Origin of the sequence: Streptomyces sp. NPDC002133 (assembly GCF_040296405.1) — a bacterium.
In the GTDB taxonomy this organism is placed as follows: Bacteria; Actinomycetota; Actinomycetes; order Streptomycetales; family Streptomycetaceae; genus Streptomyces.
On sequence record NZ_JBEOXF010000001.1, the window covers coordinates 1 to 57671 of the forward strand.

The 57671-nt window shown below is 70.5% G+C and carries 42 protein-coding genes and 1 pseudogene (1 of these 43 running past the window's edge); 21 read left to right on the top strand and 22 right to left on the bottom strand.

The genetic code is table 11. From position 1 onward, the window contains the following. Window positions 1-143 precede the first annotated feature (143 nt). Window positions 144-490: pseudogene (locus tag ABT078_RS00005) on the top strand (tyrosine-type recombinase/integrase); the annotation flags it as partial. A gap of 12 nt (window positions 491-502) precedes the next feature. Here the strand turns inward: ABT078_RS00005 and ABT078_RS00010 are convergent. Then, on the bottom strand, window positions 503-2032 hold the full coding sequence (locus ABT078_RS00010; protein ID WP_351222066.1) for a helix-turn-helix domain-containing protein: 1530 nt from the start codon (window positions 2030-2032) through the stop codon (window positions 503-505). Between the two features lie 371 nt (window positions 2033-2403). Here ABT078_RS00010 and acnA point away from each other — a divergent pair, with 371 nt between their 5' ends. After that, a complete protein-coding gene (acnA, locus tag ABT078_RS00015; RefSeq protein ID WP_351222068.1) occupies window positions 2404-5130 on the top strand; it encodes an aconitate hydratase AcnA in 2727 nt (908 codons plus the stop codon). A gap of 104 nt (window positions 5131-5234) precedes the next feature. Here acnA and ABT078_RS00020 read toward each other — a convergent pair whose 3' ends face one another. The 4 genes from ABT078_RS00020 to ABT078_RS00035 form a co-directional block, all read right to left on the bottom strand. Next, complete coding sequence (locus ABT078_RS00020) at window positions 5235-6104, bottom strand: GyrI-like domain-containing protein (protein ID WP_351222070.1); 870 nt, start codon at window positions 6102-6104, stop codon at window positions 5235-5237. A 124-nt stretch (window positions 6105-6228) separates the two neighbouring features. Beyond that, window positions 6229-7548, bottom strand: a complete 1320-nt coding sequence (locus tag ABT078_RS00025) for an acyl-CoA thioesterase/bile acid-CoA:amino acid N-acyltransferase family protein (RefSeq protein ID WP_351222072.1) — start codon at window positions 7546-7548, stop codon at window positions 6229-6231. Window positions 7549-7782: 234 nt separating this feature from the next. Further along, window positions 7783-8694, bottom strand: coding sequence for an FG-GAP repeat domain-containing protein (locus ABT078_RS00030; protein WP_351222074.1), 912 nt, complete (start codon window positions 8692-8694; stop codon window positions 7783-7785). Window positions 8695-8788: 94 nt separating this feature from the next. Continuing rightward, complete coding sequence (locus tag ABT078_RS00035; protein ID WP_351222076.1) at window positions 8789-12658, bottom strand: GH92 family glycosyl hydrolase; 3870 nt, start codon at window positions 12656-12658, stop codon at window positions 8789-8791. Window positions 12659-13161: 503 nt separating this feature from the next. Between ABT078_RS00035 and ngcE the strand changes: the two genes are divergently transcribed. The 10 genes from ngcE to ABT078_RS00085 all read left to right on the top strand — a co-directional run bounded on the left by ngcE (window position 13162) and on the right by ABT078_RS00085 (window position 26790). After that, window positions 13162-14595 (top strand): N-acetylglucosamine/diacetylchitobiose ABC transporter substrate-binding protein, encoded by a 1434-nt coding sequence (gene ngcE / locus ABT078_RS00040; protein ID WP_351222078.1) that lies wholly within the window; start codon window positions 13162-13164, stop codon window positions 14593-14595. Window positions 14596-14626: 31 nt separating this feature from the next. Further along, window positions 14627-15559 (top strand): carbohydrate ABC transporter permease, encoded by a 933-nt coding sequence (locus tag ABT078_RS00045; protein ID WP_351222080.1) that lies wholly within the window; start codon window positions 14627-14629, stop codon window positions 15557-15559. A 14-nt stretch (window positions 15560-15573) separates the two neighbouring features. Next, a complete protein-coding gene (locus ABT078_RS00050; protein WP_502981111.1) occupies window positions 15574-16512 on the top strand; it encodes a carbohydrate ABC transporter permease in 939 nt (312 codons plus the stop codon). Between the two features lie 226 nt (window positions 16513-16738). Beyond that, complete coding sequence (locus tag ABT078_RS00055) at window positions 16739-17938, top strand: ROK family transcriptional regulator (RefSeq protein WP_351222084.1); 1200 nt, start codon at window positions 16739-16741, stop codon at window positions 17936-17938. A gap of 120 nt (window positions 17939-18058) precedes the next feature. Next, on the top strand, window positions 18059-19171 hold the full coding sequence (locus ABT078_RS00060) for a substrate-binding domain-containing protein (RefSeq protein ID WP_351222086.1): 1113 nt from the start codon (window positions 18059-18061) through the stop codon (window positions 19169-19171). A 212-nt stretch (window positions 19172-19383) separates the two neighbouring features. Next, on the top strand, window positions 19384-20172 hold the full coding sequence (locus ABT078_RS00065; protein ID WP_351222088.1) for an ATP-binding cassette domain-containing protein: 789 nt from the start codon (window positions 19384-19386) through the stop codon (window positions 20170-20172). Beyond that, window positions 20169-21461: a sugar ABC transporter permease gene (locus ABT078_RS00070; RefSeq protein WP_351222090.1), complete on the top strand. Its 1293-nt coding sequence runs from the start codon at window positions 20169-20171 to the stop codon at window positions 21459-21461. Before ABT078_RS00065 ends, ABT078_RS00070 begins: the two co-directional genes overlap by 4 nt. 182 nt (window positions 21462-21643) lie before the next feature. Beyond that, complete coding sequence (gene dxs, locus ABT078_RS00075; RefSeq protein ID WP_351222092.1) at window positions 21644-23566, top strand: 1-deoxy-D-xylulose-5-phosphate synthase; 1923 nt, start codon at window positions 21644-21646, stop codon at window positions 23564-23566. A 185-nt stretch (window positions 23567-23751) separates the two neighbouring features. Further along, entirely contained in the window at window positions 23752-25230 is a 1479-nt protein-coding gene (locus ABT078_RS00080; RefSeq protein ID WP_502981138.1) for an amino acid permease, read from the top strand. 63 nt (window positions 25231-25293) lie between these two features. After that, complete coding sequence (locus ABT078_RS00085) at window positions 25294-26790, top strand: ArnT family glycosyltransferase (RefSeq protein ID WP_351222096.1); 1497 nt, start codon at window positions 25294-25296, stop codon at window positions 26788-26790. On the opposite strand, the gene ABT078_RS00090 is transcribed toward ABT078_RS00085, so the two are convergent. Next, window positions 26766-27152 carry a PIN domain-containing protein gene (locus ABT078_RS00090; protein ID WP_351222098.1) on the bottom strand — a complete coding sequence of 129 codons (387 nt, stop codon included), beginning with the start codon at window positions 27150-27152 and terminating at the stop codon, window positions 26766-26768. The genes ABT078_RS00085 and ABT078_RS00090 overlap by 25 nt on opposite strands. 114 nt (window positions 27153-27266) lie before the next feature. Here ABT078_RS00090 and ABT078_RS00095 point away from each other — a divergent pair, with 114 nt between their 5' ends. Continuing rightward, window positions 27267-28424 (top strand): PLL family lectin, encoded by a 1158-nt coding sequence (locus tag ABT078_RS00095; protein WP_351222100.1) that lies wholly within the window; start codon window positions 27267-27269, stop codon window positions 28422-28424. Between the two features lie 93 nt (window positions 28425-28517). On the opposite strand, the gene ABT078_RS00100 is transcribed toward ABT078_RS00095, so the two are convergent. Further along, the gene (locus ABT078_RS00100; RefSeq protein WP_351222102.1) at window positions 28518-29516 is read right to left on the bottom strand and encodes a hypothetical protein; all 999 of its coding nucleotides are present in this window, start codon (window positions 29514-29516) and stop codon (window positions 28518-28520) included. Window positions 29517-29540: 24 nt separating this feature from the next. Between ABT078_RS00100 and ABT078_RS00105 the strand changes: the two genes are divergently transcribed. The 5 genes from ABT078_RS00105 (at window position 29541) to ABT078_RS00125 (ending at window position 36405) form a co-directional block, all read left to right on the top strand. Continuing rightward, window positions 29541-30749 (top strand): CapA family protein, encoded by a 1209-nt coding sequence (locus tag ABT078_RS00105; protein ID WP_351222104.1) that lies wholly within the window; start codon window positions 29541-29543, stop codon window positions 30747-30749. A gap of 190 nt (window positions 30750-30939) precedes the next feature. Continuing rightward, a complete protein-coding gene (locus ABT078_RS00110; protein WP_351222106.1) occupies window positions 30940-33174 on the top strand; it encodes a cache domain-containing protein in 2235 nt (744 codons plus the stop codon). Window positions 33175-33180: 6 nt separating this feature from the next. Then, window positions 33181-34830, top strand: a complete 1650-nt coding sequence (gene pgsB / locus ABT078_RS00115) for a poly-gamma-glutamate synthase PgsB (RefSeq protein ID WP_351222108.1) — start codon at window positions 33181-33183, stop codon at window positions 34828-34830. Beyond that, window positions 34827-35309 carry a poly-gamma-glutamate biosynthesis protein PgsC/CapC gene (locus ABT078_RS00120; RefSeq protein ID WP_351222110.1) on the top strand — a complete coding sequence of 161 codons (483 nt, stop codon included), beginning with the start codon at window positions 34827-34829 and terminating at the stop codon, window positions 35307-35309. Before pgsB ends, ABT078_RS00120 begins: the two co-directional genes overlap by 4 nt. Before the next feature lie 22 nt (window positions 35310-35331). Next, window positions 35332-36405, top strand: coding sequence for a C40 family peptidase (locus tag ABT078_RS00125; RefSeq protein ID WP_351222112.1), 1074 nt, complete (start codon window positions 35332-35334; stop codon window positions 36403-36405). A gap of 138 nt (window positions 36406-36543) precedes the next feature. On the opposite strand, the gene ABT078_RS00130 is transcribed toward ABT078_RS00125, so the two are convergent. From ABT078_RS00130 to ABT078_RS00150, 5 genes are all read right to left on the bottom strand, one after another. Further along, window positions 36544-38673, bottom strand: coding sequence for a 3-hydroxyacyl-CoA dehydrogenase NAD-binding domain-containing protein (locus ABT078_RS00130; RefSeq protein ID WP_351222114.1), 2130 nt, complete (start codon window positions 38671-38673; stop codon window positions 36544-36546). After that, the gene (locus tag ABT078_RS00135; RefSeq protein WP_351222116.1) at window positions 38670-39896 is read right to left on the bottom strand and encodes a thiolase family protein; all 1227 of its coding nucleotides are present in this window, start codon (window positions 39894-39896) and stop codon (window positions 38670-38672) included. Before ABT078_RS00135 ends, ABT078_RS00130 begins: the two co-directional genes overlap by 4 nt. Before the next feature lie 605 nt (window positions 39897-40501). Beyond that, complete coding sequence (locus tag ABT078_RS00140) at window positions 40502-41776, bottom strand: HRDC domain-containing protein (RefSeq protein ID WP_351222118.1); 1275 nt, start codon at window positions 41774-41776, stop codon at window positions 40502-40504. Window positions 41777-41855: 79 nt separating this feature from the next. Further along, complete coding sequence (locus ABT078_RS00145) at window positions 41856-42518, bottom strand: LuxR C-terminal-related transcriptional regulator (protein ID WP_351222120.1); 663 nt, start codon at window positions 42516-42518, stop codon at window positions 41856-41858. A gap of 402 nt (window positions 42519-42920) precedes the next feature. After that, complete coding sequence (locus ABT078_RS00150; protein WP_351222122.1) at window positions 42921-43592, bottom strand: DUF3000 domain-containing protein; 672 nt, start codon at window positions 43590-43592, stop codon at window positions 42921-42923. Window positions 43593-43683: 91 nt separating this feature from the next. Here ABT078_RS00150 and hemE point away from each other — a divergent pair, with 91 nt between their 5' ends. Beyond that, on the top strand, window positions 43684-44757 hold the full coding sequence (gene hemE / locus ABT078_RS00155) for a uroporphyrinogen decarboxylase (RefSeq protein WP_351222124.1): 1074 nt from the start codon (window positions 43684-43686) through the stop codon (window positions 44755-44757). A gap of 41 nt (window positions 44758-44798) precedes the next feature. Here hemE and ABT078_RS00160 read toward each other — a convergent pair whose 3' ends face one another. Both ABT078_RS00160 and ABT078_RS00165 read right to left on the bottom strand, forming a co-directional pair. After that, window positions 44799-46211 (bottom strand): FAD-dependent oxidoreductase, encoded by a 1413-nt coding sequence (locus ABT078_RS00160; RefSeq protein ID WP_351222126.1) that lies wholly within the window; start codon window positions 46209-46211, stop codon window positions 44799-44801. A 27-nt stretch (window positions 46212-46238) separates the two neighbouring features. Beyond that, the gene (locus tag ABT078_RS00165; RefSeq protein WP_351222128.1) at window positions 46239-47252 is read right to left on the bottom strand and encodes a DUF4349 domain-containing protein; all 1014 of its coding nucleotides are present in this window, start codon (window positions 47250-47252) and stop codon (window positions 46239-46241) included. A 140-nt stretch (window positions 47253-47392) separates the two neighbouring features. On the opposite strand from ABT078_RS00165, the gene hemG reads away from it, so the two are divergent. Together hemG and hemQ are read left to right on the top strand one after the other, a co-directional pair. Then, entirely contained in the window at window positions 47393-48880 is a 1488-nt protein-coding gene (gene hemG / locus ABT078_RS00170; RefSeq protein ID WP_351222130.1) for a protoporphyrinogen oxidase, read from the top strand. A 4-nt stretch (window positions 48881-48884) separates the two neighbouring features. Next, a complete protein-coding gene (gene hemQ, locus ABT078_RS00175) occupies window positions 48885-49598 on the top strand; it encodes a hydrogen peroxide-dependent heme synthase (protein ID WP_351222132.1) in 714 nt (237 codons plus the stop codon). A gap of 60 nt (window positions 49599-49658) precedes the next feature. Here hemQ and ABT078_RS00180 read toward each other — a convergent pair whose 3' ends face one another. From ABT078_RS00180 to ABT078_RS00215, 8 genes are all read right to left on the bottom strand, one after another. After that, window positions 49659-51269, bottom strand: a complete 1611-nt coding sequence (locus ABT078_RS00180) for an alpha/beta hydrolase (protein ID WP_351222134.1) — start codon at window positions 51267-51269, stop codon at window positions 49659-49661. Window positions 51270-51354: 85 nt separating this feature from the next. Beyond that, window positions 51355-52182, bottom strand: a complete 828-nt coding sequence (locus ABT078_RS00185) for a TIGR04222 domain-containing membrane protein (protein ID WP_351222136.1) — start codon at window positions 52180-52182, stop codon at window positions 51355-51357. Window positions 52183-52191: 9 nt separating this feature from the next. After that, the gene (locus tag ABT078_RS00190; protein ID WP_351222138.1) at window positions 52192-52458 is read right to left on the bottom strand and encodes a hypothetical protein; all 267 of its coding nucleotides are present in this window, start codon (window positions 52456-52458) and stop codon (window positions 52192-52194) included. A gap of 67 nt (window positions 52459-52525) precedes the next feature. Continuing rightward, window positions 52526-53500, bottom strand: coding sequence for a TIGR04222 domain-containing membrane protein (locus ABT078_RS00195; protein WP_351222140.1), 975 nt, complete (start codon window positions 53498-53500; stop codon window positions 52526-52528). 275 nt (window positions 53501-53775) lie between these two features. Next, on the bottom strand, window positions 53776-54825 hold the full coding sequence (locus tag ABT078_RS00200; protein WP_351222142.1) for a TIGR04222 domain-containing membrane protein: 1050 nt from the start codon (window positions 54823-54825) through the stop codon (window positions 53776-53778). A gap of 5 nt (window positions 54826-54830) precedes the next feature. Further along, complete coding sequence (locus tag ABT078_RS00205) at window positions 54831-56411, bottom strand: MbnB/TglH/ChrH family RiPP precursor modification enzyme (protein ID WP_351222144.1); 1581 nt, start codon at window positions 56409-56411, stop codon at window positions 54831-54833. Between the two features lie 106 nt (window positions 56412-56517). Then, a complete protein-coding gene (locus ABT078_RS00210) occupies window positions 56518-57300 on the bottom strand; it encodes a DUF4142 domain-containing protein (RefSeq protein ID WP_351222146.1) in 783 nt (260 codons plus the stop codon). Window positions 57301-57503: 203 nt separating this feature from the next. Continuing rightward, window positions 57504-57671, bottom strand: partial view of a peptidyl-tRNA hydrolase gene (locus tag ABT078_RS00215; RefSeq protein ID WP_502981112.1) — the 3' portion only. It continues 549 nt past the right edge of the window; 168 of the gene's 717 nt are visible here — the last part of the coding sequence; the start codon falls outside the window, past its right edge — the gene reads right to left on this strand; it ends in the stop codon at window positions 57504-57506.

The window sequence follows — 57671 nt, forward strand, 5'->3', positions numbered from 1 at the left end:
CTGCCGAGTCACACGAGACAAGCTGCCATCAGCCACACCCGGCCCTCCCGGGCCGCCTAACAACTTACGGAGCTGCCATGGGGCGAGAGATCATGGCCCCTTACGCTGGCCGCGAATCGGGCTGGCTCCTCGCCCGCAAGCCGGTAAACCGAAACTGCTTCAACATGCACGTGTGGAAGCCGGCCCTGGCTCGGGCCGGCGTCATCCCCGAGCGGGAGGTGGGGGAACCGCGTTCGTGTCCTCCCGCGAGCATGGAATGCACGCGCTCCGGCACTTCTGTGCCCCGGTCCTCCTGGACGCCGGGGAGAACATCAAGGCCCTGGCGGAGTACCTCGGCCACGGCGATCCCGGCTTCACTCTGCGGACCTACACGCACCTGATGCCGAACAGCCAGGCACGCGCGCGAAAGGCCGTCGACCACGTCTTCCGCCGGGGCGGTGACACGGCCGACGGCCCACAGACGGCCCAGGATGGCGAAAATCCCTCCTGACCTGCGTAAACGTCAGATGTCGCGGAAGGTTTCGATCTGCGCGCCCACTGAGTTGAGCCGCTCCGCCAGATCCTCGTAGCCGCGGTTGATGACGTACACATTGCGCAGCACGGACGTGCCTTCGGCCGCCATCATCGCCAGCAGGACGACCACGGCGGGGCGCAGCGCCGGCGGGCACATCATCTCTGCGGCGCGCCAGCGGGTGGGGCCCTCGACGAGGACGCGGTGCGGGTCGAGGAGCTGGAGGCGGCTGCCGAGGCGGTTGAGGTCGGTCAGGTAGATCGCGCGGTTGTCGTAGACCCAGTCGTGGATGAGGGTCTTGCCCTGGGCGACGGCCGCGATGGCGGCGAAGAACGGCACGTTGTCGATGTTGAGGCCGGGGAACGGCATCGGGTGGATCTTGTCGATCGGCGCCTCCAGTTTGGAGGGGCGGACGGTCAGGTCGACGAGCCGGGTGCGGCCGTTGTCGGCGTTGTACTCGGCCGTGCGGTCGTGGTCGAGGCCCATCTCCTCGAGTACGGCGAGCTCGATCTCCAGGAACTCGATCGGCACCCTGCGAATCGTCAGCCGGGACTCGGTGACGACGGCGGCGGCGAGGAGGCTCATCGCCTCGACCGGGTCCTCGGAGGGGGAGTAGTCGACGTCGACGTCGATGGTGGCCACGCCGTGCACGGTCAGGGTCGTGGTGCCGATGCCCTCGACGCGTACGCCGAGCGCCTCCAGGAAGAAGCACAGGTCCTGGACCATGTAGTTGGAGGAGGCGTTGCGGATGACGGTGACACCGTCGTGGCGGGCGGCGGCGAGCAGCGCGTTCTCGGTCACGGTGTCGCCGCGCTCGGTCAGCACGATCGGGCGGCGCGGCGTGGTCGACCGCTCCACGACGGCGTGGTAGAGGCCCTCGGTCGCGGTGATGTCCAGACCGAAGCGGCGCAGGGCGATCATGTGCGGCTCGATCGTCCGGGTCCCGAGGTCGCAGCCGCCGGCGTAGGGCAACCGGAAGCGGTCCATCCGGTGCAGCAGCGGGCCGAGGAACATGATGATCGACCGGGTCCGCCGCGCCGCGTCGGCGTCGATGGCGTCCATGTCGAGCGTGGCGGGCGGGACGATCTCGAGGTCCGTGCCGTCGTTGATCCAACGGGTACGGACGCCGATCGAGTTGAGGACCTCCAGCAGCCGGTAGACCTCCTCGATACGGGCCACACGGCGCAGGACCGTACGGCCCTTGTTGAGCAGTGAGGCGCAGAGCAGAGCGACACAGGCGTTCTTGCTCGTCTTGACGTCGATGGTCCCGGAGAGCCGGCGTCCGCCGACGACCCGCAGGTGCATGGGCCCGGCATAGCCGAGCGACACGATCTCGCTGTCGAGCGCCTCACCGATGCGGGCAATCATCTCAAGGCTGATGTTCTGATTGCCGCGCTCGATACGGTTGACGGCGCTCTGGCTGGTGCCGAGTGCTTCGGCCAGCTGTGCCTGTGTCCAGCCCCGATGCTGACGGGCGTCACGGATGAGCTTGCCGATGCGTACGAGGTAGTCGTCTGCCATGGCGGCAGGCTATCTCAGATATGAGATGAGGTGCCCCGTGTGATGGACCATTCGAGTGATGCGCTGTTTTGATGGTGCATCATTGGTCCAACTCGGGCAAATCGGACGCGTGTGTCGGCGAGGTGTCGCGTGTCGCGGTGCAACGTGACATCGGGGGCTCGCCCCGTCACCCGTGTCCGGGCATGACCGTTCCGCGGTCATGTACTAGAGTTATCTCGACATCGAGATATCTACAGAAGGCGAGCCGCACAACCTTCCGCCGCGGTCATTTCAGTAAGGGTGACCTAACTAAGCCTTACCTTAGCGGATTGCTGAGAAAACACAGGCGGCAGGATGCGGTCAGTACGCGCACATTGATGAAGGAGACTGTCGTGTCGGCGAACAGCTTCGACGCCCGCAGCACGCTGCGCGTGGGCGACGAGTCGTACGAGATCTTCCGGCTGGACAAGGTCGAGGGCTCCGCGCGCCTCCCTTACAGCCTCAAGGTCCTGCTGGAGAACCTGCTCCGCACCGAGGACGGCGCGAACATCACCGCCGACCACATCCGGGCGCTCGGCGGCTGGGACTCGCAGGCGCAGCCGAGCCAGGAGATCCAGTTCACGCCGGCCCGCGTGATCATGCAGGACTTCACCGGCGTGCCCTGTGTCGTGGACCTCGCCACGATGCGTGAGGCCGTGAAGGAGCTCGGCGGCGACCCGGCGAAGATCAACCCGCTGGCCCCGGCCGAGCTGGTCATCGACCACTCCGTCATCGCGGACAAGTTCGGCACCCCGGACTCCTTCGCGCAGAACGTGGAGCTGGAGTACGGCCGCAACAAGGAGCGCTACCAGTTCCTGCGCTGGGGCCAGACCGCCTTCGACGAGTTCAAGGTCGTCCCGCCCGGCACCGGCATCGTCCACCAGGTCAACATCGAGCACCTGGCCCGCACCGTCATGGTCCGTAACGGCCAGGCCTACCCCGACACCCTCGTCGGCACCGACTCGCACACCACCATGGTCAACGGCCTCGGTGTGCTCGGCTGGGGCGTCGGCGGTATCGAGGCCGAGGCCGCCATGCTCGGCCAGCCGGTCTCGATGCTCATCCCGCGCGTCGTCGGATTCAAGCTCACCGGTGAGCTTGAGCCCGGCACCACCGCCACCGACCTCGTGCTCACGATCACCGAGATGCTGCGCAAGCACGGCGTCGTCGGCAAGTTCGTGGAGTTCTACGGTGAGGGCGTCACCGCCACCTCCCTCGCCAACCGCGCCACCATCGGCAACATGTCGCCGGAGTTCGGCTCCACCGCCGCGATCTTCCCGATCGACGAGGAGACGCTGAACTACCTCAAGCTCACCGGCCGCAGCGAGCAGCAGGTCGCGCTCGTGGAGGCGTACGCCAAGGAGCAGGGCCTCTGGCTGGACCCGGCCGCCGAGCCCGACTTCTCCGAGAAGCTGGAGCTCGACCTCTCCACGGTCGTCCCCTCCATCGCCGGCCCGAAGCGCCCGCAGGACCGTATCGTCCTCGCGAACGCCGCTCGGCAGTTCACGCAGGACGTGCGCAACTACGTCGAGGACGACGACGAGGCGGGCAAGGAGTCCTTCCCGGCCTCCGACGCCCCGGCCACGTCCAACGGTGTGCCGACCCGCCCGACCACCGTCACGGCCCCCGACGGCACGACGTACGAGATCGACCACGGCGCCGTCACCGTCGCCGCGATCACCTCCTGCACCAATACCTCGAACCCGTACGTCATGGTCGCCGCCGCGCTGGTGGCCAAGAAGGCGGTCGAGAAGGGCCTGACCCGCAAGCCGTGGGTCAAGACCACCCTCGCCCCGGGTTCCAAGGTTGTCACCGACTACTTCGACAAGGCGGGCCTGACCCCCTACCTCGACAAGGTCGGCTTCAACCTCGTCGGCTACGGCTGCACCACCTGCATCGGCAACTCCGGCCCGCTGCCGGAGGAGGTCTCCAAGGCCGTCAACGAGCACGACCTGGCCGTGACCTCGGTGCTCTCCGGCAACCGCAACTTCGAGGGCCGGATCAACCCCGACGTCAAGATGAACTACCTGGCGTCCCCGCCGCTGGTCGTCGCGTACGCCCTCGCGGGCTCCATGAAGGTGGACATCACCCGCGAGGCGCTCGGCACCGACACCGAGGGCAACCCGGTCTTCCTGAAGGACATCTGGCCCTCCGAGGCCGAGGTCAACGACGTCGTCGCCAACGCCATCGGCGAGGACATGTTCAACAAGTCCTACCAGGACGTCTTCGCGGGCGACGCCCAGTGGCAGGCGCTGCCGATCCCGACCGGCAACACCTTCGAGTGGGACGCCGAGTCGACCTACGTCCGCAAGCCCCCGTACTTCGAGGGCATGACGATGGAGACCACCCCGGTCACCGACATCGCGGGCGCCCGCGTGCTGGCCAAGCTGGGCGACTCGGTCACCACCGACCACATCTCCCCGGCCGGTGCGATCAAGGCCGACACCCCGGCCGGCAAGTACCTCACCGAGCACGGTGTGGAGCGTCGTGACTTCAACTCCTACGGCTCGCGCCGAGGCAACCACGAGGTCATGATCCGCGGCACGTTCGCCAACATCCGTCTGCGCAACCAGATCGCGCCGGGCACCGAGGGCGGCTACACCCGCGACTTCACCCGGGCCGCAACTGCTGACGCGGCTCCGGTCTCCTTCATCTACGACGCCTCGCGCAACTACATCGAGCAGGGCATCCCGCTGGTCGTCCTGGCCGGCAAGGAGTACGGCTCCGGCTCGTCCCGCGACTGGGCGGCGAAGGGCACCGCGCTGCTGGGCGTCAAGGCCGTCATCGCCGAGTCGTACGAGCGCATCCACCGCTCGAACCTCATCGGCATGGGTGTGCTGCCGCTGCAGTTCCCCGAGGGTGTCACGGCCGAGTCCCTCGGCCTGACCGGCGAGGAGACCTTCTCCTTCACCGGCGTCACCGAGCTCAACGAGGGCACCACGCCGCGCACGGTCAAGGTCACCACCGACACCGGTGTGGAGTTCGACGCGGTCGTCCGCATCGACACCCCCGGCGAGGCGGACTACTACCGCAACGGCGGCATCATGCAGTACGTGCTGCGGAGCCTGATCCGCAAGTAAGCGGTCGGCACACGGTCAATCGCACGGGCAACCGGACGGTCAGCCGTACGGCAAAGGGCCGCACCCCCGGCACGGGGGTGCGGCCCTCCGGCTGTCCGGCCCGCTCAGCCCGCCGTGGTCCGCTCCACCGGGATCCACAGCTCCGCGTCCGCCTCCGTGCCGTCCGGGGAGAGCCGCGTGCGCAGGATCTCCGGGCCAGGCCTGCTCCGGAAGGGGTTGGACGGGAACCACTGCGTGAAGACGTCCCGCCACAGGTACTGGAGCGTCTCCGGAAAGCGCCCCGAGTGCTCGAAGACCGCCCAGGCGCCGGCCGGTACGGTCAGCGCCGCCATGTCGTCGGGCGCCTCGGCGCCGGTCACGACGCCGTGGTAGTAGTCGAGTTCGGTGCCCTCCGCACGGCTCTCGGCGAGGTTGTCGCTCACCGCGACGATCCCCCGCGGCTCCTGGTCGGACAGTGCCTCCATACGCTCCAGGGTCTCGCTGCCGATGCTCCGGACGAACGAGACGAGCTCCGGGTTCATCCCCTCGTGGACGAGGGGGACCCGGGCCTTCCTGCCGACGACACGGAACCCGTCCTTCTCCACGATCCGGTACCGCATGCTGGTGCTCCCTTCGACGATCATGCGGAAGGACATCCGGGGCTGGGAGTCCAGCACCGCGCCGGTACGCCTGGCCTCGGCGGGGCCGACGCCGTGCATCGCGCGGAACGCGCGCGCGAACGCCTCGCCCGACCCGTAGCCGCGGCGCACCGCGATGTCGAGCAGCGTCCGCTCCCCGGCGAGGACCTCGGCGCCCGCGAGGGTGAGCCGTCTGCGGCGGATGTACTCCGAGAGCGGCATCCCCGCGAGTGCGGAGAACATCCGCCGGAAGTGGTACTCCGACGTGACGGCGATCCGCGCGAGCCCGGCCACGTCGATCTGCTCGTCGAGATGGCGCTCGATGTACTCCATCGCCTGGTGCAGCCGTTCCAGCAACCCCGGGCCTCCTTCCCTTCCGGTCACTCACGCTAGGGAAGGCCCACCCTGCCGCACCCGACATCCTGTGCCCGCTCCGGTCGGGTACGGCCGCCACCGGCGATCCGCGGGCTCGCCGCGGCCCTCACCCGGTGTTGTCGTCAGCGGCCTCGGTGAGGCGGGCTGCCTGGAGATGGCGTTCCAGGAAGCTGGTCATCGCCGCCCATGTCTCGCTCTGCGCCAGCGCGTTGGCCTGCGGAGTACCGCCGGAGACGAGGTCCGCCGTCCGGTCGACGGTCGTCGGGATCAGCGGCGGGCGCAGAACATGCCCCGCTCCCGGGTGGATCAGCAGCACGTCCTCGGCGGGCACGGTACGGCGGCGCTCGATCAGGGCGCGGGCCATCTCGTCGGCGGGCCACACCGCGTCCTTGCCCCCGGCGACCGCCATCAGCGGGGCCGCGATGTCCTCCACCGGGATCAGCGCGTTCTCCACCGCCGCCGTGTCCCTGAGCCCGGCCGCGAAGGCGAGCCGCGTCCGCAGCGCGGGGGAGCGGGACCGGCCGCCGGGCAGCCGCCGCAGGACGGCACGAGCCGCGAGCTGCGGCAGCAGCAGCTCGCTCCGCACAGGCACGTACGGCAGGGCCGCGTCCTTGTACGTCCAGGCGGAGGTCCTCGGCGGCGGGCCGCCGGGACCGAGGGCCTGCCAGACGACATGCGTCGGCGCGACGGCCACGACCGCCCGCACGGGCACCCGGCCCAGGGCGAGAGCGGCCAGTGCCCCGCCCGTCCCCACCGAGCAGGCGACGACGCCGACACGGCGGCCGTCCGCCAGAGCCCCGACCGCCCGCGCAAGGCGTTCGAGCGGCACCTCCCGCAGCGTCGCGGGCTGCCCTTCCCCGCCGGCGTATCCGAGCACCACCGTGGTGAAGCCGCAGCGGGACGCCAGCAGCGCGGCCGTCGGCGTGACCGCCTCCACGCCGGTGGAGCCGGGGATCAGCACGACCACCGGCCGGGGCCCGGAATCGAGCGCGCGCGGGGCGAACTCGACGACCCGCAGGCCTTCGTCCACCGCCTCCGTCCGCGTGATCCGCCGCGCACGCCAGCGGCGCACGACCGTCCGCCGGACCTGGCGCGCCGCATCGGCCGCGCAGCGGACGGTCCAGACCAGCTGGTCGTCCGGTGCGGAGAAGGCGACGGGCGGCACATCGCGCTGCACATGCGTCATCGACCACCACGGACCCGTCGGGTCCACACCCGTGTAGGAACCCGCGACCGGTGCGCACGTCGCCGGGCCGGCGACACCCCCGGCGTCCGCGCGGTAGCGGTTGACGGACCGCCAGGCCCTCCCGGCGGCGTCGGTCACATCGATCCGTACGGTCACGTGCTCATGCGCGCCGAGCCCCTGGACGACGAGGTCCGGGACCTCGTCGACGAGACCGTCCCCGGGTGCGATGGTGAGTTCCACGTTTCGGAACGTAAGCCGGGGCCGACCCGCGGGCGACCGGGCGCTCGCCGGTCGAGTGAGGCCCGGACCCGGACAGCCGAGCAGACGGACGGCCGAGCTGACGGACGGCCGAGCTGACGGACGGCCGAGCTGACGGACGGCCGAGCTGACGGACCGCCGAGCAACCGAGCAGCCGAGCCGCCGAGCAGACGCACAGAGGGAGCGTCAGAAGCCGGGCCGTCAGGAAAGTCCTCGTCAGAACAGCAGACGGTACCGGTTCCAGTGGGCGCCGTCGCCGATCCGGGTCCGCTGCGAGAACGGCGCCTTCGCGCTGCCGGCGCCCTTGTGGAGCCACAGGACCCCGGTCCGGTCACGGGCCAGCAGGTCGCTGCGCCCGTCCTGGTCGAGGTCGCCGATCGAGGTCAGCAGGTTGTAGCGGTTCCAGCCGTGGCCGACGCCGACGCGCTGTGAGAACGGCTTCCTCGCTTCGCCCGTGCCCTGGTACAGCCACAGCACGCCTGCCCGGTCACGCGCGACGATGTCCGGTGTACGGTCACCCGTCAGATCACCGAGACCCGCGATCTGCGTGTACGCGTTCCAGCCCGGCCCCACCACGATCCGCGGCCGCAGCGTGGCGTCGGCGCGGGCGGAGAACAGCCACAGCACCCCGCGCGGGTCGCGGGCGATGACATCGGCCTCCGGCGTGCCACCGAGGTCGCCGGGGGACAGCAGCTGGTCGTACTGGCCCCACTCGCCCTCCAGCAGCCGCTCGCCCGCCTCCGTCACATAGAAGAGCCGGCCGTCCGCCCGCTGCCCGTAGGCGCCCTCGGCGAGACCGTCCCTGTCGTGGTCGACGTGTGTGCCCGACCGATGGGTCTGCCAGCCGCCGAGCACGAACTCACGGGGCTTCAGGCCGCCTCGTCCGTCCGGCCAGTACACATGGACGTCGCCCCGACCGTCGACCGCGGTGAGCGGGAACTGCGGGGCCTCCGGCGGCACGGGCGACGCGGTGCCCGACGGAACGACGGAAGGAACGGACGAAGGAACGACGGAAGGGGTCGCGAACGCCTGCGTCGCCGCGAGCGAACCGGCGAGAGCGGTCGCGAGCGCCGCCGTGGCCAGGCGCGTCAGCGCGCGCCCGCCACGGCGGCCGGAGAGATGAGTCACGTCGTACTCCAGGAGTCGGTCGGAAGGGACGTGTGCCGCGTCCTGTGCGACGCGGCACACCGACTCCTGGATAGCCACCGACGGTAATCGCCGGCTAACCACCTGCTCCCTGCGTGGCCAGCAGTTCGATCTCCGCCAGCTGTGCGGGCCCCTGCGACTCGGGCGCGCCGCTCGGCACCAGCCGGTAGTGCCGGTACGAGCCGGGGTCGGCGATCGTGAAGACCCGCGTCTGCCGGTCCCAGGCGAACGCCTCGCCCTTCCGCTCGTCCAGCGCCGTCCACTTCTGCCCGTCGTCCGAGCCCTGGAGCACCCAGCCCGTGGGGGCCCGGTCCCGGACCGACGAGGTCAGCGTGTACTGGACGGCCCGCACCGCGCCGGTCACCGGCAGGTCCAGCGCCGCCGGCGTCCCCTCGGGCAACGACCCTTCCGTGGCCGAGGAGTTGTCGAAGAGCGGACCCGTCGCGCCGATCACGTCCCTACGGGGCGAGGGCACCTTGTCGTCCTTGGTGACCGAGACCGGGGCCGCCTTCTTCCCCGTGCCCCAGCTCGACGGCTTCGGCCCCATCGCGAACTCCAGCGTGCCGCCGCGAGCGAGCAGCGAGTGCGGCATCGCGGTGGAGTTCCAGGACTTTCCGTTCACCTTCAGGCCCTGCACATAGATGTTCCGCGAGCTGTTCCCCGGGGCCTTGACCACCAGCTCCCGGCCGTTGTCCAGATGCACGGTGGCCTTCGTGAAGAGCGGCGAGCCGATCGCGTACTCCCCGCTGCCCATCACCAGCGGGTAGAAGCCGAGTGCGGAGAAGAGGTACCAGGCGGACTGCTCGCCGTTGTCCTCGTCGCCGTGGTAGCCCTGGCCGATCTCACTGCCGGTGTAGAGGCGGGAGAGCACCTCGCGCACCTTCTCCTGGGTCTTCCAGGGCTGCGAGGCCGCGTTGTACATGTAGGTGACGTGGTGGGCGACCTGGTTGGAGTGCCCGTACATGCCCATCCGTACGTCCCGGGCCTCCGTCATCTCGTGGATGACGCTGCCGTACGAGCCGACGAACTCCGGCGAGGCCGTCTCCGGCGTCGCGAAGTAGGTGTCCAGCTTCTTGCCGAGCGCCGCGCGGCCGCCGTACAGATTGGCGAGGCCCCGTGAGTCCTGGGGCGCGGTGAAGGCGTAACCCCAGCCGTTCGTCTCGGTGTAGTCGTAGCCCCAGATGCGGGGGTCGAACTGCCCCGAGGGAACCCGCCACTCGCCCTTCAGGTTCCGGCCCTGGAAGAAGCCGGCCTCGGAGTCGAAGAGCGTGACGTAGTTACGGGCACGGTTGAGGAAGTACGCCGACTCCTCCTTGTAGCGCGCCTTCTTCGTCTTGGCGTAGAGCGCGTCGGCCATCTTCGACAGTCCGTAGTCGTTGAGGTAGCCCTCCAGCGACCAGGACAGGCCCTCGTGCGTCTCGGTGGAGGCGTAGCCGAGGAAGGGCGAGGTCTCCATGCCCTTGCGGCCCACACCCCTGCTCGGCGGCGCGACGGTGGCGTTCTTCAGCGCGGCCTCGTACGCCGCCTCCGCGTCGAAGCCGCGGACGCCCTTGACGTAGGCGTCGGCGAAGGCGACGTCGGAGGAGGTGCCGGTCATGAGATCGGCGTAGCCGGGGGAGGACCAGCGGGAGATCCAGCCGCCGTCCTTGTACTGCTGGACGAAGCCGTCGACGAGCTCGCCCGCCTTCTTCGGGGTGAGGAAGGAGTAAGCGGGCCAGGTCGTCCGATAGGTGTCCCAGAAGCCGTTGTTGACGTACACCCGGCCGTCGACGATCTTGGCGCCGGTGTGGGTCGGGGTGTCGGGTCCGGTCTGGGGCGAGAACGGGCTGGCGTATTTGTCCTTGCCGTCGACCTTCTCGAAGCCCGAATTCGGGTACAGGTAGAGCCGGTAGAGCGACGAGTACAGGGTCACCAGCTGGTCGTGGGTGGCGCCCTCGACCTCGACCCGGCCGAGGATGTCGTCCCAGGCGTCCTGCGCCCGGTCCTTGATCCGGCCGAAGCTCGCCGACTCCGGGATCTCGGCCGTGAGGTTCTTCTTCGCCTGGTCGATGCTGATCAGTGACGTTGCAATGCGCAATGTCACCGTACGGTCCGCGCCGGCGTCGAAGCGCAGATGCCCCTTCACACCCTCGGACGCGGACGAGGTGACGGGCGCGTCGAAGACGCCGTACACGAACAGCCGGGTGGCGCCCGTGGACAGCCCGCTCTTGACGTCCGAGTAGCCCGTGAAGGAGCTGGTCGCCGGGTCGAGCGTGAGCCCGGCCTGGTCGGTGACGTTGTCGAAGAGCACGGCCGCGTTCTCACCGGGATAGGTGAACCGCATGATCGCGGCGTGGTCCGTGGGGGCGATCTCCGTCTTCAGCCCGTTCTCGAACGTCACCCCGTAGTAGTGCGGGCGTGCGATCTCCTTCTCGTGGCGGAAGGGCAGGGCGCGGGCGGTGCGTGACGGGTCCGGTGTGCCCTCGGCGACGGACGGCATCAGCTGGAAGGTCTGCCGGTCGCCCATCCAGGGACTCGGCTCATGGCTGGCGCTGAACGCCTGCACGGTGGGCAGGTTGTCCGCGTTGTTCGCGCGTGAGTACTCGTACAGCCAGCTGAGCGAGGCGGCGTTGGTGACCGGCGTCCAGAAGTTGAAGCCGTGCGGCACCGCGGTCGCCGGGAAGTTGTTGCCCCGCGAGAAGGAGCCGCTGGAGTTCGTGCCGCGGACGGTCGACGCGTAGTCCGACAGATGCGCGAGCCGCTTCTCGGGCGCCTTGGGGGCGATGCGGATGTCGTCGATCCAGCCCTGGAACTTCGCCGGGCCCTTGGGCGAGTCGTACGCCACCAGGATCCGGTCCACCGTCCTGCCGGCCGCGACCGAGCCGATCCGGGAGGCCACCTGGTTCCACTGGTTGACGTAGAGCCGCTTGGCGGCGCCCTGGCCCTGCGGGGTCAGCAGGCCGCCGTGCGAGTCGACCGCCCGGAGGTCGCTCAGATAGGTGCCGTCGGTGAAGGCGAGATCGACCGACACGTTCGTGGCGGGGTAGTTGAGGTCCGTCTCGGGCAGCGAGGGGTGGATCCGGTACGACAGTTCCGTGTCGCGCCCCACGGCCGTGTCGACGTCGAAGACCTTGTTGTACGAGTACGCGCGGCCGTCCGGCTTGTGCGTGCCCGCGTACCTCAGGGCGCGCTTCCCGGTGAAGCCGGCGTTCGCCTTCGCCGTCGGGGAGCCGGCGGGGCCGCGGTCGACATGGCTGCGCATGTCCTCCGGCACCGGGGTGCTCGTGTCGCCGTCGGAGAACTGGACATCGGCGAGCTGGACGATGCCCGACGCGCCGTTGTTCCTGGTGATCTCCAGCCGGTAGTGCGCGTAGGCCGCGGCGTTCGCGACATCGATGTCGTACGTCTTCGTCTCGAAGCGCTTCTCGAAGGTCTGGCCCTCGCGGGTGTCCAGGACCTTCCACTCCTTGCCGTCCGCCGAGCCCTTGAGGGTCCAGTCCGTCGGGTCGCGCTCGTCGAAGTCGTTCGCCGATGTCAGCGCGTAGGTGACGACCTTGACCGGGGCGTCCATGTCGAATTCGGCCCAGGCCGTCGGGGTGAAGGCCAGCCATTTGGTCGACGGCTGGAGGTCGACCAGATTCTCCTTGGTCTCACCGGCGCCCGCGTTCTCGCCGCTCGCGCGCAGTTCGACGACCTTGTCCGTCACATTTCCGGGTATTCCCGAAGCAAAGCCGCCGTCGACACCCGATGACCGCTTCTTTCCGTCGGGCCCCGTTTCGACGGTGTTGCGCCAATCGGGCTGGGTTTCGTCCGCCTCGAACGACGTGGTGAATTCCCCGGTCGGCGCGGCGGGTTGGGAGGGGAGTGCGACGGCGGCCGATTGCCCCGTCACCACCAGCAGGGAAGCGGCCGCCACCAGGGCGGCCGCGCGGGCTTGTCTGTGCCGAGGGCTTGGTCTGGGCTGCATACCGAGCCGTTCCTCCCACTGAAGCGACAACGTTGTCATGCGCATGGCGCAGGATCCAGTAGGGAGGTAAGTGCCACATGATGTCAAGGGTGTTGGCGGTACGACAGGTTCGGAATCGGCCGTTCCGGTGAGATTCCGCCGGTGGAATGCATTCGGACAGTGTTCTCATATCCGCGAGGTCTCAACTCGGGAAAGACTGCTGTCGAACCTTGCTTTCGATCTTGCTCCTTTGGCGGGAAGTGGACTATACCTGTCGGCGTCCGGCTCGCCGTATCGACATGGTGGGCGGGCCAGGGGGGACGGCGGACGGCGGAGCAGTCGAGTGCATCGTCTGCCGACCGGACGCATTGCCGTTCCCGCTGCATCGCATTGCGCTCCACCCCTGCACGACCTGCATGACCCAGCTTCGGCAATTGACCGCGGTGGCGGGGCCCTTCGCCTCAGGCGAGAAGCACGGGCGACCGGTACACCGCCTGAGTCCTGGAGAAGGCGAGGACTTGAGCATGGGATCCACCTCCGCCCACAACAATGAGGGCCTAGGCCGTCGCAACCTGATCAAGCGTTCTGCCGCACTTGGCCTGATCTCCGTCCCGACGATGAGTTTCCTGTCCGCCTGCGCCAGCAGCAGTGGTGACGACCAGTCCAAGCAGAAGGGTGAGGTGACGAAGGACAACCCGTTCGGCGTCGCCAAGGACGGTGTCCTCGATGTCGTCATCTTCAAGGGCGGCTTCGGCGACCAGTACGCGATCGAGTGGGAGAAGGAGTACAAGAAGGCCTGGGGCGGCAAGGTCTCCCACCTGGGCACCCAGGAGATCACCGGCAAGCTCCAGCCCCGCTTCGTCGGCGGCAACCCGCCGGACGTCATCGACAACTCCGGCGCCCAGCAGATCAAGCTCGACACCCTCTACAAGGACGGCCAGCTCGCCAACCTCGATGAACTGCTCGACGCCCCGTCGTTCGACGACCCGGCGAAGAAGGTCCGGGACATCCTGATCCCCGGTACCGCCGAAAAGGGCAACTTCGACGGCAAGATGTACTCGCTGAACTACATCTACACCGTCTGGGGTGTGTGGTACTCCGGCAAGCTCTTCAAGGACAAGGGCTGGGAGGTGCCGAAGACCTGGGACGCCTTCCTCACGATCATGAAGGAGGCCAAGGCGGACGGCATCGGTGGCCTCGCCCACCAGGGCAAGCACCCGTACTACATCAACGTCATGATCATGGACCTGATCGCCAAGACCGGTGGTCTGGACGCCATGAAGGCGATCGACAACCTCGACCCGAAGGCCTTCGTCGGCAGCGAGGCCGCAACGGCCTCCATCGAGGCGATCTACGAGATCGTCGAGAAGGGCCTGCTGCTCCCGGGCACCAACTCGCTCGACCACATCGAGTCGCAGACCGCCTGGAACAAGGGCAAGGCCGTCTTCATCCCCTCGGGATCCTGGCTGGAGAACGAGCAGCTGAAGCAGACGCCCGCGGACTTCGACATGAAGTTCCTGCCGATGCCGCTGCTGCCCGGCAGCAAGCTGCCCTTCGAGGCGATCCGGGCCGGCGCCGGCGAGCCGTTCATCGTCCCCGAGAAGGCGAAGAACAAGGCCGGCGGTCTCGAGTTCCTCCGCCGGATGCTCTCCAAGGAGTGGTCGACGATCTTCGCCCAGCAGGCGAACTCGCTGACCATCGTCAAGGACGGTGTGGACACCTCGGTCCAGCTGCGGCCCGGCACCAAGTCCGCGGTCGAGGCGGTCACGGCGGCCGGTGCCAACACCTTCGACTACTACTACATCAACTGGTACAGCGAGATGGACGAGTCCATCCGCACGGCGTCCGCCGAGCTGATGGCCAAGCGCATTCAGCCGAAGGAATGGCTCAAGCGGGCCCAGGCCGCGGTCGACAAGGCCGCCAAGGACCCGGCGAGCAAGAACAACAAGCGTTCGTAGCCGTTCCCGCACTGACCAGGGGCAGAGTCATATGCACAAGGGCAAGAACCGGTTCGTCGCCGGATTCCTGATCGGTCCGCTCGGCCTGTATCTGATCTTCATGATCTGGCCGTACGTCCAGACCTTCGGATACTCCTTCACCAACTGGCGGGGTCAGTCCTCGCAGATGGAGTTCGTCGGCCTCGACAACTACGCGGAGTTGTTCTCCGACAGCGTCTTCCTCCGGGCGCTGTGGAACAACCTCCTGCTGCTGGTGGCCCTGCCCCTGGTCACCATCCTGCTCGCCCTCTTCTTCGCCTTCATGGTGAACGTGGGCGGGCGGGGTGGTGAGGCCGGCATCCGGGGCGTCCGCGGCTCCGGCCTCTACAAGGTCATCTTCTTCCTGCCGCACGTCCTGTCGGTGGTCATCCTGGCCATCCTGTGGCGGGCGGTCTACCGCGGCGATGTCGCCGGCCTCATCAACGGCAGCCTGATCAAGCTCGGCATCTCGGACCCCGAGCAGCCCGTCGAGTGGCTCAACTCGCCGAACCTGGTGCTGTGGTGCGTCGCCTTCGTGCTCCTGTGGTGGGGCGTGGGCTTCTACCTCGTCCTGTTCTCGGCCGCCATGCAGTCGATCCCCAGGGAGATCTACGAGGCCGCACTGCTCGACGGTGCCCGTCGCACCCAGACCTTTTTCAAGGTGACCCTGCCCCTGCTGTGGGACACGGTGCAGACGTCCTGGGTCTATCTGGCGATCATGGCCATGGACTGCTTTGCGCTCATCTCGGTCATGACGCCGGGCAACAGCTTCGGAGGCGGGCCCGACCACAGCAGTGAGGTGATGGCCACTTACCTCATGCGCAACTTCCTGGTGTTCGGCAAGAGCGGCTACGCCTGCGCCATGGGCGTGGTGATTCTCCTCCTCACGCTGATCCTGTCCGTCGTCACGCTGCGGGCCAGCCGCCGCGAGCGCATCGAGTACTGAGCGGGGAAGACGCGATGTCCACTACACCGACCATTGACGGCGTGACCAAGGAGACCGTACCGGTCCGGATCGGCGGCGGCGGCAAGCCCCGCGGCGGTCGCGGCGGTGACGGTGACGGCAAGATCCTCAACGTCTTCTCGCACGGCTTCCTCATCCTGTGGGCCGTGATGATCATCCTGCCGCTGATCTGGATCGTGCTCGGTTCCTTCAAGACCGACGCGGAGATCGGCGCCAGCTCCTGGTCCTGGCCCTCCAACTGGAACTTCGACGCCTTCTCACGGGCGTGGACCAAGGGGCACATCGGCTCGTACTTCCTCAACACCGTCATCGTGCTGGTCTTCTCCGTGCCGCTGACGATGCTGCTGGGAGCGATGGGCGCCTACGTGCTGGCCCGCTACCAGTTCTGGGGCAACCGCCTCGTCTACTACTTCTTCATCGCCGGTGCGATGTTCCCGGTGTACCTCGGGCTCATCCCGCTGTACTTCCTCATCAAACAGCTCGGCATGCTCAACACGTACCAGGGTCTGGTCCTGGTCTACGTCGCCTACTCCATGCCGTTCACGGTCTTCTTCATGCACGCGTTCTTCAGGACGCTGCCGACCGCGATCCAGGAGGCGGCGGTGATCGACGGTGCCTCGCACACCCGGATCTTCTTCCAGGTGATGATGCCGATGGCCAAGCCCGGACTGATCAGCGTGGGCATCTTCAACCTGCTCGGCCAGTGGAACCAGTACATCCTTCCGCTGGTGCTCATGCAGCAGCAGAGCGGCTTCGACCCGGACCGCTCGATGCTGACGCAGGGCCTGGTGCTGCTGAACCAGCAACAGGGTTATGCCGGCGACCTGCCCGTGATCTTCGCGGGTATGACGGTGGCGATCCTTCCCGTGGTCGTCGTCTACATCTCCTTCCAGCGACAGGTCCAGTCGGGCCTCACCGCGGGCACGCTCAAATAACGGCGCAGGGCGACGCCACAGCCCGTACAGCCCGGTCCGGGCCCCGTTCGACATGTGTCGGGCGGGGCCCGGGCCGCGTTCCCCACATGCTCAAGGTCTTGACGCGACAGGGCACCAACAGGTGAGCTAAGAGTTCACAAGTTGGAGAGACGTCGGGGTTCCCTAGCGGCGCCCCGCGCCGGGGCGGCGGTCGCGCCGCCCGCCGTGGGCAGGAGTGGATGAGTCGATGGAGACTCCGGGGTCGCAGACATCTCTGCATCGGGCCAATCTCGAGCGGGTCGTACGTGCCGTGCGCATGGCCGGCTCGCTCACCCAGGCCGAGATCGCGAGGAGTACGGGCCTCTCCGCCGCCACGGTGTCCAACATCGTTCGTGAACTGAAGGACGGCGGCACGGTCGACGTCACCCCGACCTCGTCCGGCGGCCGCCGGGCCCGCAGCGTCTCCCTCAGCGGCGACGCAGGCATCGTCATCGGCGTCGATTTCGGCCACACCCATCTGCGTGTCGCCCTCGGGAACCTCGCCCACCAGGTGCTCGCCGAGGAGTCCGAGCCGCTGGACGTCGACGCCTCGTCCGCCGAGGGCTTCGACCGGGCGGAGCAGCTGGTCAAACGGCTCGTCGAGACCACCGGGATCGGCCGGGACAAGGTGATCGGCGTCGGTCTCGGCGTACCGGGACCCATCGACGTCGAGTCGGGGACGCTCGGCTCCACCTCGATCCTGCCGGGCTGGTCCGGGATCAACCCCAGCAACGAGCTCTCCCGCAGGCTCGGCGTGCCCGTGTACGTCGACAACGACGCCAACCTCGGCGCGCTCGGCGAGCTCGTCTGGGGCAGCGGGCGCGGGGTCAGGGATCTCGCGTACATCAAGGTCGGCAGCGGCGTCGGCGCCGGGCTGGTGATAGGCGGCCAGATCTACCGGGGGCCGGGCGGCACGGCCGGCGAGATCGGGCACATCACGCTGGACGAGTCGGGGCCCGTCTGCCGCTGCGGGAACCGGGGCTGTCTGGAGACCTTCGCGGCCGCCCGGTACGTCCTGCCGCTGCTGCAGCCCAGCCACGGCCCGGAGCTGACGATGGAGCGCGTCGTGCAGCTGGCGCGCGAGGGGGACCCGGGCTGCCGGCGGGTGATCGCCGACGTGGGGCGGCACATCGGCAGCGGGGTGGCGAACCTGTGCAACCTGCTCAACCCCAGCCGGGTGGTCCTGGGCGGAAATCTCGCGGAAGCGGGAGAATTGGTACTTGCGCCGATCCGTGAATCGGTCTCCCGGTACGCGATTCCGAGCGCGGCCCGGCAGCTCTCCGTACTCCCGGGTGCGCTCGGAGGACGGGCCGAGGTGCTGGGCGCGCTGGCACTCGTGCTCAGCGAAATGGGCGATTCAACACTTTTGGACAGCTCGGTCCCGGCCGGAGAGCCTGCCTTCACTTAGATAACGAATGGCACCGTTGTCATCTCGTTAAGGATTTACTCCTTGACGTCGGCCTGGCAGCCGAGTTGACTTCCAGGCACCTCGGCCGCAACGACGCGGCCTCGTCAGGGAGGTTTCTGAATGAACACGCAGATGCGTCGTGCCGCCGTGGCTGTGGCCGCCACCGCGATGGCTGTGTCCCTCGCCGCCTGTGGTAGCGCCAAGGAGTCCGGGGACAACGGCGACAAGACCGGTGCCGCGAAGGGCGACGACCTCACCATCGGTCTCCTGCTCCCCGAGAACCAGACCGCGCGCTACGAGAAGTTCGACAAGCCGCTCATCGAGAAGAAGATCAGCGAGCTCACGAACGGCAAGGCCAAGGTCGTCTACGCCAACGCCAAGCAGGACGCGACCCTGCAGACCCAGCAGGTCGACACCATGATCACCAACAAGGTCGACGCGCTGATCGTGGACGCGGTCGACTCGAAGGCGATCGCGGGCGGCGTGAAGAAGGCCAAGGAGGCCGGTATCCCGGTCGTCGCCTTCGACCGCCTGGCCGAGGGACCGATCGACGCGTACACCTCGTTCGACAACGAAGAGGTCGGCCGCGTCCAGGGCAAGGCGCTCCTCGAGGCCCTGGGTGACAAGGCCAAGGACGGCCAGATCGTGATGATGAACGGCGCGATCACCGACCCGAACGCCGCCCTCTTCAAGAAGGGCGCGAAGGCCGAGCTCGAGGGCAAGGTGAACGTCGGCAAGGAGTACGACACCAAGGAGTGGAAGCCGGAGAACGCCAACGCCAACATGGAGGCGGCGATCTCGGCCCTCGGCAAGGACAAGATCATCGGTGTCTACTCCGCGAACGACGGCATGGCGGGCGGCATCATCACGGCCCTGAAGGCCGGCGGCTTCTCCAATCTCCCCCCGGTCACCGGCCAGGACGCCGAACTCGCCGGTGTGCAGCGCATCGTCGCGGGTGAGCAGTTCATGAGCGTCTACAAGCCGTACGCTCCCGAGGCCGCCGCCGCCGCCGAGATGGCCGTGGCGCTCGCCAAGGGTGAGAAGCTCGGCTCCATCGAGACGTCCCGCGTCGACAGCCCCACCAACAAGGCCATCCCCTCCGTCCTCGTCCCGGTCGTCTCGCTGACCAAGGACAACATCAAGGACACCGTGATCAAGGACGGCGTCTACACCGTCGCCGACATCTGCACGCCGAAGTACAAGGCCGCCTGCGACGCGCTCGGCCTCAAGTAGGCCGCACGACCAGTGGGGTCGCACGACCTGACCGAGGTCACCCGCGGCCCCACCGAGGTCACCAGAGGCCTGTCCGGTGCCCCGCCCCACCCCAGCCCCCGCTAACGGGGCGGGGTACCGGACAGAAACGCTACTCCCGAGTTTTTGGCTACTGCTCAACCACCGCGCCACCCCACCGGTGCGGTATCCCCGCCGGTCAGGCGGCGAAGGAGATGGTTCACGTGTCCGCTACGCCCGTGCTGGCGTTGCGCGGGGTCTCCAAGCGGTTCGGTGCCGTTCAGGCGCTCACCGACGTAGAGCTTGAGGTCCACGGCGGCGAGGTGGTCGCCCTCGTAGGCGACAACGGCGCCGGAAAGTCCACGCTGGTCAAGACGATCGCCGGTGTGCACCCCATCGATGAAGGCGTCATCGAGTGGGAGGGCAAGGCCGTATCGATCGGCAGGCCGCACGACGCCCAGAACCTGGGCATCGCGACCGTCTACCAGGACCTCGCGCTGTGCGACAACATCGACGTCGTCGGCAACCTCTACCTCGGCCGGGAGCTGCGCAAGCGCGGCATCCTCGACGAGGTCGAGATGGAGCGCCGCTCCCGCGAGCTCCTCAGCACCCTGTCGATCCGCATCCCCAGCGTCCGCATCCCGATCGCCTCGCTCTCCGGCGGCCAGCGCCAGACCGTGGCCATCGCCCGCTCGATGCTCGGCGAGCCCAAGCTCGTCATCCTCGACGAGCCCACCGCCGCCCTCGGCGTCGAGCAGACCGCACAGGTGCTCGATCTGGTGGAGCGGCTGCGCGAGCGCGGCCACGCGGTCATCCTCATCAGCCACAACATGGCCGATGTGAAGGCCGTCGCCGACAAGGTCGCGGTGCTCCGGCTCGGCCGGAACAACGGCGTCTTCGACGTCAAGTCCACCTCGCAGGAAGAGATCATCTCCGCCATCACCGGCGCCACGGAAAACGCCGTGACCCGTCGTGCGGCGCGCACCACGGAGGCGCAGAAGTGAGTACCGAAAAGACCTCCGCTCCCGCCGGCGGACACCAGGTGGTGAACCCGGACGCCGCGCACGACGCGGTCACCGCGGTCGACCCCCGCCTGCTGGTCCGCGAGCAGGGCCTCGCGGGCTACCTGTCCGAGTTCAGGCGCAAGCTGCACGCCGGTGACCTGGGCTCGATCCCGGTCGTCATCGGCCTGCTCCTCATCTGCGTGATCTTCCAGAGCCTGAACTCCCAGTTCCTCTCCGCGCAGAACCTCAGCAACATCGCCGTCACGATGGTCGCCACCGGCATGATGGCCGTCGGCATCATCTTCGTGCTGCTGCTCGGTGAGATCGACCTGTCGGTCGGCTCGGTAAGCGGTGTGTCCGGCGCCATCGTCGCCGTCATGACCGTCTCCCAGGGCATGAACGAGTGGCTCGCCATCCTCGTCGCGCTCGTGAGCGGCGCGGCCATCGGCGCGCTCCACGGCTTCTTCTTCGCGAAGATCGGCGCACCGGCCTTCGCCGTCACCCTGGCGGGACTGCTCTTCTGGCTGGGCTTCATGCTCCAGCTCCTCGGCAACCAGGGCACCATCAACCTGGACAGCGACGGCGTCGTCGCCCAGCTGACCACCTACTTCTTCACGGACGTGGCGGCGGCCTACGGCTTCGCCGCGGTCGCGGTGGTGATCTTCTTCCTCTCGTCGTTCGTCGACAGCCGCCGCCGTGAGGCCGCCGGAATTCCGTCCCGGCCGCTCTCGGACATCGTGTTCCGCACGGTCCTGCTGGCTCTGGTCGCCTTCGCCGCCGCGTACATGTTCAACCAGTACAAGGGCCTGCCCCTCGCGCTGGTGCTGTTCCTGCTCGTCCTGGTGATCACGGACTTCGTGCTCCGGCGCACGGCGTACGGCCGCAAGATCTTCGCCCTCGGCGGCAGCGTCGAGGCGTCCCGCCGTGCCGGTATCAACGTCACGGCGGTCCGGATCTCGGTCTTCGCCATCGCCGGCACCTTCGCGGCCGTCGGCGGTCTGTTCTGGGCCTCCAAGATCTCGGCCGCGAACCAGAGCGCCGGTACGGGTGACCTCCTGATGAACGTCATCGCGGCGGCCGTCATCGGAGGCACCAGCCTCTTCGGTGGCCGCGGCCGCACCTGGAACGCCCTGCTCGGCGTCATGGTGATCGTCTCGATCCAGTACGGCCTCGCGCTCGAGGGCATCGCCACCCCGATTGTCTACATGATCACCGGCGGTGTGCTGCTCGCCACGGTCGTGATCGACTCGGTCACGCGCAAGACGCAGAAGACCGCGGGCCGCGCGTAGCGACATCCCCTGTCAGTGCCCGGCGCCGGGAACCGGCGCCGGGCACTGCTGTGTGTCCGATGTCATGTGTGCTCCGATGGCGTGACGCTCAACGCACCGCCCGATGACGGCAGCCGGGAGCGGAACATTAGACTCGACAAATCGTTGCCAAGCTCGACCAGCTCACACGCAAGGAGGCACGGGTGGCGCTGCTGACCCGTATCAAGGGACCGCGCGATCTGGACCGGCTCAGCCCGGAGCAGCTCGATCAGCTGGCCGCCGAGATCCGGACCTTCCTCGTGGACGCCGTCTCCAAGACCGGCGGACACCTCGGGCCCAACCTCGGCGTGGTCGAGCTGACCATCGCCCTGCACCGTGTCTTCGAGTCCCCGAAGGACAAGGTCCTCTGGGACACGGGCCACCAGAGCTATGTGCACAAGCTCCTGACCGGACGCCAGGACTTCTCCCGGCTGAAGATGAAGGGCGGCCTCTCCGGCTACCCCGCGCGTGCCGAGTCCGAGCACGACGTCATCGAGAACTCGCACGCCTCCACGGTCCTCGGCTGGGCGGACGGGCTCGCCAAGGCGAACGAGGTGCTGAAGAGGGACGACCACGTCGTCGCGGTCATCGGTGACGGTGCACTGACCGGCGGTATGGCCTGGGAAGCGCTCAACAACATCGCGGACGCCAAGGACCGCCCGCTCGTCATCGTGGTGAACGACAACGAGCGCTCCTACGCCCCGACGATCGGGGGCCTCGCCAACCATCTGGCGACCCTGCGCATCACCGACGGCTACGAGCGCTTCCTCGCCCGCGGCAAGGACATCCTGGAGCGCACCCCGGTCGTCGGGAAGCCGCTCTACGAGACGCTCCACGGCGCCAAGAAGGGGCTGAAGGACTTCATCGCCCCGCAGGGCATGTTCGAGGACCTCGGCCTCAAGTACGTCGGCCCCATCGACGGTCACGACATCGCCGCCCTGGAGTCCGCGCTGACCCGCGCCAAGCGGTTCGGCGGCCCCGTCATCGTCCACTGCCTCACCGAGAAGGGCCGTGGCTACCAGCCGGCCCTCCAGGACGACGCCGACCGCTTCCACGCCGTCGGCAAGATCCACCCCGACACGGGTCTGCCCATCGCCTCCTCCGGCGCCGACTGGACCTCCGTCTTCGGCGAGGAGATGGTCAAGCTCGGCCGGGAGCGCGAGGACATCGTCGCGATCACCGCCGCGATGCTCCAGCCCGTCGGTCTCGACCGGTTCGCGAAGGCCTTCCCCGAGCGGGTGTACGACGTCGGCATCGCCGAGCAGCACGGCGCGGTCTCGGCCGCGGGCCTCGCCACCGGCGGTGTGCACCCCGTCTTCGCGGTCTACGCGACGTTCCTCAACCGTGCCTTCGACCAGGTGCTGATGGATGTGGCACTGCACAAGTGCGGTGTCACATTCGTGCTCGACCGGGCCGGTGTCACCGGCACCGACGGCGCGTCCCACAATGGCATGTGGGACATGTCGATCCTCCAGGTCGTCCCCGGTCTCCGGCTTGCCGCCCCGCGCGACGCCGACCAGGTCCGCGCCCAGCTCCGCGAGGCCGTCGAGGTCAAGGACGCACCGACCGTCGTCCGCTTCTCCAAGGGCGCCGTCGGCCCCGCCGTCCCGGCCGTGGGCCGGATCGGCGGCATGGACGTCCTGCGCGAGCCCGGCACGGACCGGCCCGACGTCCTCCTGCTCTCCGTCGGCGCGCTCGCCCCGATGTGCCTGGAGATCGCCGACCTCCTCGACAAGCAGGGCATCTCCACGACGGTCGTCGACCCGCGCTGGGTCAAGCCGGTCGACGAGGCGCTCGCCCCGCTCGCCGAGCAGCACCGCGTCGTCGTCACCGTCGAGGACAACAGCCGCGTCGGCGGTGTCGGCTCCGCCGTCTCCCAGGCGCTGCGTGACGCCGACATCGACGTACCGCTGCGCGACTTCGGCATCCCGCCGCGCTTCCTGGACCATGCGTCCCGCAAGGAGGTCCTGGCCGAGATCGGGCTGACCGCGCCGGACATCGCGCGGCACGTCACCGGGCTGGTCTCCAGGCTGGACGGCCGCCTCGACGACGATCCCGCACAGGCCCCCGAGCCCGCGCGCGACTGACGGGCCTGTCACCCGGCGTACGCATTGGGCCGGTCGGAGCACCCCAGGGGGTCTCCGGCCGGCCCGTTCGTGTGAAAGGCACCGGCAGCGCGGGCGCGTTCCCCCACCCCTCTCGATCATGGGCATACGGCCATGGGTACGGAGGTACGCCGGTGAGTACGGACCAGCAGTCAAGCGATTCCGGGATGTTCCGGACCAAGACGGTCGAACAGTCGATCCGGGACACCGAAGAACCCGAGCATGCCCTCAAGAAATCCCTCTCGGCCTGGGACCTGACCGTCTTCGGTGTCGGCGTCATCATCGGCACCGGCATCTTCGTGCTCACCGGCAAGGTGGCCAAGGAGAACGCGGGACCCGCCACCGCGCTGGCCTTCGTCGCCGCGGGCATCGTCTGTGCGCTGGCCGCCCTCTGCTACGCCGAGTTCGCCTCCACCGTCCCGGTGGCCGGCTCGGCGTACACGTTCGCGTACGCCTCCCTCGGCGAGCTGCCGGCCTGGATCATCGGCTGGGACCTGGTTCTCGAGTTCGCACTGGGCACGGCCGTCGTCGCCGTCGGCTGGTCCGGCTATGTGCGCTCACTGATGGACAACGTGGGGTGGCACATGCCGGCAGCACTGTCCGGTCCTGATGTGCCGGGAGGAAGCTTCGACATCCTCGCCTTCGTGCTGGTCCTGGTGCTGACCGTGATCCTGGTGGTCGGAATGAAGCTGTCCGCCCGCATCACCGCGATCGTCGTCGCCATCAAGGTGACGGTGGTCCTGATCGTGATCATCGCGGGTCTGTTCTTCATCGTGGGCGACAACTACTCGCCGTTCATCCCCCCGGCCACCTCCCCGCCCGGCGGCGTCTCCGGCTGGGACGCCCCGCTGATCCAGCTGATGTTCGGCTACGAACCCACCAACTTCGGCGTCATGGGCATCTTCACCGCCGCCTCGGTCGTCTTCTTCGCCTTCATCGGCTTCGACGTGGTGGCCACCGCCGCCGAGGAGACCAAACTCCCGCAGCGCGACATGCCGCGCGGCATCCTCGGCTCGCTCCTCATCTGCACCGTGCTGTACGTCGCGGTCGCGCTCGTCGTGACCGGCATGCAGCACTACACCCAACTGTCCGTCAGCGCCCCGCTGGCCGACGCGTTCAAAGCCGTCGGCCATCCCTTCTACGCCGGTGTGATCAGTTTCGGCGCCGCCGTCGGCCTCACCACCGTGTGCCTGATCCTGCTTCTCGGGCAGACCCGGGTGTTCTTCGCGATGAGCCGCGACGGGCTCCTTCCGCGCTTCTTCTCCATCACCCACCCGAAGTACAGGACCCCCTACCGCCCGACCATCCTGCTCGGCGTGATCATCTCCGTCGTCGCCGGCTTCACGAGCATCAACGAGCTGGCGACCCTGGTGAACATCGGCACGCTCTTCGCGTTCGTCATGGTCGCCATCGGTGTGATGATCCTGCGCCGCACCCGCCCCGATCTGCACCGCGCCTTCCGCACCCCCTGGGTCCCGTACATCCCGATCCTCTCGATCGCCGCGACGGTGTGGCTGATGCTCAACCTGCCGGGTGAGACCTGGTTCCGCTTCGCCGTCTGGATGGCCGTCGGCATCGTCGTCTACTTCCTGTACGGGCGCGGCCACAGCCGCCTCGGCAAGGTGGGCAAGCAAGCCGTCTACTAGGGGTTCCGTTCGGCCCCGTATGTCCTGCTCAAGTGGGGCATATGGGGCCCCTAGTGTGAGCGCATGCTCGCCGAGCCGCCGCCATCGCTGCGGTACGCATCCCCACGCGCGTCCACGACCGCCGCCCCCGAGGGCCGGTCAGCCGGCTACTGGCGGCGACTGCTCCCCGTCCTCGCCGTCCTCGCCGTCGTTACCCGCCTGCCCTCCTTCCGGCATCCGCTGTGGAACCCGGACGAGGGCTACCTCGCCGTCCAGGCCCGCATACTCGCCGACGGGGGATCGCTCTACGAGACCGTCGTCGACCGCAAACCGCCACTTCTGCCCTGGCTGTACGAGCTGTGCTTCGCGGTTTTCGGTGACGACTCGCTGCACCCGCTCAAGGTCCTCGCGGTCCTTGCCCAGCTGCTCACCGCCACGACCCTGGCCGCCACCGCCCGCGACCGCTGGGGCGACCGGGCCGGACGGACCGCGGGCGTGCTTTATCTGCTGGTGTCGATCGGGCTCAACCCCGAGGACGCTCAGGCGGCGACCTTCGAGATCTTCATGCTGCCGTTCACGGCCGCGGCGGTGTACTGCGCGGGCAGGGGCCGCTGGACGGGGGCGGGGCTCGCCGTCGCGGGGGCGTTCCTGGCGAAACAGACCGGCGGGGCCGTCCTCGTGCCCGTGCTGTGGCTCCTCTGGCACGGCTCACCGCGGCGCTCACCGCAGCGAGCGGACCTGGTGCGGCTGGCCCTCGCCCTCGTGGTGCCCGTGCTCGGCGCAGCCCTGCTGACCGATCCGTCGGGCTTTCTCTTCTGGACGGTGACCGGCTCCGGCGCGTACGCCACCTTCACCGGCTCCGAACTCCACGTCCTCTTCCGGGCGCTGGCGAACACCGCACTGCTCTGCGCCGCCTGCGCCGGACTGATCCCGCCCGTCGTGCGCGTCGTACGGGTCGCCAGGGCGGCAGCCGTCGACCTCTGGCTGTGGCTGGGCGCGTCGGCGGTGGCCGTCCTCGCCGGTTTCCACTTCTTCGGCCACTACTATCTGCAGCTCCTCCCGCCGCTCACACTGCTCGCGGCGGCGGCCCTGCAGGTCCTGCCCCGCGACCGGCTCGCGACCGCGGTGCTCACCTCGGCCGCCGCCTGCGCGCTCTTCCTCGCCTGGGGCCTGCTGGCGCCCCGGCCCGAGCTCGCGCACGCGCACCGGCTCGCCGCCCAGCTGCAGCACCGCACGGCCCCCGAGGACCGGGTGCTGCTGTGGGGCATGCATCCGGAGACGTACTGGCTCGCCGACCGGGCCCCTGCCAGCCGCTATCTCACCGCCGGGCTGCTCACCAACTACAGCGGCGGGCGCGACGGCCCTCAGGTGGGTGAGAAACACGCGGTCGCGGGCGCCTGGCCGGTCCTCGTGACCGAGCTCAGGGAGCGCCCGCCGGCGCTGATCGTCGACGACTCGCGCGGCAAGCCGTACGCCCCCGAGTACCTGCCCACGCTGCGCCGGCTGCTGGCCGGGCGCTACGAGCCCCTCCCGGACCAGATCGACGGCGCGGTCCTCTACGTTCGCTCGCCGGGAGGCTGACGTACGGTCCTGGGCCCGGCGCACGCGGCCCCGAGGGCCTCGACCCGCTCGCGCAGCCCCCGGTCGGCGGTCACCACGACACGGGTACGGTCCGGGGCCGCCCGGACCAGCTCCACGATGTGGTCGTCGCCGCTGCCGGGCGCCGACTCGACCCGCACCTCGGGGAGGCTCTCCACCCCCCGGGCCCGGCCCTCGACGACCAGCACCACCTCGGCCGGGCCCGGATGTCCCGGAATGCCGTCCCGCGCGAACGGAACGAGTCCGTCACGTAGCCGCTCGGTGGCGCCGAAACGGTCCCGCCACCAGCCGTCCGGGACCGAGCCGACCACGTTCGCGGCGTCGACGATCATGAGAATCCGCATGTCAGGAGGCTGTCACAAGGGAGTCGTCCGCCGCGGGGATCCGCTGGTTCGGCAAGTGTTATCGTCACGTGAATCAAGCGCTCGCACAGCGCTCAGGGAAGGTGGCAACGGGCGATGGCACTGCGGTCTGCGCGGAGATCGAAGCGGCGGACGGACGAGGCCCAGCGGCCCGGGGAGCAGTCGCGCCCCACGGCCCGGGCGACGCCGTCGCTCCCGGCGGACCCTTCCCTGCCGCCGACCGCCGGCTGGCTGCTGCGCGGCAAGGACGGCCGGCTCTCCGCGTACGCGCCGGGTGCCGAGGGTGTCCTGCGCTGGACCGAGACCCGGCCCGGCGGACCCGAGTGGGAGGGGCCGCAGATCTTTCCCGCGCAGGGAGTGCTGCCGTCCCTGGGCATGGCCCAGGGCAGCGACGGCTATGCGCAGCTCGTCGGGCTGCGGCACACGCACTCGGCGGACGGCGAGCTCATCACCGATCTGGCGATGGCCATCCAGTACCAGTCGGGCCGCCCCATGCGCGAGTGGAGCAGCTTCGGGACGCCGTACCCGAAGAGCAAGGAGCTCTCCGACCGGATCGGCCGGCCGTCGGCAGCCGTGGACACCAACGGTCTGCTCCATGCGTTCATACGCAACGCCGGCGGTGGTGTGTGCGGCCGCACGCAGCACGCCAACGGCCGCTGGGGCTCGTGGGCCGACCTCAAGGGCAGCAATGTGCTCGGCGTGCCGGCCGTCACGCTGACCGACGCAGGCGTCATGGAGGTCCTGGCCGTGTCCAAGGACCGGGTGCTGCGCTGGGTGCAGGAAACCCCGGGAGCCCTCTTCACGCGCGTCGACGACATCGAGGCCTCCGCGGTACCCGGCTCGCTGAGCGCCGAGCGCACCGGCCGCGGGCGGCTGACCCACTTCTGGCGCGAGGCCGCCACCGGCACCGTCCAGGCCTGGCGCGAGGGCATGGACGAGCCTGTCCCGCTGGGTGGCACCGGCGGTACGGGACCGGTCGCCCTGCTCCGTACGCCGGTCGACGGGCACGACTGCACGGTCATGGCGCAGCTCGGCCCGGACGGGCGTCCTTCGCTGGCCGCCTACCCGACCGAGGACGAGTCGGCGGGCGCGGTGTGGACCACGACGGGGGAACCCTGCGCCGGCGCCCCGGCGCTCGCGATCGACGGGACCGGACGCGTGGTGCTCGCCGCGTTCGGGGCCGACGGCACGCTGCGGGTGACGCGGCAGAAGGCAGAGTCGGGACTCGCGATGGAGGCGTGGACGGCCGTCTGAGCCGTCCTGAGCCGTCTGCTGTCCTAACCGTCCGCCCTCCCCGTCGGTGCCGCCTGCCGCCGCGCCGGCCGGGGTTGCCGGCCGGTCAGCCGGTCAGCCCGTGGGGCGGTCCGCCGGGCCGCCCGTGGACCACGCCGCCGTGACAGCGGTGACGGCCTCCGCCACGCGAGCAGCCCGGGCCCGGGACGTACGGACCGTGTTGCTGAACTCGACGTGCAGGAAGGCGACCCCTTCCTCCGCCGCCTTGCGGCCCTGCACATTGGTCCTGCCCTCGAGCGGGCACGAGCGCACCCAGGCGCGGCACACGTCGAAGTCGCGTGCGCGAAGGGCGTCGGCGAGGGCGCGCCCCTCGGGCCGTGCCACCTCGCCGTTGCCCATGGAGGCGATGACGTCGTAGCGCGGCGCCGAGTCATCGGCGAATCCGTGCAGCTGGAGGCCCGGCAGCCCGCGCCGGACGAGCTCGTCGCAGACGGCGTCGAAGACGCTGTCGGTACGGTGCGCCACATCGGACGCGTCCTCGCGCCCCGCGGCACGATGTGCTCCCGCGATCACCAGGATCCCGCCGCGCGAGCCTCGCAGCACGCTCACGCCGAGCTGCTCGGTGCGCTTGTCGGCGACGGGGTGGGGCACCTGCACGGACCAGGTCGCAGATGTGTCCAGATCGACATAGACCCGCCCCCAGCCCCGGGGCGAGCGCGCGTCCTCGGTGCGGTCGGCGATCTCCGCGTACCGCCGCCCCGTGGCGCTGTCGGTGACGGTCCGGATCTCGAAGTCCACGTCTGACAGCTGCTCCCGGGCCTGTTCGCGATCGCCGTCGAGGAGCAGCCCGACGCCTCGCGCGACCGCCCGCCGGTCGTCGCGTGACGGACGGCGATAGCCGCTGTCCTCACCGAACCGCGACGTGTACTCCCCGATCCGGCGCTCCAGGTCGACCGCCCCGGCGGGGCCCTGTGTCCGGCTGTCGGCGGACCGCTTACCCTCTGGGGAGCCGGTGCGCGGGGTGAGGGTCAAGAGAAGCCCGGTGAGCAGAGCTGCCGCAACGACGAGCGTTGTAGTCGCTATTGCTATCGTCTTGCTCCGGTTCGCGGTCATAGTCATACAAAGATATCCAGGGTGATGAAACGCTCTTCGCGCCGGTCGCTGACGACCTGCACAGCCATACTCGCGCTGCTCGGGGGTACCGCAGCCTGCGGTCCCTTCGGCTCGGACGACGAGAAGGCGGCCGCGGACAGCGGCAGCCCCACGTTCACGGTCGCAGCCGCCGGCGACATCCTCATTCATCCACAGCTGACCGAGCAGGCGCGCAAGGATGCCAAGGCCACCGGCAAGGGCGTGAAGGGGATCGACTTCGAACCCCTGATGGCCGGCATCAAGCCCGTCATCAGCAAGGCCGACCTGGGCATCTGCCACTTCGAGCCGGTCGTGGGCAAGCCCGAGGGGCCGTTCCAGAGCTACCCGGCCTTCCTGGTCCCGCCGCAGATCACCACCGCCATCAAGAGCGTCGGCTACGACATCTGCTCCACGGCGTCCAACCACACACTCGACCACGGCTACCCCGGTGTCGTCCGCACTCTGGACGCCATGGACGCTGCGGGCCTGAAGCACACCGGCTCGTTCCGCAACGCGGCGGAGGCGGCGAAGACGGCCATCGTGGACGTGAAGGGTGTCAAGGTCGCCCAGATCTCGTACGCCTTCGCCTTCAACGGCTTCGAGATCCCCGAGGACAAGCCCTGGCTGGTCAACCAGACCGACTTCAAGGCGATCGCCGCGGCCGAGAAGAAGGCGCGCAAGGACGGCGCCGACGTGGTGATCCTGAGTATCCACTGGGGGCGCGAGCACTGGCCGAATCCGAGCCGCTCGCAGCTCAGGCTCGGCCGCAAGCTCGCCAGGGAGACGGGCATCGACCTGATCATCGGCCATCACGCCCATGTCGTACAGCCGATGGAGAAGGTCGACGGCACCTGGATCGCGTACGGACTCGGCAATCAGGTCGCGCGGCACGACGTGCCGAGCGGGCTGACCGAGGAAGGCGCCATCGGCTGGTTCGAGTTCACGAAGCGGGGCGGCAGGTGGGACGTCCAGGCCAAGTACGTGCCGACGTTCGTGGATATCCCGCCGGATCCGGATGAGTCGGGCAAATTGCCCGAAGGGGCGGTCCAGGACCACCGGTTGATCGATGTCGCCGCCACCCTTCGGGACGGTGACGGTCTCGGCAAGGAGCAGGCCGCCCGCTACCGGCTGGCCTTCGAGCGCACCGAGGGCACGATGCTCAACCGCGGTGCGGCGAAGGACGGTCTGCAGCCGCTGGAAGGGCTTCCCGACTGATTCGCTGTCGGCCGGATCACATTTTTTCGTATTCGTACAACCGTTGTCGCGTTGGCGCGGTCACATGTTCCCGGTCCGCCCTTTTTCGAGTGTGAGGGCGCGCGCCTGCACGCCGTGAACTCCACGAGAGGAGCCTCCGTTGGCCGCTTCGCCCTCGAAGCGGCGGCACAAAGTCCGCCGAAGAGCCGACATGTCCCTGTTGGGTGGCATAAGGCCACCTATCGCCGTACTGTCTGTTCTGCTTCTCGCCCTGGCGGGCATCACCGCCCTTTCTCTCGGCCGTGCCGGTGACGACCGCATCCCGAAGGCCGTACTGACCTCCCAGCAGCACTTCGCCGAGGACGGCGCCATCGGCATGCGCGCCTCCATCGACGAGAGCGTCACGGACCTCACACGCACCGCGGAGCTGTTCAATGCGGCGGACCCCGTGTCCGCCGACGCCGTCCTGGACAAGATCGGCAACGTGTACCAGAAGTGGCTGGGCACGGCCGTCGTCGAGATCAAGTCGGGCAAGCTGCTCGCCGCCCGTGGTGAGAACGTGCCGCTGACCGCCATCGACCGCTCCAAGCTCGGCGGCGAGAACGGCCTCGCACCCCGCATGGTCCGGCTCCCCAACGGTGAGACCCGGCTGCTGTCCTTCGCCCTGCTCACCTGGCAGGGCGAGCCGCAGAAGCTGCTGGTCGCCTCCAGCGGCCTGAGGTTCCCCGGCATCAGCCTCGGCGGCTTCCGCGCCATCGCCGTCATCGACCAGGACGGCCACGTCCTCAGCCAGGACGGCATCCCCGAGCCCGAGCAGGTCCTCACCGACCTCCAGCGCGAGGAGGTCGCGGAGTCCAAGGAGCAGCTGAAGAAGTTCGCCACGATCGCCGCCGAGAAGGGCCGGCAGCACCCCGTCAAGGCGAAGGAGCCCGGCTCCGGCGGCTTCCGCGGGGTGAGCGGCAGTCTCACGGGTGGCATCTACCTCGGCGACCGCTCGCTCGCCGGATACGCCACCATGGCCGCGCCCCAGGCCGGCGAGACGACCGTCGCCACCGGGCTCGGCCTCACCGTCGTGGCGATGGTCAAGGTCGCAGAGGACCCCACAGGCACCAGCAGCCCGCTCTTCGGACTTCTCGCCGCGGGCGCCCTGCTCGTCATCGGCGGCATCACGGTCGCCCTGCTCCTCGGCACCGTGCAGCGTCCGCTGATCCGGCTGTTCCTCGAGAGCCGCCGCCTCACACGAGGCGACCTCACGCGCCCTGTGAGCGCACCCAGGTACGGCGAGACCGCGCGGATCGGCGCTGCCCTGGAACGGCTGCGCCGCCAGCTCCTCGGCGAGCCCGCCGACGCCCACGCACCGGCGACGCCCGCGCGGCGCCGCTTCGGCGCCACCACCCTGCTCGCCGTCTGCGGGGTGATCCTGCTCGTCTGGTCGGCGCCGCTCCTGCTGCTGCTCAACCGCGCCGGTGACTCGGTCGTCGTACCGCAGCAGATCGTCAACGACCAGCGCGAGCGCACCGACACCCTCACCGACCGGGTGCGCCGCGCACTCAACGAGGGCCACGCCGACCTTGCGTCGGTCGCGTCCCTCATCGGCGACCGCACCAAGCCGTCCCAGATGACCGAGGTCCTGGAGCGCACGGCGAACCAGCACCTTCGGTACCAGTCGCTGTACGTCCTCGACGCCGACGGCCAGGTCCTCGCCCAGGCGGGCGGCGACCCGCGCAGCCCCGCGGGCAAGGGCCCCGCCCCCGAGCCGATCAGGGTCCTCGACGACCAGGGTGAGGAGCCGGTGATCATCGGGACGGCGGAGGTGCCCGGCCGGCAGGGCGCCGCCGTGGTCGGCGAGTTCCGGATCGACTTCCTGAACTCCCTGCTCAAGCGGCCGGGGCTCGGCGCCGTCCGCGTCCTCGACGCGGAGCGTCGCGTCATCGCCGGCAACACCGGCTACCTCGCCTTCGAGGGGTTGCCGAGCGGCCGTCTCGACGCCCTCGTCGAAGGCACCAACCAGAAGGTGGGCATGAGCCCGCGCCCCAGCGGCGTCCTCTACCGGGACGGCGGCGACATCCAGATCGCCGCAGCCGCGCCCTTCGTGGGCGGCGGTGCGGCCAAGTCCCTCGGCTGGACCGTGGTGAGCTGGCAGCCCGCGTCCGGACTCGCCATCGCCGAGTACCACCTCCAGAACCGCACGGTCCTCGCCGGGCTGCTGGGCGTCACCGCGGCCACCGCCTGCCTGGGCTGGCTGTACATCGTCGTCGTCCGCCCCCTGCGCACCCTCGCCGCCCAGGCGGAGGCGCTCGCGGACGGCGACCGGCGCACCGTTCTCTATCCGCGACACCACGACGAGGTCGGCGCCGTCGTCCGCAGCCTTGAGCTCATCCGGCAGCAACTGCCGGCGCAGCAGCGCAAGCGCGACGCGGCGACGTCCCTCGCCGGAAGGAACTGACCCGGCATGCTCTTCCTCTACACCGTGCTGGTGGTGTGCAGTGGCATCCTCCTGATCGCGGGGATCGTCGAGCAGCGTCGCCACTTCGTCAATCTGGAGCACATACCGACGCGGGTCCTCGTCAACGGCATCCGCGGCAAGTCCTCCATCACGCGGCTGTGCGCGGGCGCGCTGCGCGGCGGCGAGCTGACCACGGTCGCCAAGACGACCGGGACGGCGGCCCGCTTCATCCATCCGGACGCCACCGAGGAGCCGGTCTACCGCAAGTTCGGCATCGCCAACGTCGTCGAGCAGATCGGCATCGTGCGCCGGGCCGCCGCGTACCACCCGGACGCCCTGGTGATGGAGTGCATGGCCGTCATGCCGGCCCTCCAGGAGATCAACCAGTCCAAGCTCATCCGCTCCACCATCGGCGTCCTGTGCAACGTCCGCGAGGACCACGTCGCCGAGATGGGCCCGACGCTCGACGACATCGCCCGCTCGCTGTCCCGCTCGATGCCGCACGGCGGCATCTGCGTCACCGCGGAGAAAGAGCGCTTCCACGTCCTCCAGGAGGAGGCCGACGCCCGGGACTGCAAGCTCGTCTACGCCGACCCCGAGATGGTCACCGACGAGGAGCTGCGCGGCTTCAGCTGGTTCACCTTCAAGGAGAACGTGGCGATCGCGCTCGTCGTCGCCGAGCTGCTGGGCGTCGACCGCAAGACCGCGCTGCAGGGCATGTACGAGGCCCCGCCGGACCCGGGTGTCCTCTCCGTCGAGCGGTACGTCGCGCCGGGCGGCAAGCGGCTGCGCTTCGCCAACGTCTTCGCGGCCAACGACCCCGAGTCGACGCTGATGAACATCAACCAGCTTCTCGATCTCGGGGCGATCAGCCGTCCGCTGAACGTGGTCATCAACTGCCGCCCCGACCGCGTCGAGCGCAACGGCCAGATGGGGCAGATCGTCCCGGACCTGCAGCCGGACAAGGTGTTCGTCATCGGCCACCCGGCCAAGAGCGCCATCGACGCGATCCCCGCCGAATGGCGCGACCGGGCCGTCGACCTCGGTGGCGACGGCCGGGACGGCGAGGAGTTCATGCACGAGCTGCTAGGCCACCTCGGCCCGGATTCCTCTCTCGTCGCCATCGGCAACATCCACGGCCAGGGCGAGCTGCTGCTCGAGCACCTGGCGGAACTCCCGGCCGACGACAGCGACAGCGCCGCCGAACTGTCCGCGCCGGCCGCTGCCGCTGTCGCTGTCGCTGCGGCACCGACCGCGCCCGCGGACCCCTCCGAGACCATGCAGCTGTACGCACCTCGTCTCGACCCGTACCAGCAGTACTCCGAGGCGTACGAGAGCAGGTATGCGCCCCGGCCTCAGGCGCACCAGGCATACCAAATGCCTCAGACCCACGCACCCCAGGCGCCTCAGGCCCAAGCACCTCACGCGCCCCAGGCTCCGCAGGCGCCTCAGGCCCAAGCACCTCACGCGCCCCAGGCTGCGCAGGCGCCTCAGGCCTACGCACCTCACGCGCCCCAGGTGCCTCAGGCACCCCATGTGCCCGTACAGCGCGGAGCCGAACAGGAGCGGCCCCGCAGCCTCTTCGAGCCCCGCGTCGCCCCGACACCCCCCGCCGACGACCCGCAGCAGTGGTACAGCCCAGGAGACCAGCGTTGATCCCCTCCGTCCTCACTCCCGAGATCGCCGCGGTCGGCATCGCCCTCGGGCTGCTCTTCTCCCTGGTCTGCTACCTGACGACCAACCTCTCGCCCGGCGGCATGATCACCCCGGGCTGGCTCGCGCTCACCCTCGTCGAGGACCTGCAGCGCGCCGCGATGGTCGTCGGCGTCACCGTCCTCGCGTACGTCTGCACGCTGCTGCTGCAGCGCTACGTGATCCTCTACGGCAAGCGGCTGTTCGCGGCGGTCGTGCTCACCGGCGTGATCCTGCAGGCCACGGTGATGATCGTGCTCTCGCTCGAATTCCCGCTGATGTACAGCAACCAGACGCTCGGATTCATCGTTCCCGGCCTGATCGCCTACCAGCTCGTGCGCCAGCCCAAGGGCCCGACGCTGCTCGCCACCGGTTCGGTGACGCTCATGGCCTATGTCGTTCTCACCGCCGGGATCCTCCTCGGCGTCATGCCGTCCGCCTGACCGCCCCACCGGAGCCGACCTCATGAGTGCCAAGAAGAAGACCAGCCCCGCCCTGCACGCGGCGGTCGTGATCGGGCTGCTCGCGAGCAGCGCGTACCTGACCGTCGAACTGCGGAAGGAGGAACAGGCCAAGGCCCCGGCCATCCAGGCCGTCACCGACACCCCGCTGCTCGAGTCCAGCAGCGGCCGGATGAGCGGCAGGCAGACCTGGGAGCGCCTGAAGAACCCCGAGCGTTCGGTGCTGCGGGGCGAGGGCGGCCAGGTCCTCGCCACCTTCACGGACAACGCCCGCACCGCGACCCTCAAGGGCCCGAGCCGCACCTTCACCGAGGCCGCCAACACCAAGTCGCGCGTCGTGACCGAGGACTGGGTGCGCCTCATGCCGGAGCCCTGGCGCAAGGGCGCCGAGAAGGAGCAGTGGTTCAAGGACTGGTTCAAGGAGTACTACGGCAGCGAGGAGGACGACATCTTCGCGACCGCCTTCCAGTACGTCGAGGGCGCACCGGTCAAGAAGGACGACGAGGGCATCGCCTACGCCGGTGACGCCGCGTTCGGCCCGCTCAACCCGAACGGCAGCGCGGGCAACGACCTGCGCGAGGAACTGTCCGACTTCTACGACTACCTCGGCATCCCGTACAGCTTCCGCGACGGCACGGGCAAGCAGCCCGAGGCCAGGCGCGCCCGCGCCGTCGACTGCTCGGGATTCATGCGGCTGGTGTGGGGCTACCGCGCCCGCTACCCGCTCGCCTCCTCGGACACCACGGGCGACGGCCTGCCGCGTACGGCGAACGGCATGGCCCGCTCGGACATCGGCACCGAGGTCATCCCGCTGAAGGGCGTGGGCGCGGCGGACCGTCCCAAGTCGATCGACGTGCTCCAGCCGGGCGACCTCGTCTTCTTCAAGCTGGACGCCCGTACCAAGAGCCGCCTCGACCACGTCGGGATCTACCTGGGCCACGACAGCGACGGCCACAAGATCTTCATCTCCAGCCGGGAGGAAGTGAACGGCCCGACGATCGGCGACAAGGGCGGTACGTCCCGGCTGGACGGGAACGGCTACTACGCCACCACACTGCGCAGCGCGAAGCGGCTGTAGTGCCCCGGGCGCCGGGCCACCGGGTACGCGCCCGGCGTCGTCGGCGCCGTCGCCCGGTCATCGGGCCGGGCAGGCGGAAGGGCCGTACGGGACGGATCCCGTACGGCCCTTCGCCGTGCTGTCAGGCGGTGTTGTCCCTTACGCGGGCACGCTCGCGACGCCCTGCGCCAGGAACTTCTTGCCGTTCACGCGCTCGCTGACGCCCTCGCGGTCCAGGTACGGCGTGATGCCGCCCAGGTGGAAGGGCCAGCCGGCGCCGGTGATCAGGCAGAGGTCGATGTCCTGCGCCTCGGCGACGACACCCTCCTCCAGCATCAGCCCGATCTCCTGCGCGACCGCGTCCAGGACGCGGGCGCGGACCTGCTCCTCCGTCAGGACCGTGTCGCCCTGCTTGAGCAGCGCGGCGACCTCGGGGTCGAGCTCCGGCTTGCCGGAGTCGTACACGTAGAAGCCGCGCTTGCCCGCCTCGACGACCGCCTTGAGGTTCGGGGACACCGTGAAGCGCTCCGGGAAGGCGCGGTTCAGGGTCTCGGAGACGTGCAGACCGATGGCCGGGCCGACCAGCTCCAGCAGGACCAGCGGCGACATCGGGAGGCCGAGGGGCTCGATGGCCTTCTCGGCGGTGGCGACCGGGGTGCCCTCGTCGATGACGTTCTGGATCTCGCCCATGAAGCGGGTCAGGATGCGGTTCACGACGAACGCCGGGGCGTCCTTCGTCAGCACCGCGGTCTTCTTCAGCTTCTTGGCGACGCCGAAGGCCGTGGCCAGCGAGGCGTCGTCGGTCTTCTCACCGCGGACGATCTCCAGCAGCGGGAGCACCGCGACCGGGTTGAAGAAGTGGAAGCCGACCACGCGCTCCGGGTGCTGGAGCTTGGAGGCCATCTCGGAGACCGACAGCGAGGAGGTGTTGGTGGCGAGGATCGCGTGCGCCGGGGCGACCGCCTCGACCTCCGCGAACACCTTCTGCTTGACGGACATCTCCTCGAACACGGCCTCGATGATGAAGTCCGCGTCCGCGAAGCCCTCGGCCTTGTCCAGGACACCGGTGACCAGGGCCTTGAGACGGTTGGCCTTGTCCTGGTTGATCCTGCCCTTGCCCAGCAGCTTCTCGATCTCGGCGTGGACGTAGCCCACACCCTTGTCGACGCGCTCCTGGTCGATGTCCGTGAGGACGACCGGGACCTCCAGGCGGCGCAGGAACAGCAGCGCCAGCTGAGAGGCCATCAGACCGGCGCCGACGACACCGACCTTGGTGACCGGGCGGGCCAGGCTCTTGTCCGGGGCACCGGCGGGACGCTTGCCGCGCTTCTGCACCAGGTTGAAGGCGTAGATGCCGGAGCGCAGTTCGCCGCCCATGATGAGGTCGGCGAGCGCGGTGTCCTCGGCGTCGAAGCCCTTCTGGAGGTCGCCGTCCTTGGCCGCCTCGATGATGTCGAGGGCGCGGTACGCGGCGGGGGCCGCGCCGTGCACCTTGGAGTCGGCGATGAACCGGCCGCGGGCGACGGCCTGGTCCCAGGCCTCACCGCGGTCGATCTCCGCGCGCTCGACCGCGATCTCGCCCTTGAGGACGGACGCCGTCCAGATCAGCGACTGCTCCAGGAAGTCGGCGCCCTCGAAGATCGCGTCGGCGATGCCGAGCTCGAAGACCTGCGCGCCCTTGAGCTGCTTGTTCTGGTTGAGCGAGTTCTCGATGACGACCGAGACCGCGCGGTCGGCGCCGATCAGGTTCGGCAGGATCGTGCAGCCGCCCCAGCCCGGCACCAGGCCGAGGAAGACCTCGGGGAGGGAGAAGGCCGGCAGGGCCTTGGAGACGGTGCGGTAAGTGCAGTGCAGACCGACCTCGACACCGCCGCCCATCGCCGCGCCGTTGTAGTACGCGAACGTCGGGACGGCGAGGGAGGCGAGCCGCTTGAAGACGTCGTGGCCGCCCTTGCCGATGGCGAGCGCGTCCGCGTGCTGCTTGAGCAGCTCGACGCCCTTGAGGTCGGCGCCGACGGCGAAGATGAACGGTTTGCCGGTGACGCCGGCGCCGACGATGTCACCGTTCGCGGCCTCGGCCTCGACCTGGTCGATCGCGGTATTGAGGTTCGCGAGGGACTGCGGGCCGAAGGTGGTCGGCTTGGTGTGGTCGAAGTCGTTGTCCAGCGTGATGAGGGCGAACCTGCCCGCGCCGCCGGGGAGGTCGAGGTGGCGCACGTGCGCCTGCGTGACGACCTCGTCCGGGAACAGCTCGGCCGCACCCTTCAAGAGCTCAGCGGTGGTGCTCACTTGTTGCCTCCGGCGTCCTTGTGGTGCGGGTTCTCCCAGATCACCGTGGCGCCCATGCCGAAGCCGACGCACATGGTGGTGAGGCCGTAGCGGACCTCCGGCTGCTCCTCGAACTGCCGCGCCAGCTGCGTCATCAGACGCACGCCGGAGGAGGCGAGGGGGTGACCGTACGCGATGGCGCCGCCGTACTGGTTGACGCGGGCGTCGTCGTCGGCGATGCCGTAGTGCTCGAGGAAGGCCAGGACCTGGACGGCGAAGGCCTCGTTGATCTCGAAGAGGTTGATGTCCTCGATCGAGAGGCCGGCCTTGGCGAGGGCCTTCTCGGTCGCCGGGATCGGGCCGTAGCCCATGACCTCGGGCTCGACGCCGGCGAAGGCGTACGAGACGAGGCGCATCTTGACCGGGAGGTTGTGCTCGCGGGCGAAGTCCTCGGAGGCGATGATCGAGGCGGTGGCGCCGTCGTTCAGGCCCGCGGCGTTACCGGCGGTGACGCGGCCGTGGACGCGGAACGGGGTCTTCAGACCGGAGAGGTTCTCCAGGGTCGTGCCCGGGCGCATCGGCTCGTCGGCGGTGACCAGGCCCCAGCCGGTCTCGCCGGCCTCGGGGCTCGTGCGGCGCACCGAGATCGGGACGAGGTCCTGCTGGATCTTGCCGTTGGCGTACGCCTTGGCGGCCTTCTCCTGCGAGCGGACGGCGTACTCGTCGGCGCGCTGCTTGGTGATCTGCGGGTAGCGGTCGTGCAGGTTCTCCGCGGTCATGCCCATGAAGAGGGCCGACTCGTCGACGAGCTTCTCCGACACGAAACGCGGGTTCGGGTCGACGCCCTCGCCCATCGGGTGGCGGCCCATGTGCTCGACGCCACCGGCGATGACGGCGTCGTACGCGCCGAACGCGATCGACCCGGCGGTGGTGGTGACGGCGGTGAGCGCGCCGGCGCACATGCGGTCGATCGAGTAGCCCGGGACCGACTGCGGCAGCCCGGCGAGGATGCCGGCGGTGCGGCCCAGGGTCAGACCCTGGTCGCCGATCTGCGTGGTCGCGGCGATGGCGACCTCGTCGATCTTCGCGGGGTCGAGACCCGGGTTGCGGCGCAGCAGCTCCCGGATGGCCTTCACGACAAGATCGTCGGCGCGGGTCTCGTGGTAGATGCCCTTCGGGCCCGCCTTGCCGAACGGGGTGCGGACGCCGTCGACGAAGACGACGTCCCTGACGGTACGAGGCACGATGGCTCTCCTCCAGGGTGCGGGATGGCACTGCTGCGGGCGCACGGCTAAGCGCGCGCTTGCTTCCCTCATGCTACTTGTGGGTAACCACGTTGCCCACCCCCTGCGGCGGGAGCGGTGAAGGTCACACGTGACACTCCGGGCGCGTTCGGCGGTTCCGGGTGCGGGATTGCCCCGTGCCGGGTCGGTTGCCGTCCGAGGCCGCTCCGGGGCTCGCATCCGGGACGGCATGCGTTACGGCGCGCGCGCCGCCTCGCACCGCCGGTCATCGCCCGCGCCGCGCGCCGCACATCAGGTTTGGTACCACCCACCGGGCCGCAGTCGGGGGACGGCCGGCGCGGGGCCGTGCAGGGGCGTCCCCGCAGAAATCGGGCGCTGGTGCCGGACGACGCCGCACCCACCGATTTCGAGGAGGCGAGCCCGGAGAGGGCCCGGCCCCCGACCCACCGACAGCAGCCGCACCAAGCCCGCCCCGGGTCCCCCCACGTCGCAGGGCACAGGGGGACCTTGAGGACGGACACACCGGACGCCCGGCGGCACCGGCCACGGCGACCGCGCCCGCGGCACCGGGCGGCACCCGGGCCGCAGCCCCGGAGGGAGCCGCGTCAGGCCGTCGCCGAGAGGGCCCGGGTCAGCAGGGGGGTCACCTGCTCGATCTGCCACGGGCGGGCGCCGTACGCCGCCAGCATCGCCCCGACCGCCTCCGGTGTCCGCTCCTGCGGCGGCTCCCAGCACACACGCCGCACCGTGTCCGGCGTGATCAGGTTCTCCTGCGGCAGGTTCAGCTGCTCCGCCAGCGTGGACACCCCAGCCCGCGCCGCCGACAACCGCGCCGCCGCGGCCGGGTCCTTGTCCGCCCAGGAGCGCGGCGGCGGCGGACCCGCGACCGGCTGTCCGGGCTGCGGCAGCTCCGCGTCCGGCAGGGCCCGGGCGCGGTCCACGGACGCCTGCCACTGCTCGAGCTGACGCCGGCCCATCCGGTGCCCGAAGCCGGGCAGTGCGGTCAGCGCGTGCACGTTCAGCGGAAGTGCCAGCGCCGCCTCCACGATCGCGGCATCGCTCAGGACCTTCCCGGGGGACACGTCACGCCGCTGCGCCACCTTGTCGCGCGCGGTCCACAGCTCCCGTACGACCGCCATCTGGCGCCGCCGCCGCACCTTGTGCATCCCCGACGTACGCCGCCACGGATCCTTCCGCGGCGGTGCCGGGGGTGCCGAGGCGATCGCGTCGAACTCCTGCTGTGCCCAGTCGAGCTTGCCCTGCCGGTCCAGCTCCTTCTCCAGCGCGTCCCGCAGGTCGACGAGCAACTCCACGTCCAGCGCCGCGTACCGCAGCCACGGCTCGGGCAGCGGCCGCGTCGACCAGTCCACCGCCGAGTGACCCTTCTCCAGTGCGTAGCCGAGGACCGACTCGACCATCGCGCCGAGCCCCACCCGCGGGAACCCCGCGAGCCGCCCGGCCAGCTCGGTGTCGAAGAGCCGGGTCGGCACCATGCCTATTTCGCGCAGGCAGGGCAGATCCTGTGTGGCCGCGTGCAGGATCCACTCCGTACCGGCGAGCGCCTCGCCCAGCGCGGACAGGTCGTCGCAGCCGACGGGGTCGATCAGCGCGGTGCCCGCGCCCTCGCGGCGCAGCTGTACGAGATACGCCCGCTGGCCGTAGCGGTAGCCGGACGCCCGCTCGGCGTCCACGGCGACGGGCCCGCTGCCGCCGGCGAACGCGGCGACGACGGACTCGAGGGCCTCGGGCGTGGAGACCACCGGAGGAATGCCCTCGCGCGGCTCCAGCAGGGGGATCGGCGCCGGTTCGACGTCGTCCGGGGGGCCGCCCCCGGTGGTTCGCAGGTCTGGCTCTGCTGCGGTGTCTTGGGCGTCGGTCACCTGTCAAGGGTATCTGTGAACGGAAGCCGCCCGTCGACGGAACGTTCCGTCGACGGGCGAGGGTCCTTTGTAAAGGGAATCAGTGGATGATGCCGGTGCGCAGCGCCACGGCCACCATCCCGGCCCGGTCGCCCGTGCCGAGCTTGCGCGCGATGCGGGCGAGGTGGCTCTTCACCGTCAGCGCAGACAGGCCCATCGAGACGCCGATCGCCTTGTTCGACTGACCCTCGGCGACGAGCCGGAGCACCTCCACCTCGCGGCCGGACAGCTCGCGGTAGCCGCCGGGGTGGCTCGGGGCCCCCGGGGGACGGCGGTGCATCCGGGCGGCGGCCGAGCCGATGGGGGCGGCGCCGGGGCGGACCGGGTGTCCGAGGTTCGTGCGCGTACCGGTGACGACATAGCCCTTGACCCCGCCCGCCAGCGCGTTGCGGACCGCGCCGATGTCGTCGGCCGCGGAGAGGGCCAGCCCGTTGGGCCAGCCCGCCGCGCGGGTCTCGGACAGCAGGGTCAGCCCGGAACCGTCGGGCAGGTGGACGTCGGCCACGCAGATGTCGCGCGGGTTGCCGACGCGGGGACGGGCCTCCGCGATGGACGACGCTTCGATGACGTCACGTACTCCGAGGGCCCACAGGTGGCGGGTGACGGTGGAGCGGACGCGCGGGTCGGCCACGACGACCATGGCCGTCGGCTTGTTCGGGCGGTAGGCGACCAGGCTTGCGGGCTGCTCGAGGAGAACGGACACCAGGCCTCCTGGAAAGGTGCGGGACGGCGCCGGCTCGGGGATGAAGCCGGGGCGAACCGTGCTTGAAGGGTCACCACCTCTTCGGCACCAAACCCACCCGCCTTTAGAGAAAGATCACGATTTGGTGAGTAACAATTCCGGCAATTCGGACGCCTGATCGATCATCCTATGAGTCCGTGGGCGCACCCCCCCCCCGTGGCCACGGGCGTGCGTGCCTGTGGCCCGTACACGCGACGGAGCCGGGCATCGACACGGAGGGCGGGCGCGCAGCGGCCCACCACTCGGAATCGGAGGCTGCGGCGCGCGGACACCCGGGTCCGGCCGACGGTACCGGCGAGGAGCAGGAGCACGAGCAGGCACGAGCACGAGCAGTCGCAGGACCAGAGGGCCTGCCGTCCTGGCCTACGGCGTCCGCGGCCCCCGGCGCTGCGGCAGCGTCACGACACCGCCCGTGTCCGGCACGTCGCCGGCGCCGGACGGCGGCAGGCCCGCGACCTGGCACAGCAGGTCGCACCAGGCCGCGAGATGCGCGGCCGTGTCCGGAACCCCGTCCCGGCCTTCCCGCGGGGTCCAGGAGGCCCGGATCTCGATCTGCGTCGCCGGGAGGCGGTCTGCGAGTCCTCCGAAGTAGTGAGACCCCGCCCGGGTGACGGTGCCGGCGGCCTCCCCGTAGAAGAGCCCTCGCGCCTCCAGGGCCCCGGTCAGCCAGGACCAGCAGACCTCCGGAAGCAGCGGGTCCGCCGCCATCTCCGGCTCCAGCTCCGCCCGTACGAGCGTCACGAGCCGGAACGTGCCCTGCCAGGCCTCGTGCCCCGACGGGTCGTGCAGCAGCACGAGCCTGCCGTCCGCGAGGTCCTCCTCGCCGTCGACGACCGCCGCCTCCAGGGCGTACGCGTGCGGCGCGAGGCGCTGCGGGGGGCGGGTCGGATCGACCTCGAGCTCCGGCCGAAGCCGCGCCGCCCCCAGCGCGTCCACCGCCAGCCGGAACGCGCGCGGGACGGGTTTCCCCTCCGCGCTGTCCGTGCCGTCAGCGCCGTCGGGTTGTTCCGAAAACTGTCCCTGAGCCGCAGCCATGCGGGGAAGAGTAAGCGGAACGCGCGCCGCGTGCAGGGAGGGACACCCGGCCCGGCCGAGCTCCTTGCGCGCACATGCGAAGATTCTGGACGTGAGCGCCAACGACAGCCCTTCGGGCCACCAGACGAAGACTCCCGCCACGCGCGACTCCGCCTTCCTCAAGGCGTGCAGGCGTGAGCCCGTACCGCACACGCCGGTCTGGTTCATGCGACAGGCGGGGCGCTCGCTGCCCGAGTACCTGAAAGTGCGCGAAGGCATCCCGATGCTGGAGTCGTGCATGCGGCCGGAGCTGGTCACCGAGATCACGCTGCAGCCGGTGCGCCGCCACAAGGTCGACGCCGCGATCTACTTCAGCGACATCGTCGTCCCGCTCAAGGCCATCGGCATCGACCTCGACATCAAGCCGGGCGTGGGCCCGGTCGTCGCCGAGCCGATCCGCCGCCGCGAGGACCTCGCGCGGCTGCGCGATCTCACCCCCGACGACGTCGCGTACGTCACGGAGGCGATCGGCATGCTCACCGGCGAACTGGGCCCGACCCCGCTCATCGGCTTCGCGGGCGCTCCCTTCACCCTCGCCAGCTATCTCGTCGAGGGCGGGCCGTCCCGCAACCACGAGCACACCAAGGCCCTCATGTACGGCGACCCGCAGCTCTGGGCCGACCTGCTGGACCGGCTCGCGGACATCACCTCGGCCTTCCTGAAGGTGCAGATCGAGGCCGGCGCGTCCGCCGTGCAGCTCTTCGACTCCTGGGTCGGCGCGCTCGCCCCCGTCGACTACCGGCGCTCGGTGATGCCCGCGTCCGCGAAGGTGTTCCGTGCGGTCGAGGCGTACGGCGTCCCACGCATCCACTTCGGCGTCGGCACGGGCGAGCTCCTCGGCCTGATGGGCGGGGCCGGCGCGGACGTCGTCGGCGTCGACTGGCGCGTCCCGCTGGGCGAGGCCGCCCGCCGCGTCGGGCCCGGCAAGGCGCTGCAGGGCAACCTGGACCCGGCGGTCCTCTTCTCGTCCCGGGAGGCGGTCGAGGCCAAGACCCGCGAGGTCCTCGACGACGCCGCCGGTCTGGAGGGCCATGTCTTCAACCTGGGCCACGGCGTCCTGCCCAGCACAGACCCTGACGCGCTGACCCGCCTCGTGGAGCACGTCCACACCGCGACCGCACGCTGAGGCCCGGCGGAACGACGCGCGGCGGTGCGGGGGGCGAGGGCTCAGCCCCCCGCCTCCCGCACGGCCGCCATCGCCTTGCGCGCCGCGACCAGCACCGGGTCCCACACCGGTGAGAACGGCGGCGCGTAGCCCAGGTCCAGGGCGGTCATCTGCTCCACCGTCATCCCGGCCGTCAGCGCGACCGCCGCGACGTCCACGCGCTTCGCCGCCCCCTCGCGGCCGACGATCTGGACCCCGAGCAGCCGGCCCGTGCGGCGCTCGGCCAGCATCTTGACCGTCATCGGGGCCGCACCCGGGAAGTAGCCCGCGCGGCTCGTCGACTCGATCGTCGCGGTCACGAACCGGAGCCCCACCTCGCGGGCGTCCTTCTCGCGCAGACCGGTGCGGGCGATCTCCAGGTCGCAGACCTTGCTCACGGCCGTGCCCACGACCCCGGGGAAGGTCGCGTAGCCGCCGCCCACCCCCGCGCCGATGACCTGGCCGTGCTTGTTGGCGTGCGTGCCGAGCGGGACGTGGCGTTCGCGGCCCGACACCAGGTCCAGCACCTCCACGCAGTCGCCGCCCGCCCAGACGTTCTCGTGGCCGCGCACGCGCATCGCGAGATCGGTGAGCAGACCCCCGTACGCCCCGAGCGGCAGTCCGGCCGCGCCCGCGAGGGTCGTCTCCGGTTCCACGCCGATGCCGAGCACGACGACGTCCGCCGGATACTCGGCGTCCGCCGTGGCGACCGCGCGGACCTTCTCCCGTGGCCCTCCGGGCACGGGAGGTACCGCCGCGTCCTGGCCCGTCAGGATCTGGGTGACCTCGGCGTCGTCGACCGTCGTGATGCCCAGTCCGTCCATCGCATCGTGCACGAGCCGGCCCATGTCCGGGTCGAGGGTGGCCATCGGCTGTGCGCCGCGGTTGACGACGGTGACGTCGAAGCCGTGGTTCAGCAGCGCCTCGGCCATCTCCACGCCGATGTAGCCCGCGCCGACGACGACCGCCCGCCGCCCCTCGATGCGGTCGAGGGTGCTCAGCAGCGCCTGGCCGTCGTCGAGGGTCTGGATGCCGTGCACCCCCGGGGCGTCGATCCCGGGCAGCCGGGGGCGCACCGGCCGGGCGCCGGTCGCGATGACGAGCTTGTCGAAGCCCGTCCACGACTCGGCACCCGACTCCAGGTCCCGGGACCTGACCCGCTGCCCCGCGATGTCGAGCTCCGTGACCTCGGTGCGCATCCGCAGATCGATGCCGCGCGCCCGGTGCTCCTCGGGGGTACGCGCGATCAGGTCGTCCCGCTCCGGAACGTCGCCGCCGACCCAGTACGGAATGCCGCACGCGGAGTACGAGGCGAAATGGGAGCGCTCGAAGGCGACGATCTCGAGCTCCTCCGCGCCCTTGAACCTGCGGGCCTGCGATGCGGCGGACATGCCCGCCGCATCGCCGCCGATGACCACGAGTCGTTGGTGTCCCATGCGGAACACGCTACGTGGGACGGCCGTTCAGTCCTGCTCGGGGGCCGGAGCGGGCGCCGGAACGGGGTCCGCGGCCGGAGCCGGGACCGGAGCAGCCGCCGCCGTGGCAGCGCCGCCGCGCTGCCGCCACGGCCGGACCAGCCACCGCCACACCGCGTACAGCACCGCGATCACCGCCGCGAACGGCGCCACCGCACCCAGCACCAGGCCGATCCACCGCACGGTCTCCACCAGGGCCTCCCAGCCGCCCTTCAGCGCGTCCAGGAAACCGGGGTCGTCCTCCTGTGCCGGCGGCTCCTTCCGCTCCTTCTCCGACAGCTCGAGCGTGATCGTCGCCAGCGACGTACGGTCCTTCAGCGACGCCTGCTGGGCCAGCAGCGACTCCAGCTCCGCCTGACGGTTGCTCAGCTCGCCCTCCAGCGTGACCACATCGCTCAGCCGGGTGGCCCTGTCCATCAGCTCCCGCACCCGTGTGACACTCGCCCGCTGGGTCGCGATGCGGCTCTCCACGTCGACGACCTGGTCGGTGACGTCCTGCGCGTTCGCCTTGCGCGTCAGCAGCTTTCCTGCGCCCGCGAGGTCGGCGAGAACCGAGGCGTACCGGTCCTGTGGGACGCGCAGCACGATGCGTGACATCACATGGGTGTCGTCGACACGCTCGGTGGTCTCGCCGGCGACATGTCCGCCTGCAGTCTCCACGGTCGTACGCACGGCGGCGAGCGCCTTGGTCGCGTCCTTGACCTCCACGGACAGCTCGGCGGTGCGGATGACGTGCGTCGCGGCCGTCGCCGGCCTCCTCGCCGCCTGCCCCTTGTCCTGCCCCTGCCCCTGTGCCTCCTCGGGCGCCTGGGCGTCGGCGGGCTTCTTCGCCGCGTAACCCGAGTCGGCCGCAGGTCCCTGACCGCCGCTCTTGTGGTCCGGAGCCGCAGCCGCCCCCTTCTCGGAGCTCTCGGTGATGTTGTCGGCCGCACCGCAGCCGGCGAGTGCGAGTGAGGCGGTGAGCAGTGCCGCTGCCCCCAACGTGAGACGCCGTGCACGCATGTCGGTCCCCCCAGGGATGGTGGTGGATGGTGACGGTTCGACGTGCGGGGTGGGGGAGCGGGTTGCCTGTTCGCGGTTCCGAAGCGGTCACGGTCAGGACTCATTACGGCCCGTGGCACGCGGTTTGAGAGAGTGGACGCATGAACGCGGACACACGCACGGACACCGGGACGGACACACACGCGGCCCACGTCGTCGTCATAGGCGGCGGCATCGCCGGACTCGCCGCCGCGCACCGGCTGCTCTCCTCCGGCGTGCGCGTGACCCTGCTGGAGGCGACCGCGCAGCTCGGCGGCAAGCTCCTGGCAGGCGAGATCGCCGGGGCCCCCGTCGACCTCGGCGCCGAGTCGATGCTCGCCCGCCGCCCCGAGGCCGTCGACCTGGCGCGGGCCGTCGGACTCGCGGACCGGCTGCAGCCCCCGGCGACGACCACCGCGTCCGTGTGGACCCGCGACGCACTGCGCCCGATGCCCAAGGGCCATGTCATGGGCGTGCCGGGCGGCGCCGACGCGCTCTCCGGGCTGCTCTCCGCGGAGGGCCTCGCCCGGATCGAGCACGAGCGGGACCTGCCCCCTGCCGAACTCGGCGACGACGTCGCCGTCGGCGCCTTCGTCGCCGAGCGACTCGGCCGCGAGGTCGTCGACCGGCTGGTGGAGCCGCTCCTCGGCGGTGTGTACGCGGGCGACGCCTACCGCATCTCCATGCGGGCCGCCGTCCCCGCCCTTTTCGAGGCCGCCAGGACCCACGGCTCCCTGCTCGACGGCGTCCGCGAGATCCAGCACCGCGCCGCGCAGCAGCCGGAGACGGGCCCCGTCTTCCTGGGCCTCGAAGGCGGTATCGGCACGCTGCCGCTCGCCGTGGCCGACGCCGTACGCGCCGGGGGCGGGGAGATCCTCACCGAGACCCCGGTGACCTCGCTGCGCCGGGTGACCCGCGAGGACCGGGAGTCCGGCGCCGGGGGCACCCCGGTGTGGGAGATCGTCGCCGACGGACGGCCGCTCCTCGCCGACGGGGTGATCCTCGCGGCCCCCGCCTGGTCCGCGTCCGCGCTGCTCGCCGCCGAGTCCCCGGCCGCGTCCGCCGAGCTCGCCGCCGTCGAGTACGCCTCGATGGCGCTCGTCACCCTCGCCTTCCGACGCTCCGACCTGGCCGGCCGGCTGCCCGCCGGCTCCGGCTTTCTCGTCCCGCCCGTCGACGGCCGCACCATCAAGGCGTCCACCTTCTCGGGACAGAAGTGGAGCTGGGTGTCCGACGCCGCCCCCGATCTGTTCCTGCTGCGCACCTCCGTCGGCCGCTACGGCGAGGAGGATCACCTCCAGCGCGAGGACTCCGAGCTCGTCGACGTGTCGCTGAGCGACCTCGGCGCGGCGACCGGCCTCACGGTCGGTCCCGTGGCGAGCGAGGTGACCCGCTGGGTCGGCGGACTGCCGCAGTACCCGGTCGGGCATCTGGCGCGGGTCGCCCGCGTCCGCGACGCCGTCGCCAAGCTGCCCGGGCTGCGCGTCTGCGGTGCCGCGTACGACGGCGTGGGCATCCCCGCGTGCATCGGCAGCGGCCGGCGTGCGGCGGACGAGATCATCGCCACGGCCCCCCTGGTGCCCGGTACTGTCCGTGACGGGCGAGAATAGACCTATGAGTGCGCCCGAAAAGATCCCGAATGCCGGTAAGAAGGCGAAGGACCTCAACGAGGTCATCCGCTACACCCTGTGGTCAGTTTTCAAGCTGCGCGACGTACTGCCCGAGGACCGCGCCGGGTACGCCGACGAGGTCCAGGAGCTGTTCGACCAGCTCGCCGCGAAAGACGTCACCGTTCGCGGCACGTACGACGTGTCCGGCCTGCGGGCCGACGCCGACGTGTTGATCTGGTGGCACGCGGAGACCGCGGAACAGCTCCAGGAGGCGTACAACCTCTTCCGCCGCACGAAGCTGGGCCGCGCCCTGGAGCCGGTGTGGTCGAACATGGCCCTGCACCGCCCCGCCGAGTTCAACAAGTCGCACATCCCGGCCTTCCTCGCCGACGAGACGGCCCGCGACTACGTCTCGGTGTACCCCTTCGTGCGCTCGTACGACTGGTACCTGCTGCCCGACGAGGACCGCCGCCGCATGCTCGCGGACCACGGCAGGATGGCACGCAGCTTCCCGGACGTGCGCGCGAACACGGTCGCCTCGTTCTCCCTCGGCGACTATGAGTGGGTCCTCGCCTTCGAGGCCGACGAGCTCTACCGCATCGTCGACCTCATGCGCCACCTGCGCGCCTCCGAGGCCCGCAGGCACGTCCGCGAGGAGGTCCCGTTCTACACCGGACGACGCAAGTCGGTCGCGGATCTGGTGGCGGGCCTGGCCTGACGGCTTCGCAGGACCTGGGGCGGGCCGCGGGTGCGGCCCGTCCCCTTTTGACCCGGAAGATCAGACAGCCGGCGGCAGCGCGCGCTCGACCGCCCGCTGGTCCACCGACACCGGGTCCGGCTCCGGGTGCGGCGCGCAGTCCGCGCGCCGCACCGGCGTTCTGCCGGTCAGCAGATACGTCTGCATGTGCCCGTTGATGCACGCGTTCTCGCCGGCCGCGATGCCGTGCGTACCGGCACCCCGCTCCGTGACCAGCACCGAGCCGTCGAGCCGCCGCTGCAGCTCCTGCGCACCCGCGTACGGCGTCGCCCCGTCCCGCTCCGCCGCCAGGATCAGCACGGGCGGGATCTCGCCGGGACCGGTGCGCACGTCGAGCGGCTGCTGCCGGGGTCCGGACCAGTACGCGCACGGCAGGTTCATCCACACGTTGGCCCAGGTCTCGAACGGCGCCCGGCGAGCCAGCGCCGTGTTGTCGCGGTCCCACACGTTCCAGTCCGTGGGCCAGGGCGCGTCGTTGCACTCTACGGCCGTGTAGACGGCGTCGCCGTTCTCCGTCTCGGCCGCATCGTCCGGATCCGGGGCGGCCTGTGCGACCAGCGGCCCGTGATTGCCCTTCAGATACTCCGAGAGCGCGTGCGCCCGCCGCGGCCAGTAGTCGTCGTAGTAGCCGGCCTGCAGGAACGCCCGCTGCAACTGCACGGTCCCCACCGTGCCGCCCGCCGGCTCGAGCGACAGCCGGGCCCGGGCCTTCTCGTAACTGAGCAGCACCTGCTGGGGTGTCGACCCCAGACCGTAGGTCTTGTGGTGCCGGGCGACCCAGGCGCGGAAGTCGGCCCACCGGCGTTCGAAGGCGAGCGACTGCGTCAGATTGCTGCGGTACCAGATGTTCGACGGGGTCGGGTCGACCGCCGAGTCGAGGACCATGCGCCGCACATGCCCAGGGAAGAGCGTGGCGTGCAGGGCGCCCAGGTACGTGCCGTACGAGGAGCCGAGGAAGGTGAGCCGCTCCTCGCCCAGTGCGGCCCGCAGCACCTCCAGGTCGCGGGCGTTGTTGAGCGAGTGGAAGTGGCGCAGGTCCGCGCCCGCGTTCCGGGCGCAGCCCTGCGCATAGGTCTTCGCCCGGGCGATCCGCTCCAGCTTGTACGCGGCCGAGGGCTCGGCCGGTGTGTGCGTCGGGGCCTTCGTGAAGTCGGACGGGATCTGGCAGGACAGCGGGGCTGAGCGGCCCACGCCGCGGGGGGCGTAGCCGACCAGGTCGTACGCCGCGGCGATCCGCTTCCACTGGGGGTGCCTGGACGCCTTCGGGAAGTACATGCCCGAGCCGCCGGGCCCGCCGGGGTTGTAGACGAGCGCGCCCTGGCGCTCCGCGGGCGTGCCCTTGGCCTTCACCCGGCTGACGGTGAGCCGGATCTGACGGCCCAGCGGATCGGCGTAGTCGAGCGGGACCGCGAACGTGCCGCACTCGACGTGCTTCGGTAGGTCCTCCACCTCGGGGCAGACGCCGAACGAGATCCCGGCGATCTTCGCGCGTGCCGCGGCGACGACGGTGCCGCGGCCCTCGGGGGTGAGGAGGTCGTCACCGGGGGGCGCGCCGGCACCGCCCGCCGGTGTGGCGGCCAGCGCCGACAGGACCAAGGAGCCGACGGCTCCGTACAACGTCAGTGCTCTCATCGCATTTCCCCTTCGTACCCACGGCCGTGGGTCGAAGATCACCAGAGCGCCGCGGCTTGTAAAGCACCGCTGTTCGGTGTCGGCGTCAATGACCCCCATGCGTGAACCGGCGGTCGGCGAGAGCCGCCCGCAGCGCCGGATCGTCGAGTGCCCGGATTCCGCGGACGGCCACGGCGGTCAGCACGGCGCGCTCCCCGCCGCCGGCGGGCCGGGTCGGGAGTGCGCGCAGCAGCCGCTGCCCGGCCGGGGACGCCCAGCGGGTGTACGGGTGGATCTCGACACGGGCGATGCCGAGGCAGCCCAGGGTCAGCACCAGGGGGAGCGCGAACCAGGCGGCGACATGCCCGGGCGGGCTCTGCTCCTGAGGAAGCATCAGCAGCGCGGCGGCCGCGAGCGCGAGGGTGAGCGCGGTCGCGGCCCACACGGCCCTTACGGCACTCGCCAGGACCGCCCTCGCCGCGTCGGGTACGGCGAGGCCGGCGGTCACGAGCCGGTCGGCCAGGGCGTGTACGGCGCCGGCGGCGGCCGTCGCGTGCCGTATCGCGGCGGTACGGGACCGGCCGTCCGGGCCGATCGCACGGATCACCGAGCGCTCCAGGTCGTCCGTGCCCTCCGGGTCGACGACGGTGGCCCACCCGGTGTGCGCGAGCAGCAGCCGCCGTGCGCGGTGCATGGAGACCAGCGTCAGCTCGGCCACGCGATGCGGGCCGCCGGCCAGGAACGCGGCCTCGTAGAGGCTCAGCTCGTGGTCGCTGTCGTCGTCGCCGCGGTCATGGTCGCGGTCGTGGCGCTGCTGGTGAAGGGCGTCGCCGGCGGCTTCTTCGCGGGCCGCGCCGGTGGCGGCGAGACAGAGCCGGACGCAGCTGATGCCGGCGGCGGCCCAGGCCGTGAGCAGGAGAGGAACCCAGAACATGGCGGAGTTCTACGCGAGATCACCGTCCGGGCGCCATCGGAATGTCAGGATCCGGACGGACGGAGGGACCGGGAAGGGACGGACGGAGGGACCGGGGGAGGGACGGACGGGCGCACGGACGGGTACGGAACCGGCCTCGAGGTCTGCGGTCCCGGTTCCCGAGCGGTCCGCGTACGACCGGAGGGGGAACACGAGGGCGGCGATGGTCGCCGTCAGGGCGACGACGACCAGGCCGGTGCTCATGGTGCGCGGGGTGAGGACGGTGTGGGAACGCATCGTGCCTCCTGCGGGCGGCCCGCACGCTACCGGGCCCGGTGCTGATCCCGTGAGCGGTTCAGGGAAGTCAGCTGGAACTGCTCCCTCCGCCGCAGCTGGAGCCCCCGCCTCCGCCGCAGCTGGATCCACCGCCGGAGCTGCCACCGCAGCCGTAGCCACCGCTGCCGCCGTCCGCGCCCCCGCAGCCCCCGCCACCGGAGCCGTCGGCGCCGGCGATGGACGCAGCGCACCACACGACGGGCAGGACATCGGTGGACGATCCGTCCGCCGCCGCCGGCCGCGTGGCCCATACCATCCCGGCGCCCGCCACCAAGCGGTCCCGGAGTATCGGGTCGGGCACCGCGCGCACGCCGCGTAGTGCCACGAGCTGCCCAGCGTCACTCGAGCGGGCGTGGGCCCTGGTGTACTCGGCGGCGGCACGCCTGCCCGCCTTCGTGACTTTTGCTTTCGCCCTGCTCCGGCAGACGGCCCCGACGGCGAGGCCCACGAGGCAGGCGGGCAGGACCTTCACCACGAACGGCAGGGGGAGGTTGGCGTACCCGTCGCGCCCGATGTACTGCACGGCGGTCAGGCCCATCGAGGCCGGGAGCAGCACGAACGAGCAGACCCACTGCGTGGACGCCCAGATGCGCCAGGTACGCAGGGACCGGGGCTCGACCATCAGCCCGCGCGCCGCGAGCCGGTTGCCGATCTCCTGCACGGCTGGGTTGCGCATCGCGTCGCGCCGAAGTGTGTTCAGCGCCCCGTTCGGCGCGGCAGCCGACGCCTCGATCACGGCGCGCTCGACCGGGTCGCCCGATTCCGGCCGCACGACGGAGACGAGGCCGGGGAAGCCGACCGCGAGCCGCCCGTCCACGGCCATCGCGGCGACCGCGGAGTCGACGACACGGGCGGGCCCCCCTTTCAGGAACGCCACTTCCCTGACGTCGTGCACGGGGCCGCCGGGGCCGCGGCGGCGGGTGGCCGCGAGACCCCGGATCAGCAGCACCGAGGAGACGGCCACGGCGAGCGTCACCAGCACGGCGATGATGTTCAACAGCATCGGGCACCTCCTGACGAGGGCGGCGCGTGCCGCCCGTAAGAGACGGGTCGAGCGACGAGGCGGCCGGGTCCCGGCCCGGTCCTGCCACCAGTGCGTGAGCCGCCGTCGCGTGACCGGTCCTCCGGCCGCCCGGCGATCAGCAGTTGCTGTCGGCGAAGTCCAGGGCGTCCCAGCGCGCTGGGTGGGATGGGAAAGGTGTGGGAACGCATCGTGCCTCCTGCGTGCGGCCCGCACGCACTGGGCTCGGTGCCGATCCCGTGAGCGGTTCAGGGAAGTCAGCTGGAACTGCTCCCTCCGCCGCAGCTGGAGCCCCCGCCTCCGCCGCAGCTGGACCCTCCGCCCGAGCTGCTCCCGCACGAGGAACCCCCGCCTCCGCCGGAGGAGCCTCCGCCGCAGCCACTGCTGCAGCCCCCGCTACCGCCGCACGTGCTGCCGCCCGCGCCGCCGCAGCCACCCCCGCCGGAGCCGCCGGAACCGTCCGAGGATGCGCACCACACGACGGCCGGCACGAAGACGTCGTCGGACCCGTGGCCACCGGCGGGCCGTGCCCGACCGGTCCGTACGAGCCGGGCTGCCGCCACCAGCTGGGCCTGGAGCACCGGGTCGGGCAGCGCGCGCAGCCCGCCCAGTGCCACGCGGTGGCCCGCGTCGGCGGCGTACACATGTGCCATGGCGTACTCGGCGGCGGCGCGCCTGCCCGCGTCGGTGACCTTTCGGTTCGCCCTCGCCGCGCACGTGAGCCCGATGATCAGGCCCGCGAAGAAGGCGGGCAGCACCTTCACGACGAAGGGCACGGGCACGTCGGAGAACCCCTCGGCCAACCCGTCGTGCGTCGCGTACTGGACGAACGTCAGAACGATCGAGAACGGGAGCAGCACGAAGGAGCAGATCGTCTGCGTCAGGCCCCAGCGGCGCCACTTGGCGAGGCCGTGGGGCTCGATCATCAGGCCGCGCGTGGCGAGCCCGTCGCCGATCTCCTGAACGGCGGGGTTGCGCATCACGGCGAGCCGCACCGTGTGCAGGGCCCCGTGCGGCGCGGTGGCCGCCTCCTGGAGCACGGCACGCTCGACCGGGTCGTTGGCCAGCGGTCGCACCACGGCGACGATGCCGGGGCCACCGACGGCGAGTCGCCCGTCCGATGCCATGGCGGCGAGCGCGGTGTCGACGACCCTGGCGGGCCCGCCGTTGAGGAACGCGACCTCCATGAGGTCGTGCACAGGACCTCCGGGGCCGCGGGGGCGGGTGGCGGACAGGCCTCGGATCAGCTGCGTCGAGGAGACGGCCACGGCGATCGTCACCAGCAAGGCGAGCACGTTGAAGAGCATCTGGGTCACCTCCTGACGAGGGCGGCGCGGGCCGCCCGCACGAGACGGGTCGAACGACGCGGCGGCCGGGCCCCGGCCCGGTCCTGCCACCAGTGCGTGAGCTGCCGGCGCGCGCCCGGGTCGTCCGGCCCCCCGGCCATCAGCAGGTGCTCGGCGAAGTCCAGGGCGTCCCTGCGGTAACCGTCCCGCATGGGCAGGGCCCTGGCGTACGCCAGGAACGCGGCCCGATAGCCGACCCCGAGAATCTCCGGCAGCTCGGGGGCCACCTTCGCGACGACATCGGCCCGCTTGGCGGCGAGCGCCCGGCTCTGCACCCGAAGCCGTCGCGAGTCGAAGCCCTCCGGCGCGGGCGTCCCGGCGACGAGTGCGGACAACAGGGCGGCCTGCGCGAGCCCGAGGCGCTCGCGTTCACGGGAGTGGGCGTCCGCGTCCACATGTGTGCCCGCGTCGACACCCGTGCCTGTGCCCGTGCCCGTGCCCGTGCCTGTGCCCGTGCCTGTGTCCGCGTCCGCGTCCACACCCGTGCCTGTGCCCGTGCCTGTGTCCGCGTCCACGTCCACACCCGTGCCTGCGTCCGTGCCTGTGTCCGCGTCCACGTCCACACCCGTGCCTGCGTCCGTGCCTGTGTCCGCGTCGACACCCGTGCCTGTGCCCGTGCCCGCGTCCACACCCGCGGACGCGGGTACGGACACCTTGCCGCCGCGCACCGCCGCGGCGTCCGGCGTGGCTGCCGACGGCCCTGTCCGCGCGGACGACGGGGCGGCCACGGTCTCGCGGATCGTCTCCAGCTCCGCCTCGAGTTCCCCCGGCGGCGGGAAGTCGTCGTCCCGCTCCAGCAGCACGCCGGGCGGGTCCGTGCGGGAGCGCAACTCCGCCAGGATGTCCAGGACCGGGCGGGTCACCGGGTGGGCGTGGGTGTCGTGCCAGACGCCGTCGCGTTCGACACCGCCCGCGACGTGGACGTACGCGATGGCCTCGACCGGCAGCTCGTCGAGCGCGGCCACCGGGTCCTCGCCGCGGTTGACGTGGTTGGTGTGCAGGTTGGCGACGTCGATGAGGAGACGCACGCCGGTGCGTCCGACGAGCTCGGCCAGGAACTGACCCTCCGTCAGTTCCTCTTCGGGCCAGGAGATCAGCGCGGCGATGTTCTCCAGGGCGAGCGGCACCGGCAGCGAGTCCTGGGCGATGCGGACGTTCTCGCAGAGGACGTCCAGGGCGTCCCGGGTGCGCGGGACCGGCAGCAGATGGCCTGCCTCCAGGCGCGGGGACGCGGTGAGCGGGCCGCCCGCGCGGACGAAGGCGATGTGCTCGGTGACCAGCGGGGCGCCGAGCGCTTCCGCCCGCTCGGCGAGGTCCGTCAGCCGGGCCGGGTCGGGGCGCTCGGCGCCGCCGAGGCCCAGGGAGACTCCGTGCGGGACGACCGTGACGCCGCGCTCCCTCAGCCGTACGAGGGAGTCCGGCAGGTGCCCGGGGCACACGTTCTCCGCCACGACCTCGACCCAGTCGAGGCCTGGCAGCCGTTCCACGCTGTCGGCGATCTCCGGGCGCCAGCCGATGCCCGTACCGAGCCTGTCGAGCTTCTTCATGAGTCCCCCTCCTCTGCATGTGCAGGGGTCATGGCCCCGCCGGACCCTGCCGAATCCAGAGGAGGGGACGTTCAGAGGTTGATTTGAGGTTCCTGCGGAATCCGGGTCACTGGGACGATCCGGGCGCGGGCCGGTTCGTGTTGACCGCCGTGGGCGGCCCGGGCTGTGTGGAAGGCCGCGAGGTGAACGACTGGTCGCTGCCGGTCGGACCGGCCGGGGACGGTGCCGGCGGCAGGTTGCCGTTCGGGGGCGGCGGGCCCGTCGGACTGGCCGTCGCCAGACCGGCCGCGTCGTTGGCGATCGCGTCGAAGTCCACCATGCCCGTGCTCTCCAGCATGGTGATGTGGTCCAGCACGGTCTGGTTGGCGTCGCTCGCCAGCTGGCGTATCAGTGTGTTCCGCGTCGTGTGCCGGACCTGCGCGACCAGCGCGAAGACCTTGCCGTGTGCCATGCGCAGCAGGTTCGCGAACTTGTACTCGTACTCGCGTCCACTGGCCGCCGACAACTCGCGCAGCCAGCCCTGCTGTTGCTCGGTCGGCTGGTTCGGCAGCTCGACGCCGAGCTTCGCCGCCACATCGCGGGACCGCTGGTCGAGGTCCGTGTGTCCCACGACCAGGTGGTCACCCGTGTCCTTGATGGCCTGGCTGGGGGCACGCTCGATGGCCTGCTGGCCCGCGGGCAGCTCCCAGAGTCCGGCCAGCCGCACCTTGACCAGGAAGTCGCGGTCGGTCGCCGACAGGGGGCCCCACTGCGTCGCCACGCTCGACGCGTTGAGGTTGGCCTGCCCGGTCCCCGAGCGGTCGGCGTACGACCAGACGGGGAACGCGAGCGCGCCCACTGTGACGACCAGGGCCGCGATGATGAGTGCTGTCCCGTTGATGCGCCGCAACAAGTGTTCCTCCCGAGCCGTTGTGCGTACCGCAGAATCAACCGGCAACCGAACCGGCGGTTCAACCTACTTGGCAGTACCGGAAGGTACGCAACGGGGCCGGGTTCCGTTCAGTGGCGTACGGAACCCGGCCTCGGTCCGGTCGGCGGTGTCCGGGTTCGTGGGCGATCGTCCCGGCGCCCGCGAACCGGCCCGCGAGCGGTTCAGTCGCGTACGGGGTGGTCGGCGACGACCGTGACCGAGCCCGGTGCGATCTCCGTGAAGCCCGCGTCGCGGACCGTCGGCAGGCCGCTCCCGACGAGTTCGGCCCAGCGGTCGGCCCGCGCCGTCCGCACGGCCAGCGGGAACCCGGCCTCGTGCCACGCCTTGCG

Excerpts from the sequence above, each read along its gene's own strand:
- ABT078_RS00010 (WP_351222066.1), bottom strand. The coding sequence starts at position 2,032 with ATGGCAGACGACTACCTCGTACGCATCGGCAAGCTCATCCGTGACGCC.
- ABT078_RS00035 (WP_351222076.1), bottom strand. The coding sequence starts at position 12,658 with ATGCAGCCCAGACCAAGCCCTCGGCACAGACAAGCCCGCGCGGCCGCC.
- ngcE (WP_351222078.1), top strand. The coding sequence starts at position 13,162 with ATGGGATCCACCTCCGCCCACAACAATGAGGGCCTAGGCCGTCGCAAC.
- ABT078_RS00045 (WP_351222080.1), top strand. The coding sequence starts at position 14,627 with ATGCACAAGGGCAAGAACCGGTTCGTCGCCGGATTCCTGATCGGTCCG.
- ABT078_RS00050 (WP_502981111.1), top strand. The coding sequence starts at position 15,574 with ATGTCCACTACACCGACCATTGACGGCGTGACCAAGGAGACCGTACCG.
- ABT078_RS00055 (WP_351222084.1), top strand. The coding sequence starts at position 16,739 with ATGGAGACTCCGGGGTCGCAGACATCTCTGCATCGGGCCAATCTCGAG.
- ABT078_RS00060 (WP_351222086.1), top strand. The coding sequence starts at position 18,059 with ATGAACACGCAGATGCGTCGTGCCGCCGTGGCTGTGGCCGCCACCGCG.
- ABT078_RS00065 (WP_351222088.1), top strand. The coding sequence starts at position 19,384 with ATGGTTCACGTGTCCGCTACGCCCGTGCTGGCGTTGCGCGGGGTCTCC.
- ABT078_RS00080 (WP_502981138.1), top strand. The coding sequence starts at position 23,752 with ATGTTCCGGACCAAGACGGTCGAACAGTCGATCCGGGACACCGAAGAA.
- ABT078_RS00085 (WP_351222096.1), top strand. The coding sequence starts at position 25,294 with ATGCTCGCCGAGCCGCCGCCATCGCTGCGGTACGCATCCCCACGCGCG.
- ABT078_RS00090 (WP_351222098.1), bottom strand. The coding sequence starts at position 27,152 with ATGCGGATTCTCATGATCGTCGACGCCGCGAACGTGGTCGGCTCGGTC.
- ABT078_RS00095 (WP_351222100.1), top strand. The coding sequence starts at position 27,267 with ATGGCACTGCGGTCTGCGCGGAGATCGAAGCGGCGGACGGACGAGGCC.
- ABT078_RS00100 (WP_351222102.1), bottom strand. The coding sequence starts at position 29,516 with ATGACCGCGAACCGGAGCAAGACGATAGCAATAGCGACTACAACGCTC.
- ABT078_RS00105 (WP_351222104.1), top strand. The coding sequence starts at position 29,541 with ATGAAACGCTCTTCGCGCCGGTCGCTGACGACCTGCACAGCCATACTC.
- ABT078_RS00110 (WP_351222106.1), top strand. The coding sequence starts at position 30,940 with ATGTCCCTGTTGGGTGGCATAAGGCCACCTATCGCCGTACTGTCTGTT.
- pgsB (WP_351222108.1), top strand. The coding sequence starts at position 33,181 with ATGCTCTTCCTCTACACCGTGCTGGTGGTGTGCAGTGGCATCCTCCTG.
- ABT078_RS00125 (WP_351222112.1), top strand. The coding sequence starts at position 35,332 with ATGAGTGCCAAGAAGAAGACCAGCCCCGCCCTGCACGCGGCGGTCGTG.
- ABT078_RS00150 (WP_351222122.1), bottom strand. The coding sequence starts at position 43,592 with ATGGCTGCGGCTCAGGGACAGTTTTCGGAACAACCCGACGGCGCTGAC.
- ABT078_RS00160 (WP_351222126.1), bottom strand. The coding sequence starts at position 46,211 with ATGGGACACCAACGACTCGTGGTCATCGGCGGCGATGCGGCGGGCATG.
- ABT078_RS00165 (WP_351222128.1), bottom strand. The coding sequence starts at position 47,252 with ATGCGTGCACGGCGTCTCACGTTGGGGGCAGCGGCACTGCTCACCGCC.
- hemG (WP_351222130.1), top strand. The coding sequence starts at position 47,393 with ATGAACGCGGACACACGCACGGACACCGGGACGGACACACACGCGGCC.
- hemQ (WP_351222132.1), top strand. The coding sequence starts at position 48,885 with ATGAGTGCGCCCGAAAAGATCCCGAATGCCGGTAAGAAGGCGAAGGAC.
- ABT078_RS00180 (WP_351222134.1), bottom strand. The coding sequence starts at position 51,269 with ATGAGAGCACTGACGTTGTACGGAGCCGTCGGCTCCTTGGTCCTGTCG.
- ABT078_RS00185 (WP_351222136.1), bottom strand. The coding sequence starts at position 52,182 with ATGTTCTGGGTTCCTCTCCTGCTCACGGCCTGGGCCGCCGCCGGCATC.
- ABT078_RS00190 (WP_351222138.1), bottom strand. The coding sequence starts at position 52,458 with ATGCGTTCCCACACCGTCCTCACCCCGCGCACCATGAGCACCGGCCTG.
- ABT078_RS00195 (WP_351222140.1), bottom strand. The coding sequence starts at position 53,500 with ATGCTGTTGAACATCATCGCCGTGCTGGTGACGCTCGCCGTGGCCGTC.
- ABT078_RS00200 (WP_351222142.1), bottom strand. The coding sequence starts at position 54,825 with ATGCTCTTCAACGTGCTCGCCTTGCTGGTGACGATCGCCGTGGCCGTC.
- ABT078_RS00205 (WP_351222144.1), bottom strand. The coding sequence starts at position 56,411 with ATGAAGAAGCTCGACAGGCTCGGTACGGGCATCGGCTGGCGCCCGGAG.